We start from the raw sequence: 57,671 nt of genomic DNA on the forward strand, positions 1-57,671 counted from the left end.
CGAAGGTCTTCCTGTCAGCCATCGCACTCGCGGCTACCGTTCTATTCTGGTTGTAAATCAATGAGTCTGGAGCCTAGAGCGACCCGAAGAAAGATGAAAGCGGACGCCATTCATTGAATAGTCAGTTCATTTTGAAAGCGTATTCTTGATTAGTGTCGCGTATCTCAGCATGATCCAAAGATGTCGGTTAAAATAGATAAGTGGTTAAACGATCTCGGCCTGAGTCAATACGCTGGTGTTTTTGCGGAAAATGATATTGATACGCGTGTTTTACCGCTTCTGTCTGGCGACGACTTAAAAGAGCTTGGAGTAAGTCTTGGTCACCGCAAAATTATCCTCGCGGCTATTCAAGAGCTAGCCGGCCAACGGCGCACAAATTCAACGGCACAAGCAGCAGAAGAACAAGTGCGCGAAAACATTCAAGTGCCGACGTCAGCCAATGCGCAAAGTGACGACGCGCCAAGACGACAGCATGTCGAACCGCCTACTGCAGAGAGGCGTCACGTAACTGTTTTGTTTGCCGATCTTGTCGGTTCGACTGAACTCACCAATCGCTTTGATCCCGAAGACATGCGGGACTTGCTACAGAACTATCAAGATGCCGTTGCAGGAGCCGTGAGCCGATATGGTGGCTACGTTGCAAAGTATTTGGGCGATGGTCTGCTCGTGTTTTTCGGATGGCCGCGGGCTTTCGAAGATCACGCAATTCGGGCGGTAAAAGCTAGTCTTGAGTCTGTTCACCGAGTCAAAGAACTCAAAACGCCTGACGGAGAGCCTTTGTCAGTCAGACTGGGAGTTGCGAGTGGTGATGTTGTGGTCGGCGATACCATTGGCGAAAATACATACGAGGAGGGGGCCATGACTGGTCCGGTCGTCAATCTTGCGGCACGGATTCAAGAACATGCAGAGCCAAACTCAGTCGTTTTGTCAGTTGAGGAAACCGAGACAGCTTTACATCGGATATTTGAGTTTAAATCTCTTGGGCAGGCAGAGCTTAAGGGGTTTGCTGAACCACGTAGTCTTCAGAAAGTGATGTCAGAACGCAGCGCGGAAAGCCGGTTTCAGGCCTCACATCGAGACGATGTCGACAGCGTCATGGTTGGCCGGGACTACGAAAAGGGAATTTTACTGCAATCATGGCAACGTGCTCAGAATGGCCACGGAGACGTTGTTCTGCTCTCCGGTGAAGCCGGAATAGGAAAGTCGCGGCTTACAGAGGAATTCCTTGCTGAAATCACCGAAAACGACGAAGTCGATGTCATAAGGCTGAACTGTTCCCCCTATCTCAGCAGCAGCCCCTTTCATCCGGTAGCCCAACGAATATCCCAGGATGCGGGTGTTGAACCGGACTTTGATGACAATCTGATCCTTGAGCATGTCAGAAAAATGCTTGAAGGACGACCAGGGTTGGACTGGGAACAAGTTCTGCCTGTCTTTGCAGCGTTGGTCGCACCTCGTAGTGCCCTCGCCCAAAAGGTGCTCGAGATGTCACCGCAGGAGCAGCGCGACATAACAATCCAAACATTGATCCACACGGTGCAGGTGCGGTCAAGCGTACGTCCGGTTATGCTGTGCGTAGAAGATGCTCATTGGATCGATCCTTCCACACAAGCATTGTTGGAGCGGTTTAAGTCGATATGCACCGATCTTCCTCTGATGATCTTGATAACCCACAGACCCGGGTGGGAATTGGCCCGTGATGATGGGGACACACACGTTCAGTCTCTGGTTTTGCGCCGTTTCGATTCTGCGCATGTCTCAAACCTTGTCGAAAATATTACAGGCAAGAGACCGGACGAAGCTCTGATCTCTACAATAGTTGAAAAAACCGATGGGGTTCCTTTGTTCGTGGAAGAAGTGACCCGAGCCATTGTCGAATCCGGCGAGCAGGGGCAAGGCCACATACCATCGTCATTGAAAGGCGCGTTGATGGCGCGGCTCGACGCAGTTTCGCCAGAGGCAAAACAGGTCGCCCTTACTGGTTCGGTTATTGGCCGGGAGTTTGAGCCGGGCATACTATGTGCCGCGAAAGGCTTTGAAGAATCTGATATCAACAAAAGCCTCGAAGAGCTTTCGCGAACAGGCCTGATCTTTGAAAGCGGGCACAATCGCGGGCACTTCGTTTTCCGCCATGCACTTATTCGCGATACCGCCTATCAATCCATGTTGAGTTCAACTCGGAGACAACAGCACGCAGACGTGGCGCGTGCTTTGATGCGGATAAGGTCATCTGAGATTGAGCGCCGCCCTGAACTTATCGCGCGCCACCTATCTGAGGCTGAGGACTGGAGTGCCGCGTTTGAAAAATGGCAGGTTGCGACAGAAATGGCGTTGGTGCGATCCGCGAGCCAAGAAGCGATGACGAACGCCAAGGAAACTTTAAGAGCTGCCGAAAAACTTGGCTCAGACACCAATACAGAATTGATCAAAGGCAAGATTCTAGTCGGCCGCAGCCATGACAGTCTGGGCCAATTGCCAGAAGGGATAGCAGTTCTGAAGGACGCTTCCAACGCGGCCCGGGCGGTGAGCAACGTGGAGCTAGCGGCTGACGCGGCCAATCACTTCGCTGACTCTTGCATGATGTCCAGCGAAAGGCACAGCGAGGCGATCGAACTCTGTGATAATGCGCTGAAAGGTTTGCCCGATGATGATGAAGTCCGTCGGTGCAGATTGATGAGCCAACTTGCGCGCGCCCATATGTTTGTAGGTCAGTTTTCCGAAGGTGCCCGCTTCGGCCAGCAATCCATGGAACTGGCCGCAAAATTGGGCGACTATAAATCCCAGTTCTCAGTAATGATGATGCATTTTGGAGCACCCTTTGTTGCGCGCAAGGGAAGAGAAACCCGCCATTGGCGCGAAAATCTGGAGGCTATGCATGGTGTGGCCGAGCATCTTGGCAGTATCGATCAGGGTCGAGACCGGACTCTCAGCTTGTTTGTAGGTGCCGAGATGGCAGACCGTGAGTTGATGGACCATTCTCTGGGCTTGCTCACCGAGATTTCGGAAAAGGACAATCATTTGCAACTCTACTGGGTTCAGAAACACGCACAGGCCATGGTTGCAATTATGGACGGCGATTTTGGCCAAGCGGAAAAACACGCCACCGAGGCCGTGAAGATCGGTCGAAAGACCCATGGGGAGCATGTTGAGGGCGTCTACGGGGTTCAAATGTTCACTATCCGCCGCGAGCAAAACCGGCTGCACGAGGTCGCGCCTGTGATCAAGAAATTGATGACGGACAGTCCCGAAGACATTTCGTGGAGACCAGGATTTGGCCTTATCGCGGCCGAGCTCGGATACAAGGAACCCGCTGAACGTATACTGAATGAAATGGCCGACAATGGCTTCGATCTTCCACTCGACGCTATGTATTCAACGACCTTATCTTATCTGACTGACATATGTGTCGCCATTGAACATCAGGAACATGCCAAGACGCTCTATGATTTACTGGCTCCGTACGAAGAACTGACGATTACTGCAGGGGCAACGACGGTGTGCGCAGGTGCGGCGGCGCGACGCCTCGGCAGTTTGGGCACGGTTTTGAAAGACTGGGATGCTGCTGAGATGATGTTCCAGAAGGCTATAGAAATTGACACTCGCATGAAATGCCCACCCTGGATCGCTCACAGCAAGACAGCTTATGCATCAGCATTGAGGCGAAGGGGACGCCCGAAGGATGTGGAACAGGCGTTTCAACTGGAAGGCGAAGCGTTGGCAATTTCGCAAGAATTGGGTATGGTTTCCCTAAAGTCAAAGCTCGAAGGAGTAGCGAGTTAAGGCACTTGAATTATTTGGGGGACTTTATGCCTAGGTACATAATTGAACGAAACTTTGCCGAGCAACTAAACGTCAGCGATGATGACAAAATTCACATCAAAGAAATCAATGACGAAGTCGGCGTTGAATGGATATTTTCATTTCTAAGTGCAGATAAGCGCAAAACATACTGCTTGTACGAAGCCCCTGATGAGGAGAGCCTCAGGAAGGCGGCTGAGCGCCTGAATATTCCTGCCGATGTCATAACACCCGTGGATCGGATTGATCCGGCAATATTCGCCTGACCAGCAGCCATTTTTTCCCAACTCAATGAAACGACTTCGCGAGACAACGCGACGGAAATAGCAATTAGCTGAGGCAGCCCTGCAAGAAGCCTGACCTGACTATTGGGAGGCTTACGCATGTTTGACCTGAAAACACTCGACGGAAGTACAGCTATTGTGCATCAAGACACCTTGGACGCTCTTGATGCATCACTTCGCGGCGGGGTCTACCAGAAAGGCACCCCGGAATACGAAGACGCAAGAACAACGTGGAACAGCATGTTCGAACGTTACCCAGGTTTCGTGATCCGCGCTCTGGGGGCAAGCGATGTGCAGAAGGCAGTGAATTTCGTGCGAGAGACCGACCTCGTTATGTCAGTTCGGTCAGGTGGGCATCAGATTGCTGGGCACGCTGTCGCAGATGAAACTGTGATGCTCGATCTGTCCCAGATGCGATCTGTTCACGTCGACCCTGTCAAAAAGACCGCTCGGGTTGCGCCGGGAGCACTGCTTGGAGATGTGGATCGCGAAACTCAGGCCCATGGGCTTGCCGTTCCCGTTGGCATCAACTCAACCACGGGCATCGCGGGCCTCACTCTTGGCGGCGGCTTTGGATGGACCACTCGGAAATTTGGCATGACGATCGACAACCTGCTCTCAGCGGAAGTCGTGACTGCGGACGGAGCTATTGTAACTGCATCCCCTACAAGTCACCCTGAACTTTTCTGGGCTATCCGCGGTGGGGGTGGAAACTTCGGTGTCGTAACCTCATTTGAATTCCAACTGCATGAGCTAGGACCCGATGTCCTGTCCGGCCTCATAGTTCATCCGATAGAAAATGCGCCAGAGCTCCTCGCTGAATTTGCTACGATTGCAGACAATTCCCCGGATGAGCTGACCGTCTGGAGCGTGATGCGGAAAGCGCCTCCTCTACCGTTTCTGCCAGCTGAGTGGCATGGGCGAGAGGTGCTGGTCTTTGCAGCCTGCTATAGCGGGCCGATGGAGGAAGGTGAAAAAGCTATGGCAGCATTACGCGCGCTAGGTGACCCAATCGCCGATGTGATATCTCCTCACAAATTCGTAGACTGGCAGGCCGCTTTTGATCCTTTGTTGACGCCAGGCGCCAGAAATTACTGGAAGAGCCATGATTTCGATGCGCTTTCTTCGGATGCAATCTCAGGACTTTTGGAAGCGATTTCCAGCCTTCCTGACCCCGCGTGTGAAGTTTTTATTGCCCATGTGGGCGGAGCAATGGCGCGCATCGAGGCCGGTTCAACCGCTTATCCCCAAAGATCTGCTCACTTCATCATGAATGTTCACACGCGTTGGGAGGACCCCAGCAAGGATGCCGAGTGTATTGCTTGGGCGCGAGATCTTTATGACCAGATGCAACCACACGCGAGCGGAAGTGCGTATGTCAACTTTATGCCCGAAGATGAAGCGGACCACATGGCAGGAGCATATGGTGATAACGGTGAGAAGCTTTCCAAGATCAAGGGCACATACGACCCCGCCAACTTGTTCAGGGTAAACCACAATATCTTGCCAGCGTGATGGGATGCAGAGCTGCATAGTTGGTCCAGATTGATGTTGAGTGTTTTGCCTTAGCATCATGCCGCATTTCTCGTTGGCTAATTTTCAGGCCAAGTGGAGCATCCAAGCGACGATCGCACTGGTGATCATGCACCCACCGGATTGTGGTTTCCGTAGATACGGCCCAAACCGGCCACTCGGCTACGTACAAAACTCCCGCGCCCGCAGCCCACAAAGCTGCCATTCGTTGCAAAACCGAAATTTGCTCGGTGGGCAAATTCACAGATCGCGGGAACTAAGTAGTCATTCGCAACTCAGTTCAACGGGGCTTTATTAGACGAGCTGACCAACTGAAACTCTGCGAATTCAGACAAAGCCGACAACGGGCGCTGTCTGGCTGAAGATCGGTCGCCGTGCTGAAATCGTTCGTTGGGCTTCTTGGATATGTCCCAATTTCAACAGCAGGTTCAGATAAGTCAGTTCCAATAGGTCGCGTTGCGCACGGCTGCCGCCCAGGCGCGCGTGATCCGCCATGACCGGTGTGAGCCGTTGCAGGGCAACCGTCCAATCCTGCCGTGCGATCGCGCCCCAAGCACTTGCCACTGGGCGTACGAGATCTGCTGCAAAACCCGATTGCGTTTCGGTCAGGACCGCGATGCGTAATCACTGAGGTCGCTCCAAAGTACCGGCGCCACCTTGTGACCCGCAATCTCGGAGCGGTACAGAAGAGCGGCGGCGTCCGTTAGAACATTGATCGGCAAAGAATGCGATACGGCGGGTGCGATAGCGCCGTTGTAAATCGCCCACAACTCTGTCTCATCCTCCTACTCCAGGGCCCACAGTGCGCGATGCCAGCTCAGGTGGCCGTGCAACACAGAGCGCACATCATAGTTTGCGATCCAGTTGGCAAGGTAGGCGCGACCAGCCTCCCCAGATCCCTGTTCGTAAAGCGTGTGTGCTTTGAAGTGCGACGCGTTTGCGTTGGCATTGTTCAAGGCGAGCGATCTGTCCATCATGGACATGGCCTCATCAAGTCGTCCAACCTCGCACAGCGCCTGACCATGCACGCTCATGATCCACCAATCCTCGCCCAAGGCATCATAGAGTTTGGTCGTGTAGGCAAGTTGCGCGCTTTCCCGACCGGGTTCGCCAGATGTCCCGATCAAACCGAAAATGTTGGTACAGATTTGTGCGACAAGAACATCACCCGGGTGACGTGCAGCGTGTTCCTGAACTGCGCTTCGCGCCTCGGAAACACGTCCCTGAAGCAGGAGACCCAGGGCCGCGAGGTGCCCTTCCTCGCGTTCGGTGAGGCCGGACGCGCAGGCGAGGGCCGACGCCATCGCCTCTTGAGCGCTCGGCATATCGTTTTCATACATTCGAGCCCGACCAAGCCCAACGTAACCAAGAGCGAAACCGGGGTCGGCCTCAATGGCAGCGGCAAAGGCATCTGTCGCGCCAAAAGTTGCTGCAAGAATGTGATCAAGCCCCGTGACATAGGCGTCCCGCGCTTTAGGCTCACTGGTTGTCAGAGTAAGTCCGTATCGATCAGCCAACATTTTCCCGCGTCCGTTTTGCAAGCAAGTCCAACGGTGTGCACACGCAATTGATCAATTCTACCATAAAAAAGGAGACCTAAGCATTTGGATCAATAGTCGACTGACAAGCGGACAAAGTCGCCGTTACTTACTGTTTCAGGTATGGTCAGACCGCTTTCTTTTTTTTGCCTGTTGACAGCGCGCGTCTCAGAGGGCGACGGTGTTGGCCCAGAACTTGGTTGGCCTACAGAAACCCAACGAGAGGACATCCTGGGATCTTCTTCTGTTCTAATTCTGGGTAAGTCGTCATGTATGTCGACCCACGGGATTTGACTTTCCACCCCATAGTGCAGTTCGGGTGGAAAATCGGCTGGGTTGTCCAGTGTTCCAACCCGGATTGAATAATACCCGATGTCGCTAATGTCGGTATAAATGCTCGTCCCGCAATTCTTGCAAAACGCTCGCTCAGAGAGCTTCGAAGAAACATACAAACCGGGTTCCTCACCCTCGAAGGTCACATTTGGCTTCTCAAAAATCGCCCATGCATTCAGAGGAGATCCAAGAGCCAGTTGGCAATGCCTGCAATGGCAAAAACCGACTGCAACTGGCTGAGACCAGACCTGATACCGAATTGCACCGCACAGACATCCCCCTGCAGTGACCGGTTCACTTTTCGCCGCTGTGAGGAAAGGCCACCCAATCGGCTTGGCCTCTTCACCGGAAGCTGTCAAAGTCGAACGGTAGGCGCGAACAGGCTGAACGATGTTTTTCAGCTTTCGATGGCCAATATCTACAAACGAATGCTCAATCTTATCTTTGACTTGGTCCAAGACACTCCCGGAGATGCAGAGCTCACCGGGTTTGGCAATTTCTTGAAGTCGGGACGCCTGATTGACACCGTCTCCAAAGATATCGTCGCCTATGACAACAATATCACCAAGATTAACGCCAATGCGAAAGGTGATTTTTTGTTTATCCGCGTTGTCGGCTTCTCGTTCAGCCACAACCGTCTGGGCTTCCAGCGCGCAAGCGACCGCATCAACAGCAGTAGGAAACTCAATCAGTAGGCCGTCGCCCATCGATTTGACTACACGCCCGTTATGAGTCGAGACCAGACGAAAAACGATGCCGTCAAAGTACATGCCGAGCCGCGCCAGAGTGTCTGCTTCGTCTCTTTGCATAAGGCCCGAGTATCCTACGACATCGATCGAAACGATAGCAGCAAGTTTTCTGATCTCTGGCATTGGCATGTGGTCAAGTTACGGCAGTTTAGCCAGCACGCATAGTCTGCGTCGTTGGTTGCGATGATTATGATTCCGCCTGAATTTCAGACACGCCACATAGCATTTGAACGACTGCCTGGGCTCAGGAACGGTCATCCAGTGAAATCTGTAACATCTGATATGCGGGCGGAAGCTGCCGTCCGATAAGTGGAAGTGGATATCAGATTCTAACTCTCTTCAGAGCGAAGTCCCCAATTTAGCAGCCTTCACACGATAAAAAGCTTCTACCGCGATCGCAGTGTCCTGTGCGCCAGTTCCCGTCAAGTCGCAGATCGTCACGGCACCAGTTGGGCGCGAGAAATGGTCCGCTCCTGAAATGATTGAACCGAGTTCTAATACTTTTCTGCTGCCTTCGCCTACATTTTGAAGCTCGCCGCCGATGACGCACTGATCAATCACATCACAAACCACGACGTTTGCGCGCTCGAGTACGTTCGAATGTAGTTCTTGTTTACCTGGTAAATCTGACCCCATGGCAGTGATGTGCAAGTCAGTGTGAAGCCATTCGGCCATAATGATTGGCTCCGTCGCAGGGGTCGTAGTGACGACAACTTGCGCAGACGTCACCAACTCCGCGAGGGACTGGCAGGGTTCCACCGGAATTCCAAGTAGACTTGTCATTTCAGTACAGTAGCTCGAAACAGATGCCGCGCTGCGCCCATAAACCAGAAGGCGTTCGAATCTACGCACAAGGGCGAGGCTTTCAATCTGATATCGGGCCTGAACGCCTGTGCCGACCACGCCGACAGTTTTGGTTTCTTGGGGTGCCAGGTACTTTGCAGCCACCGCACCGGCAAGTCCGGTGCGCAGGTTCATCAAATATCCATTGTCTAGGAATATACAATCAAAGGCACCTGTCTTTGCGCTCATCAAAGCGATGATACTACTGCAACTGGGCAGTCCGATCTGCGGGTTCCGAAAGAAGCCGGTGGCGATTTTGACAGCAAGATGCTCAGTGCCATTCACAAAAGCGCCCTTTGTGTCGACAGCACTATCCTCATCAATGTCGATATGCATAACTGGCGGCATTGAAATGCGCCCTTCCGAAATCCAGGAAAAGGACTGTTCGGTTGCGCCGAGCGACCCTTTGTCGATCGGAAGACAATTTCTCAACTCTGCTTCGGTGACAACCAAGGTGCCCATCGCAACTACTCCTTAGCGCGTATGCGAAGGGTAATGCATAGCCGACAGTAGTGTCATCCGCGAAGTCGCGAACCAGACTTTCGCCGCGAAATGGAAATCTGGCAAAGAGGGTTCCTTGCAGACCTCGGTGCGGACGCGGCATGTGTACCCTTGAGCCACCGTGCCACGTCGAGGACGGCCCAATCCCGACCTTCGCCGAGCATTCAAGATGCCGCAATCGCAGCCCGCTTGGCGACCTTGACCGGTATGCGGTAAGCGCCTCGCCCGTACTTCAGGTCGAGATTGGTGGTCATTGCCCGGATACGCGAAGGTGGACTAGATGCCGAAGAGAACATGGTCGCCCTTTGCCCGAACTGCCATCGCCAAGAGCATCACGGTAAAGATCGCAAATATTGGTAAAGTGACGCACTACCAATACTCAATATCATCCATTGCTTCCCGCACGCGCGCCATGCTGTGCGGGATAAACTCAGGTAGTTTTGTCAGACGTGTCAGGTCGCAGTTTGGCGACCGACCTACTGATGTCAGTCAACACGCCGACCAAGATACCGAAGACAATTGCGTAAAGGCCTTGGTCAATTGCCTGCCCCCTTGGTCTTGGAACCTAAAATTGCTCTGGCTGCACTCGCGGGGTCATCTGATGCCAACACAATGATTGCCGTAGCAATCCGCATTGCGCCGAGCACGATAGCGAGTACGGCTAGAATTCGGCCTAGTTTGGTGAATGCCATTTATGAACCTCTTAATAAAAGCACGAAGTAAAGGAGAATCGCTTAGCTTAGACCGCCCTTATCCACATCGAGCAAACACAGGTACTCTGCATTTCTGGTTTCTTCGTCGTCGATCTGCGGCAAAAATACGAAGCGGTCACCCCCTTCAACAATTGGCTCTGCGCTTAACGCGAAGAAGCGTCTGAAACCTACGAATGCGCCATAAGAGTTCTTCGCATTGACTTGTCCGCATACGTTGCCTGTTGGGAGTAAAACAACGTCTTTGAATTGCGCCGAGAAGGGATCGAGCAAAGTTTCTTCAAATGCTTTCCGAACCCCCTCTAAGTCGCGCTCATCGCTCACCTCTTGCCCGGTGCGAAAATAAGCTTGAGCGAAAAAGGAGAGCATTCCATTTGCGGTAGGCTCAAACCCGGATTTCTGCGCGAGATCGCCTAGAGCAGCTTTTGTTTGCCTGCCTGAAATTCCATCTGGCTCGCCAACATCATACAGGAGACTTGAGTTTCAATTGGATATAGTAAACCTCCTCACCCCCCTGAGCCAAGGATGCACTCGGAACACAAAGGCCTGCCAAGGCAAAGAGCACGCTTCCGACTGCTGATCTCTTGTGGTTTTTCTTCATTTCTGCACTGCTCTCTCAAATTGACATATGCCCTCAACTGTTAGTTGATTTGGGCGATTTTTTGTTACCTATCAGGCAACACTTGGAACCCGCAATGAGAGACAGGCAAGACGCATTTATGGGAGCGCGCGAAGGAGAAGAATCACTCCGCAATCGGACGAGTCAAAGACCGTTTAATGTGTCAGAGAATGTGTTAGCGCCTGCGATACAGGCAACTAACACGCCACACTTAAAATCATTTACTATCAACGCTTTGGATACTTTTTCGCCACAAAGACGGATTTTTCAATTCTCTCCAGCAGCACCATTCAATCTCCACTGCTAAACGCAAGCGCTGCTTTGTTATGAATGTGGAATCTGGTTGTCGCGCCAGTTGCGCCACAAATGCCCGGAACCAGGGCTGTGCGGTTCACGCCCGAAAGCCCGTTTTAGAAATCACCCAGTTTGCGACGGTACCGTTGAATGCGTCAAATGCGCCGTTCCGACGCCGACAATGCACCAGCTAGTGAGCTTTTGATCTCAGACGGGATGTTCCGGCCTTGCTGTTTCATCTTTGCGGCGATCCAGCCCGCGGAGTGTCCGCGGCATCCGATTTTGTTCGTGCGCGCAGCGGCCAGGGTTGTCGCCTTATCGCAAGCCAAGGCCATGGAAACCTCAACCTCGGACTCCGGCAGGGCCATTCGAACTGCGCTGAATACATCCATCGAGACCTGCAAAGTCTGACGCTCTAGGCGATGGGCGGCGTTGGTCAGCAGTCGCGTGCAATAAGCCGACAAGAAAAACCAACGGAACACCTGAAAAACCTGACCGTTGGACGCCGCCATATCCGGCGCGCGGTCCGCAACAGCGGTCAGTTCGGAAAAGGCAGCTTCGGCCAATTTGGCCGCATCGCAAATCTGACGCTCGCGACTGGCACGAGAAACCGCGCCGTTGGCGAAGCGGGAGTCAGATTTACCGATTTCCAAGTGCATTGATATCCTCCACCGTCAATTTGTGATGAAGATATAAAATCTGACGGCATCGCCGGCATGGGAATTGCGGTCAGAATTTCCCGAATTGTCGTCTTTTTTGGCCAACTTCAGAGTCTGTCTATACATTTCACCCTATAAGTTGGCCTGTTTTGAGCCATTTGGTCAACTGGTGAACACCGCAAACGTTAATGTTTTAAACAAAAAGCACACATATCTGACACGATCTTGTAATAGTTATGCCCACTTCGATATGTATGAATACTCAATCCTGCTGACCAGTTTACCAGTAAAGTTTTAACGAGGGGGTACGAAGCAGGATCAGGGGGTGAGCGCCTGTTCAGCCAGGCTCGCCTTAGGACAGAGACGCTCCCCCCGTCCTTATCAGTTAGTCTATCTTGTTCTTTTGCGCATGCGGCGTCACACCAAAACTCGACCGGTACACGCGCGAAAAATGTCCCGGATTTTCGAATCCGCAGGCCATTGCCACTTCGGTCACGGATGCTTCGGTCTGCAATAGCAGCTTCTGCGCGCGCTCCAGCCGAAGCTCCATAAAGTACTTCTTGGGCGACGTGTTGAGGTATTTGCCGAACAACCGTTCCAACTGGCGCGTTGAAATCCCCAGATCCCCGGCAATATCAGATGGGGAAACCGGTGCCTCAATGCAGTCCTGCATGATATGAATTGCCTTAGCGAGATGCGCGTTACGCATCCCGTTGCGCGATTGAAGGGACACGCGCTGTTTGGCCGTAGCATTGCGCACGGCGTTGTAGACCATCTGGTCAGCAACCGCGATGGACAACTCTTGGCCGTGGTCCCGTTCAATCAGGTGCAACATAAGGTCGGCGGTCGCCGTACCACCCGAGGCAGTGATGTGCTTTTCATCGGCGACAAAGACGCTGCGCACCAAGTTCACCTCGGGAAAGGCTTCCATAAAGGCATCGTGGTACTCCCAGTGAATGGCGGCCTGCATCCCATCCAGAAACCCTGCCTCGGCAAGCAACCACGCGCCCGAACACAAGGCGCCGATGGCGGTTCCCCGTGCCCGTTCGCGCCGCAGGGTTGCAAGCAAAGGGCGCGAGACATGGTTGCGCATATGAATACCCGACAGCACGAACAGCTGGTTTGTTTTTGGCAGTGCATCCAGTCCACCATGAACCAATGTCACCGACCCGTTGGAACAGACGGCCTGCTTGCTGTGTTCGGATACAAAAGACCACTCATACAGATCTTGACCGCTGACGAGGTTGGCAATGCGCAGCGGCTCGACCGCGCAGGAAAAGGCGAGATGCGAGAATTCCTCGATCAGGATGAAAGTGATGTGGCGGGGTTGGCGCATAGACGTCCGATTCAGTTTGACGTGGTCGACGGCCTATGCTGCACGATTCTTTTCTGTATACAACTTGTATTTTATTGGAATACAGAGAATGAACGAAATGGCCGGCACGATTCGCGCAGCGACTGTTGGAGGAACGGATGAAAGACGACGCCAAATCCCGAAAGGCCGAGTTGATGGAGCACCTGAAAGTGTCGATCCTGACGCTGCGCCTGCAACCAGGCACAGATTTGGACGAAGCGCATCTGTCCGACGCTTTCGGCCTGTCCCGCACGCCATTGCGTGAAGTGTTCCGGCAACTGGCGGGAGAAGGCTATCTGGACTTGCGCACCAATCGCAGTGCCCGGGTGTCTGAGATGTCTTATACCACCCTGCGTGACTTCTTTCTGGCTGCACCCATGGTCTATGGCGCGGTTTTGCGACTTGCCGCGCAGAACGCCACACGAACTCAGATCAACGACCTGAAAGACGCGCAACAGGCGTTCAAGGCTGCGTTGCAATCCGGATCCGCCGAAGATCGGGCGCTGGCCAATAACCGCTTTCATGATGTGACCGGAGAGATGTCAGGCAATGTCTACTTGCGGCCATCATTCAACCGGTTGCTGATCGACCATGCCCGGATCGGGATGACCTTCTATAGACCCCAATCCGCGCACAAGACCGAGAACCTGTCCGAGGCAAGTCGCCAGCATGACGCCATCATCGCCGCCATCGAGGCGGGCGATGAGGCGGCTGCTGCGCAGCTGGCCGAGGATCACTGGAACCTGTCACGCGACCAAATCGAACTGTTCGTGATGCCTGCTGCGCTGGATATCCCGATGGGTATCCCGCCCCTTTCGAAACCTGCATGAGGACGGAATGAACCCGATTTTTAGATTTGAGGGGATCTATACCCCGGTGGTCACGCCCTATCACCAAGATGGCGGCGTGAACTGGGATGCCCTGTCCCACGTGATCGAATACCTGATAGAGAATAGTGTGCACGGGCTGATATCGGGCGGGTCAACGGGTGAGAACTATGCCCAGACTGTCGAAGAACGACTGGAACTGGCGTCGTTCACGCATAAGCAGTTGAAAGGCCGGTTGCCTCTGGTTGTCGGAACCGGCGCGATGCTGACGCCGGATTCCATCGCGCTGGCCTCGGGCGCGCGTGAGATTGGCGCGGACGCGATCCTGCTGGCCAGCCCACCCTATTCGGTGCCGACCGATCGGGAAAACGCCCTGAACGCGCTGGCCATCGACAAGGCCGCTGACTTGCCGGTGATGTTGTACAACTACCCGCACCGCACCGGTACGATGATGGGGGAAGAATTCCTTGACCGCGTGGGGCGCAGCCGAAACTTCTGCGGCATCAAGGAAAGCTCGGGGGATATCAACCGAGTGCATTTGTTGGCGAGGGATTACCCGCATATCCAGCTTGGCTGCGGCATGGATGATCAGGCGCTGGAATTCTTCGCCTGGGGCGCACCGTTCTGGGTCTGCGGTGGGTCGAACTTCCTGCCAGCCGAACATGTAGCACTATATCAAGCCTGCGTTGTCGAAAGGAACTTCGCCAAGGGCCGCCGCATCATGTCCGCCATGATGCCGTTGATGCGGGTGCTGGAACAGGGCGGCAAGTTCATCCAGACCATCAAGCATGGCGTCACCATGAACGGGATCGACGCAGGCGCGATGCGGCCCCCGCTAAAGGGGCTGAACAAGGATGACAAACGCGCATTGGAACAGGTGACGCGCGTGCTGAAGAAAACAATCGCAGATATCGTGGCGGAGGGCTAAGGCATGGAATTGCTGACACAGGACGAATACAAATCCATCGCTGCGGGCCTGACCTTGCCCACCGGGGCCTTCATCGACGGTGCTTACCGCCCGGCTATCTCGGGCAAGACTTTTGAGACGGTGAACCCCGCAACAGGTGAGAAACTGGCCGATGTTGCCGCTTGCGACGCGGCGGATGTGGATTTTGCCGTCGAAAAAGCGCGAGAGGCATTTGACGATGGGCGCTGGTCCAGAATGCACCCCTCGGATCGCAAGGACATACTGATCCGACTGGCCAAGTTGATGACCCGCAATGCCCGTGAATTGGCAGTGATGGAGAGTATCGACAGCGGCAAGACCATCTATGACTGCGAAACCGTGGATATCCCCGAAACGATCCATTGCCTGAAATGGCATGCCGAGGCGATCGACAAAATCTATGATCAGGTCTCGCCCGCCAGCGACGACCACATCGCCATGGTAGTTCGCGAACCCATCGGTGTTGTGGGGTTGGTGCTACCGTGGAACTTCCCGCTGCTGATGCTGGCGTGGAAGATCGGGCCTGCCTTGGCGGCGGGCTGCTCGGTTGTGGTGAAACCAGCAACCGAGACCACGCTGACCGCCCTGCGCCTCGCGGAACTGGCGATGGAGGCGGGCCTGCCGCGCGGCGTTCTGAACATCGTTCCGGGCGGCGGTGCTGATGTCGGTGAGCCGATTGGTCGACACATGGATATCGACATGGTCTCTTTCACCGGCTCGACCGTCACTGGCAAACGGTTCCTGACCTATTCGGCGGAAAGCAACGCCAAGGAGGTTGTGTTGGAGATGGGCGGCAAGAACCCGGCCATCGTGATGGATGACGCCGAGAACCTTGACCGCGTGGCGGCCCATGCCGTGAATGGCGCGTTCTGGAATATGGGTGAGAATTGTTCCGCCTCGTCCCGTCTGATCGTGCACAAGGACGTAAAGGCCGAGTTGCTGGAGCGGATAGCCCATCACGCGAAGCAGTGGAACATCGGTGATCCGCTGGACCCGGAAACCCGAATGGGTGCGTTGGTCAGCGAAGGCCACTACAACAAGGTCTGCGGCTACTTAGAGCAAGCCGAAAACGTGGTGATTGGTGGCAATGCCAACAAGGGTTTTGTCGAAGCGACCGTGGTCGAAGTGCCCGGCAATCACAGCACTCTGGCGCGCGAAGAGATCTTTGGTCCCGTTCTGTCGGTGATCGAAGTGTCTGGCTTTGACGAGGCCATCAAGATTGCCAATGACACCGACTATGGCCTGTGTGCTTCGATCTTTACGGCTAACGCCAAGCGAGCCATCCGCGGCGCTCGGGCGATCCGCGCCGGAACCGTGACGGTGAACAGCTTTGGCGAGGGTGACATCACCACCCCCTTCGGCGGCTACAAACAATCCGGTTTTGGTGGCCGCGACAACTCGGTCCACGCCCACGACCAGTACACCCAGTTGAAAACCATCTGGATTGATCTGGCCGATGATGCGGACGAGGCGATCGATTGACGGCCTATACTGCAAAACGGCTGCCAGGACAGACTGGGCCGGCGGGGTGGAACGCCATTCTGCCGCCCCAAACATCGCTCCCCCGACTTGAACAGAACATCTCTGCCGACGTCACAATTGTCGGTGGCGGGTTTGCCGGGCTGAGCGCTGCGCGCCGGCTGCATCAGGTTGACCCAGCGCTCAAGGTTGTTCTGCTAGAGGCCGGTCGTTTTGCCGAAGGTTCCGCTGGCCGCAATTCGGGCTTCATGATCGATCTGCCCCATGATCTGGCCTCGGACAATTACGCCGGAGACGGGCTGGAAGCTGACCGCGCAACCATAGCCCTAAACCGCCGCGCAATAAGATTTGCAACGAACGTGGCAGATGAATGCAACCTGCCGCAGGAAATGTTCGATCCATGTGGCAAGTTCAACGCCGCTGCCACACGAGTCGGGGACAGGCACAACCGCGAATTCGCCGCGCATCTGGACCGGTTGGGCGAACCTTACACGCTTTATGACCGCCAACAGATGCAAGAGATCACGGGTAGTCCGCACTATTCCTCGGGCCTTTATGCGCCCGGCACGGTGATGATCCAGCCCGCCGGTTACATTCGGGCTCTGTCCTCTCACCTGTCGTCACAGGTTGATCTGTTCGAAAACTCTCCCGTTACCGGCTTTGAAAAACAAGGCGCGGGATGGCGGGTGAAAACACCTGAAGCGCAGGTTTCGACGGGCCGTATCATTCTGGCCAATAACGGCCATCTGGAGAGTTTTGGCTTCTACGAACGCCGACTGATGCACATCTGCCTTTACGCGTCGATCACCGAGCGATTGACGCCTGAACAGATCAAGACATTGGGAGGCCAGCCCCGCTGGGCCGTCACCCCAGCCGATCCGATGGGCACGTCGGTCCGGCGCGTCTCGGGCAGTTATGGGGATCGACTGCTGGTCCGCACCTGCTCGACCTTCCACCCGACGATCGAGACCAGCCCCATGCGCCTGCGCAATGCAGGGTGGGTGCATGACCGCAAGTTTCGTGAACGGTTTCCGCATCTGCCCGATGTACGAATGGAGCATCGTTGGGCTGGAATGCTTTGCCTTAGCCGAAACGGATCAGCGGCGTTCGGAGAGTTGGACAAGGGCGTCTTCTCGGCCTGTTGTCAGAACGGTTTGGGAATTGCCCGAGGGACATTGCAGGGCATGGCAGCGGCGGAATTGGTCACGCAGGGCGGATCGGACATTGCAAATCATTTCCTGGCCCAACCGATGCCGCCGCGCCTACCACCCGAGCCGTTCGCATCTTTGGGTGCAAATAGCTATCTGATTTGGAAAGAGTGGCGTTCCGGCAAGGAATGACCTGTCAGGGCAGGCTGAGCTTGGACATACGACCCCCATCCACCGTGTAAATCTGACCGGTGACAAAGCTGGCCTCTTCAGACGCAAGAAACGCCACCACTGCCGCGACCTCCTCTGGTCGGCCAGTCCGGGCGACGGGATGGATGCGGCCAATGTCGCGGCGAAATGCATCCGGGTCCGGCTGAGCGTCGATGAAACCCATGTTCAGTTCAGTGTCGATCCAGCCGGGCGCCACCGCGTTGCAGCGGACCCCCTCCGTCCCGTGATCCACGGCGACGGCACGGGTCAAGCCGTGCAACCCGGCCTTGGTCGCACAATAGGCCGCATGGCCCGGATTACTGCCTAACCCTTCGATCGAGCCGATATTGACGATGTTTCCTTGCGTCTGCCGCAAATGAGGCAGCGCCGCCTTGATCAGCAAAAAAGGAGCCGTCAGGTTGACTGTCAGGTTGCGCTGCCAGTCCTCCAGGCTCGTGTCTTCGACAAGGGCTTCCTGCATCATGCCCGCGTTGTTGACGAGGATATCCAGACGCCCTGCCCGTTCAACGACTTGATTTACCACAGATTGCGGGCTGCTCGGATCACCAAAATCTGCCTCGATCCCTTCGAACCTGGGATCTTGCCCGCGTTGTGCGGTAAACACCTGCGCCCCGTCCTGACGCAGTCGATCAGCAATGGCCCGACCGATCCCGCTGCGTCCGCCGGTGACAAGGGCGGTTTTGCCATTAAATCGGGTCATGATACCGGCTTGCCTCCATTCACTTCCAGCAACGCACCGCACACATACCGCGACGCATCCGAGGCCAAAAACAGGATCACATCAGCTATGTCTTCGGGTTCCGCAATTCGCCCCAAGGGAACAGTCTGCCCCAGCTTGGCGACAGCTGTGTCCGGGTCGAAGCCACGCTTGGCAAAACCGGATCGCAACATAGGCGTGTTCACCTCGTTCGGGCAAACCGCGTTGATGCGAATGCCCTGATGGGCGTGGTCCATCCCCATGCATTGGGTCAGAGAGGCAATCGCGGCCTTGGTCATGCAGTAAACTGCATGGTTTGGGCCAGGACGCAGACCCCAACAGGATGCGGTGTTCACAATCGCCCCGCCTCCGTTCGCAGCCATTATCGGTATCGCAGCGCGGCAAATGCGAAAGGGGGCTTCGACGTTCACGCCCAGAGACAGAGACCAATCCTGATCCGAAGTTTCAGTGACGGCACCCCGCGTAATGACACCTGCGTTGTTAACAACAATGTCCAACCCGCCCAGCGCATCTGCTGCCCTTTGCGGAAGTGCATCGGCATAGGTCGCGTCCAGCAGATCACCAGGCAGATGGGCATCAGCCTCGATCCCGTCAGTCAGGCGGTCAGCAACGGCAACCTGCGCGCCGGCAGCACGTAGGCGGCGCACCAGAGAGGTTCCGATCCCCCCTGCAGCGCCTGTGACCAAAGCCGATTTTCCTTCAAACTCCATGATATGCTCCATCAGAAAGATGCGACCGGTGCGCCAAAGCGGGTTTCGTCGGGCACAACGCCCAACCCAGGCCCGGTTGGAACTTGGATATACCCACCCTCTATGCTGATTCCATTCTGGGCATCGTAGTTGCCTTCGATGTATGGCGCGGCCAGCCAAACACCTTCCAGCAGATCGGGTCGGACCGTCGCGCCAATATGCACGCAGGCCGCGGCGATAATGTCCCCGCCCCAACTGTCGTCGCAGGTATGAGGCAGATTGCGCGCCTCGCAGAGGTCTCGAAACGCGCGCATTGGCTGCAGGCCTCCAATCCGTGTGACTTTCATACCAAACCCATCCACCAGGCCAGTGCCGACCGCTGAGATAACCGTGTTCAGATCGGTGGAGTTCTCGTCCATGTAGATCGGATGACCAAGTTGTGGCCGTATCTTTTGCAGGTCCTCAATCGTGTTGCAGGGTTGTTCCATGACAAACGGGATATCCGGGCATTCGCGACTGACGCGCAATGCATCGCGGGTTGTCCAACCTCGGTTTCCGTCCACGGCCAAGCGCATTCCGGACCCGTCAATGACCTCCCACACTTTGCGGATGGTTTCGATGTCAACCTCAACCGGACGACCGCCAACCTTGATTTGCAGTCGCGGATAACCTTCAGCCAACTTTCCTGCTGCCAGTGTGGCGATGTCAACCGGCGCCCCAACACCAGTCGCGTAATACGACGGAACCTTGTCCACTTCGGCACCGCCGAGCAGTTCCGATACGCTGACCCCAAAATGCTTGCCCAGCAGGTCATGCGCTGCAATGTCGATGGCCGCTTTGGCATAGTTGTGGCCGTTTAGAAGACCATCCATCCGACGGTGCAGCCCCAGCAGCGAAACCTCGGCGCCTAGCAACCCATTTGCCATTTGGGCCAGAGCGGCACGCGCACCAGCGGCGTGTGCCTCGGCATACGTGGGGCCAACCGGGCAAGTCTCTCCCCATCCGACCAATCCGTTGTCGGTCACCAACTTGACCAGTGTGGCGTCCAACGCCCAGACCTCGGCGTTGGCCATTGTATAGGGGCCGTTCTTGACCGGCAGATCGTGGCTATAGATGTGAATTTCGGTAATTTTCACTGCAGATATTCCATCGTGTCTTGAAAGGAAAAAACCCGCCCTGGTGTCGGGCGGGCAAGTCTCGGGGGAGATAATCCTAGTAACTCTGGTTCAGCTCGTCAGCCGCCGGGATCTCGCGCTCGCGCCGGGCGATGTAATCCAGCAGGGCTTCGTTTTTCGCCTCGTCCAGTTTGGGTTCCTCATATTCGGCCAGCAACGCGCGTGCGCGGTTCAGGGCGCGTTCCGTGATTTCGACACTACCTTCGGCCTGCCATTGTTCGATCGAGTTGTTGTCGAACAGTTCAGGCATGAAGAAGGCGCTCTGGAAATTGTCCTGCGTGTGCGGATGTCCCAGATAGTGCCCGCCGGGCCCGACATCGGGCACTGCTGCAAGAGCTTGATCAAAATCATCCCATCTCGGCCCCTCAGCCATGCGATAGGCCATCGCGCATTGTTCGGCGTCGACGATAAACTTGGCCACGGAACAGTGCATCCCGGCCTCATTCCATCCGGCTGAATGCCAGATGTAGTTAGCGCCCGCATGCATGACTGCCTGCAAGGTGGTGGCAGATTCATATCCGGCCTGGGCGTCAAAGGTTTTGGCACCACCCAGCGTGTTCGAAGTACGCCAAGGGACGTCATAATGCCGTGCCATCTGACCGATCATGAAGTTCATCAGGCTGATCTCGGGCGTACCGGCCATCGGTGCGCCAGACTTCATCGACACGGTCGACAGATAGTGGCCGTAGATCGCCGGTGCGCCCTTGCGGATCACCTGCGTATAAGCCAGTGCGCTCAGCGCCTCGGCATTCAGCTGCGCCACAGTGGCCGGAACAGATGCGGGCGTGTTGGCGCCCCCCAGAACGAAGGGTGAGCAGAGCACCGGCTGATTGCGACGGCAAAAGGCCCGCAACGCACCAAGCATGGTTTCATCCCACACCAATGGCGAGTTGCCGTTGCAGTTACCGGTGGTCACCGGGTGATCCTCAAGGAATTCCTCGCCGAACAGGATGGCACACATGTCCATGACGTCTTCGGCATTCTTGGGTGAAGTGGTCATGCCCATGAACGTCTTGTCAGAGTGTTTCATCGACGAATAGGTGATGCGCAGGTGCCGTTGACTGATCGGATGGTCGTAGGGTTCCACGATGTGATGGGCCGAGGAATGCAGCGCGGGCATCATGTGACTGAGTTTGTGGAACATCGCCAGATCTTCCAACAACGGATTTCGGCGCACGTCGTCCAGATCGCGCAGAAATGGGGCGCCGGTCATAGGCACAAAGATCGAGTGCTTACCGCCCAGCCGCACATTCTTTTTCGGATCCCGCGCGTGATATGTGAAGTCGCTGGGTATGGTGGCGATCAACTCGCGCACCAACCCGCGGTCGAGGTAAACCAGCTCGCCATCGACTTTAGCGCCGACCTTCTTCCAATCTTCCAGCGCGATGGGGTCTCGGAACTGAACGCCAACGTTCTCAAGGATGTCCATCGAGGCACTGTCTATGCGTTCGACTTGAGCGCCATCCATCACTTCACACAAGGGGATGCCTCTGGTCAGGCCAGGCAGCATTTCAAAGTTCGGGGCAGTGCGCAGGGCGCGGCGGGCAGAGCGTCCGCCCGAGCGTGTCGCAGTACGAATGTTCACGGGGCAATCCTCCAATCTTGCTGGTCAGACTGACGGATTCGGCGCCGGCGCACCTCACTGATTGCGATATCTGTTTGCAGGAAACGACATGGACACCCGGAACGAAAAACGCCGCCCCCAATGGGGCGGCGTCTGTTTTGGCATTAAGACCTGCGCTTATTCTGCGGCCTGCGTGCTAGCATCAGTGTGCTTGTCGCGCCGACCATCACGATAGAGCGCCTTGGTCAGCGAAACCATCATCAGGCCCATCACGATGGTAAAGGGCAGAGCACCGATGATCATCGCATTGCGCAACGCGTCCATCGGGTTGTTTTCACCAGCGGCCAAGATCAGCGCACCGATCACAGCTGTCAGGATAACACCCCAGATGATACGGTGCTTGACGCCGGTTTCCTGGCTGCCACCGGACATGATGGTGTTCATAACCAGAATGCCCGAGTCCGCAGACGTCACCAGGAAAGTCATGATCAGGATCACACACATGACGTTCAGCATGGACAGAAGCCCTCCGTCGATCATGTAAGAGAGCGTCACGAACAGCTTGTTGGTGTTCGATGCGCCAATGATCGCGCCTTCAGCTGCACCAGCCAACTCCAGATCAATCGCAGTACCACCCAGAACAGTCATCCAGGCAAAGCAAACCAGCGCCGGCGCCAGTACGCAGCCCAGAATGAACTCACGCACAGACCGACCCTTGGAGATGCGCGCCAGGAACAGGCCCACAAACGGCGAGAACGCAATCCACCAAGCCCAGTAGAAGGTGGTCCAGCCCGACTGCCAGCCAAACTGACGGCCTTGCTCGCCTGCGGCGTAAACAGCCGCCAGCGTCTCGTCACTCAACTCAGCCGCAGCACCTTCAAGACCGCTCTTAAAGCCGTCAAAGCTGCCCCATGCGTTGGTTGCGCCACCCACCAGATCAGCCGCATGCGCCTGCGCTTCTGCAGGCAGAGCCGCTGCAAACGCTTCGGTCGACAACGGACCGTATGCACCAAAGCTCAGCGAGAGGAAGTGCAGAAGGTAGTCAAACAGTGCTGTGCCATAGGTTGTCATGGCGAATACGAACGAGCCGAATATCACAAAGGTGCCCAGCAGGATGATCGACAGAACAAGGTTCAGGTTCGACAGGTATTTAACACCGCGACCAACACCCGAGACCGCCGAAATAATCGACAGACCCATGATGACAACCAGACCCGCGATCAGACCAACTTTGCTTGGCGTGGGTACTTCACCACCAAAATCCATGATCCATTCCATGCCGGTGATTGCATACAGACCGTCGATGAACTGGCTGACACCAAACCCGATCGTAACGGACACACCCAGGATCGTTGCAACAACGCCCAGAACGTCAACGACGTGGCCGAGAAAACCGTTCATCAGACGACCGAAAAGCGGGGTAAGAGCCGCGCGAATGGTCAGAGGCATGTCACGAGTATAGGCGTAGTAGGCCAGCGACAGGCCGGTCACCACGTAAATTGCCCAGGCATGAAAGCCATAATGCAGGAAAGTATACCGATACGCGGATTGAACGGACTCTGGATCATTGCCTGCAACTGCACCGGCCACGACTTCGGGGTTCGATCCCCACAGGCCCAACGGTTCAGCGGTGGCAAAAACCATCAGGCCGACACCCAGACCCGCTCCGAACATCATCGAGAACCAGGAGAAGTTCGAAAACTCGGGTTTTTCGCCCGCTGTTCCCATAACCCGCTTTCCGGTCGTTGGAAGGATGGCAACAATGACGAGGAAGATGACAAACAGGCCGACAATGACCACGTAGAAGCTGTTGAAGACTTCCAGCAACTTTCCGTTCCAGCTGCCAAGTGTGCTATTGGCATTGGCCGGAAAGACAAGTGCCCATAGCACAAGGGCAACCATGATGCCCTTACTGATTAGGGCGATTGGGACGCTGTAATTTTCATAGAATCCGGCATCGGCCGTTTCTATCTCTAGATCCGTAAAGGGTTCGGGTATCGACATGTTGCTCCTCCGTGGTGCTGTATCAATTGCGATACTGTCTCTGCACTTCACGCTATTCGCCCAGTCGCCTCGAACGATGGGGAAGGTGCTGCAGCAGACGTATCGGCTCTTTCTTGTCTCGTTTCTGTGTTTCAGAAATGCGGCACCGCCGCATGGTCTTACGCCTTCTGAGTTGCATTGAATTCAACACACCGTGCAATCAGGCGATACTCGGTCTTACCAACTGGGAATGGGTTCGCGCCTCCTTCACGTCCCCTTTCGACCTTTCCCGTTTGTCAGTTCGGGACATCATTGTGTCGCAGTACCGTCTTGCGACGCCCGGAAAATTCTCTCGAAAAGCCCGAAAAACACAAAGTTTGTTGGTAGAACTGACTATAGTGGCGCTCCGTTCAAAATTCGGCCAGAACCGACGCATTGACGAAAAATGCGACATCCGCCTTTAACTTGAGCCAGAAAAACATCAAATCATCAAAAGCGCTATAGCTTTCACCTTCAAAAAAACTAAAACTGAGTTGATAAAAATTAAACTAACCCGAAAAACGATTCACCAGCTTCCATGTCCAGACGCCACTACAACCTGCCGCCGCTGACAACCTTGTCAGCTTTTGAGGCCGCCGCCCGCCACCTGAGCTTTAAGAACGCCGCCGTTGAACTGTCCGTTACACCCGGTGCGGTCAGTCACCAGATCAAGGCGCTAGAAGGTGATCTGGACACACCCCTCTTTCAACGCAAGCACCGCGGCGTTGATCTGACCGAGGATGGCAAGGCTCTTTATGACGCACTGTCCACGTCCTTCGGGCGCATCTCGAAAACGCTGAGCATGATCCGGGACAGATCCACCGCCGGAAAGGTGACTGTAGGATCGACAACCGCGGTTGCCGCGTTGTGGTTATCTCCGGCTGTCATTCGGTTCTGGCGGGATATGCCCGATGTCAATGTTGATCAGCTGTCACAGGATCGGCCTTTTCGCGATCGTCCAGACGTCGACTTTTTCATTCGCTACGGTCGGGACACCGATCCGAACCTGTCACATACGCCGCTGTTTCGCGACCAGCTTGTCCCGGTTGGAAGCCCCGAGATGGCAGAGAGGCTGGCGGATACCGGTCTTGAAGATTTGACGTCTGAACGGCTGATTCATCTGGATTCAGAAGACCGTACCTGGACCACCTGGCCGGAATGGTTTCAGCAGCTAGGGTACAATGGCACAGTGCCCATTGAATCCCGTGTCAACAGCTATTCAGTCGCGCTGCAGCTTGCACGCAAGGGAGCGGGGCTGGCGCTGGGTTGGCAGCGGCTGATCCAACCCATGCTGCAATCAGGCAAACTGGTGCCGATTGGCACGCATCAAGTGCCCGCTCCGAACCAGTTTTATTTGGTCGGGCGACCTGATGAAGAACTCTCAGACAGTGCCCGCGCCCTGAAGAACTGGATCGTTCAGGAGGTTCAGGAAGGTTCGGTTTAGGTGAAATCACTCTCTGATGAGCTTTTCTGATATTGAGGCAAGCAGGTTCGATCCGCCAATAGGGATTAATAGCATCCAGCAAAACCTCAGGAGAGCCCGATGAACAAGCATAGCGCGCTGTCTTCCGTTCTGGCCGATGTAAATGTCGCAAATGGCCTGCCGAACGAACACTATGTCGACCCGGCCGTTTTCAACGAAGAAAAACGATCTGTGCTGTATGCCAACTGGTCCGGCATCGGGTTCGGCAAGGACGTACCAGAAGAAGGTGATGCAAAGCCGGTCGATTTTCTGGGCATGCCGCTGCTGATCGTCCGGGACAAGGACGGCGAGGTTGGCGTTTTCCAAAACACCTGTCGCCACCGCGGGATGATCCTGGTGGACACGCCGCGCAAAATCGGCGGCGCGATCCGCTGCCCCTATCATAGTTGGTGCTACAGCCTGAAAGGCGAGCTGCGCGCAACCCCGCATGTGGGTGGTCCCGGCCAGAACAAGCACGAAGACGTCAATCGCGAAGACCTGGGTCTCGTTCGCGTACGCTCCTATGTCTGGCGGGATGTGATCTTTGTGAATGTCGATGGCAATGCGCCAGAGTTCGAAGAGGTCCACGGCCCCCTGCTGGAACGTTGGAAGGAATTTGAGAAACCCGTCTTCCACGGCGGTGAAACGTCCTCATTCAAGCTTGAGGTCAAGACCAACTGGAAGCTTGCGGTCGAGAACTATTGCGAAAGCTATCACCTGCCATGGGTGCATCCCGGTCTGAACAGTTATTCGCGGCTGGAGGATCACTACAACATCGAAGAGCGCGGTCAGTATTCGGGCCAAGGGACCCTGGTTTACCGCCAACTGACAGATCAGGACGGCGCAACCTTCCCGGATTTTGACGGGCTGAGCGACAAGTGGAACGAAGGCGCAGAGTATATTGCGGTTTATCCAAACGTTCTGTTGGGTGTGCAACGCGATCACGTATTTGCCATTGTGCTGGAGCCGGTCGATCAGGAAAACACCGTCGAACATATCGAGCTGTACTACGCCAAAAGCATTGATGACACTCCGCAGCATGATGGACTGCGTGCCTCGAACGCGCAGCTGTGGAAGACGGTATTCGAAGAGGATGTCTTTGTGGTCGAAGGCATGCAAAAGGGCCGGCATGGAATGCTATTCGATGGCGGTCGGTTCTCGCCCGCGATGGACGGCCCGACGCACAACTTCCACCATTGGGTCGCGACGCAAGTTGAAAACGGCCGCGCGGAGTAACCCTTTTGGATTGTTCAGCCGCCGGGTGGCTGACCGGTTGCCCGTAGAAGGGGACGCCCATGGACAAACAGGAGCTGGATCGCCTCTTGCTGGACGCACATGATCGAAATGATCATGCCGATCTGATCCGATGCTATACGATAGCCGCGGATGAGCATGAAGCGATGCAAGACATCGACGCCGCCTGTTTCTACCTGACACATGCCTTCATTTTCGCGCTGGAATCCGGCGCGCCCGAAGCTGATGCGCTGAACCAACGGCTGGTCGCATATGGCCGGGCGCATAAGCTAGATTTCTGAGTTTAGCCTCAGATTAAAATCACTCAACCCAACTTGAAATTTATGTCCGTTGCCGATGCCATTACGATGATGACACATGGCCGCGGGACCAACTTTGATACGGCAGGCTCATGAAAACGAATGCACAGGCGGTGGTGATTGGCGGCGGGGTGATCGGGTGCTCGATCCTCTATCATTTGACCAAACTGGGATGGTCGGATGTGGTGCTACTGGAACGGGATGAGCTGACGTCAGGCTCGACCTGGCATGCGGCGGCGAACATCCACGGGCTGCATGACAGCACCAATATCAGCCGCATTCAGCACTATACGATGAACCTGTACAAAGAGCTTGAGGCCGAAACCGGCCAAAGCTGCGGCGTGTTCCAGCCTGGTTCGCTGTATCTGGCGCAGACCAAAGAACGCGAACATCAGCTGAAGTTGCAGGCCGCTAAGGCCAAGCTTTACGGCATGAACTTTTATGAGATCAGCATCGAAGAGGCCCAACGACTGAACCCGTTGGTCAACTACGATGGCATCCGCTGCGTGATGTACGAACCTGACGGCGGCAACGTGGACCCTTCGGGCGTCACAAATGCCTATGCGGTGGGCGCCCGGCAACGCGGAGCCGAGATCCATCGATTTACCCCCGTCACGGCGACTGACCAGCAAGAAGATGGCACTTGGATCATACGAACACCCAAGGGCGACATCCACACCCCTTGGGTCGTCAATGCCGCCGGTCTGTGGGGGCGCGAAGTCGCCAAACTTGCCGGAATTGAGCTGCCCCTACAACCGACTGAGCACCAGTATTTCGTGACCGAAACAATGGCGGACGTGGCAGCGCGTGGCACCCGGCTGCCCTCGGTCAGTGATCGTGACGGCGAGTATTACTTGCGGCAGGAAGGTCAGGGCCTGCTGGTTGGCGCCTATGAAAGGGACATGAAATTCTGGGCCGAGGACGGCACGCCACTCGACTTCGCGCATGATCTCTTCCCCGACGATCTGGAACGGATCGAAGAGAATATGATGAACGCCATCGAACGTCTGCCCGCCGTGGGTGAAGCCGGTATCAAGCGGGTTATCAACGGGCCGATGATCTGGTCGCCCGACAGCAACGTGCTGATGGGACCAGTGCCCGAGGTCGACGGCTATTTCTGTTGCAACGGTATCATCCCCGGCTTCTCACAATCTGGCGGCATGGGCCTGATGGCGGCGCAATGGATCATCGAGGGTGAAACGCAGTACGATATGTTCGCCTGGGATATGGCTCGGTTCGATGACTGGGCGACGAAAGAGTTCACAATGGCCCGCGTTCAGGACCAGTACGCCCACCGGTTCGCGATCCACTTCCCGAACGAGGAACGCAGCGCAGGCCGCCCAGCGCGCACGCGCCCCATCTATGACACGCAAGCTCAAATAGGCGCAGTGTTTGGCCTGAACGCAGGGTGGGAGCACCCCTTGTGGTTCGCGGATACGCCAGGAACCAAAGACACTAATGGCTTTACCCGTCAGAACTGGTGGGAACCCGTGGGTGAGGAATGCCGGATGCTGCGTGAGCGCGCGGGGATCATCGATATCTCGAACTTTGCCAAATATGTCTGCAAGGGACCGGGAGGCGAGGACTGGCTGAATGCTGTTTTCACCAACACCATGCCCAAATCGGTCGGCAGGTCCTGTCTTACGCCTCTGATCTCGAAACGCGGGGGCATCGCCGGGGACTTCACTGTAACCCGTGTGGCCGATGACGAGTTTTGGATCATCGGATCCGGATTGGCCGAGCGGCATCACAAACGGTTCTTCAAACAGGTCCCCCTGCCCGATGGCACCACATTCAAAAGCCGGACCGAGGCCGTGTGCGGGTTCAACGTCGCTGGCCCAAAATCGCGCGAGTTATTGCAGCGCCTGACCAATACCTCGCTGGCCACCGAGGATTTCCCCTTCATGCGATCCGCCCAAATCGAACTGGCTGGAATCGAAGTACTGGCCCTACGGGTTTCGTTCACGGGTGATCTGGGGTGGGAGGTGCACTGCGCCACCGAAGATCAGGCCAGCCTGTACGACGCGCTGCTTCAAGCCGGTCAGGAGTTCGGCGCGGGTCCGGTTGGCAGCCGGGCGTTGATGTCTTTACGTGTCGAAAAGGGGTATGGGTCGTGGAGCCGCGAATACAGCCCCGAATACTGGCCGCATGAGGTAGGTCTGGATCGGTTGTGCAAGTTCGGCAAAGACTTTCTGAACAAGAACGCAACCGAGGCCGTTTTAGCCAACCCAGCCCGCGAACAGCTTGTCCTTTTGCAACTGGATGAGACCGACACCAGCGCGTCGAACGCCGACGCGACTGGCGGTGAGCCAATCTTCAAAAATGGTCAGGGTATCGGCCGCGTGACCTCTGGCGCTTATGGTTATTCCGTCGGCATGTCTCTGGCGCTTGGCTTTGTAACCGATGCCAAAGCAGGGGATGAGGTCGAGGTGATGGTATTGGGACGTCCGCACAAGGCGACCATTCTGTCCGAGCCGCCTTTTGATCCAAATGGCGAAATCCTACGCGGCTGAATAAACCGTGAACCGTGCCTGACCCTACGGGAAGCTGTTCTCACGCAATCCAGCACCTATAGTCTGACCCAACCATATCGGTCCTTTTGGGAGGGACGAGCGCATGGACTATCAAACCGATATGCTGATCGTCGGCGCCGGGTTTTCCGGCCTGACGATGGCGATTGAGGCCCGCAAACGCGGCATCAAGGACATTGCGATCCTTGAAAAAGCGAATGAGATTGGCGGGACTTGGCGTGAGAACACCTATCCCGGTGTCGCGTGTGATATCCCATCGCACCTCTATTCCATGGCAACGCATCTGAACCCGGACTGGAGTCGGGCCTACGCGGGCGGCGCTGAAATTCAGGCCTATCTGAAAAAGGTCTGCCTTGATGAGGGGATTTACCAGCTTTGCCATTTCGGTCAGCAGCTGAAATCTGCCCGCTGGGACGGCATGCGCTGGCAGGTGGAAACCGAAAGTGGGCAGCGCTGGTCGGCGCGGTTTCTGGTCTCGGCCATAGGGGCGCTGCATCTGCCCAGCATCCCCGATTTACCCGGTGCGGACAGCTTTCCCGGGCCTTGCTTTCACTCTGCCGAGTGGGATCACGACACGTCGCTTGAGGAAAAACGCGTCGCAGTTGTCGGAACCGGCGCATCCGCTGTCCAGTTTGTTCCAGAGATTGCGAAAACTGCTGCACACGTCACAATCTTTCAACGCAGCGCGCCCTATGTCCTGCCCCGCCCGGATGGACCAATCGCGCCGTGGTTACGCCGCCTTTACCGCAGCATCCCGGTGTTACCTTGGGCACGCCGGAAACTGATTTACATTGTCTTCGAGTATCGCCATCGCGTGTTCCGCGGCGAAAAACGGATGGTAAATTTTGCCATGAAGATGTGGCGCAAATCGTTGGAAAGCGCGATCGCCGACCCAGGCTTGTGCAAACAGCTGACGCCGGACTATAGGATCGGTTGCAAACGCATCCTCAGCTCAAACGATTGGTACCCGGCACTGGCGCGTGAAAACGTGACGGTTCTCCCGCACGGTGTGGCATCAATTGAGGGCGATCAAATCATTTCATCTGACGGAAGCCGTACACAGGCCGACGTTCTGATCTGGGGCACCGGGTTTCATGTGACAGATGTTGTTGAGCGCCTCGACATAACGGGATCCGATGGCTTGACACTGCGCCAGGCATGGTCGGACGGGATGAAAGCACATCTGGGCACCGCCATCGTAGGTTTCCCCAATTTTTTCATCTTGCTCGGGCCACATACTGGCCTCGGTCACAACTCGGTTGTGCTGATGATCGAAGCACAGGTTCGCCACATCGGCCGAGTGCTGGACCAGATGAACCGCGACGGACTACTAATCATAACACCCCGCCCGGACTACCAGGAAGCCTTCGAACAGGAGATGCGCGAACGGCACGAAGGCAGCGTATGGCAGGTGGGTGGCTGCGCCTCATGGTATCAGGATGCACAGGGCCGGAACACGACGCTTTGGCCTGGGACCGTTTCAGAGTATGAAAAGCGCATGGCGCAATCCGGGCTGGAACAATACCAACCTGCCCCTTTCTCAGGCGGAAAGTGATGAGATGACCACAATTCTAGTTATCGCCCTTCTGGTCGGCGGCTTCTTTGTCGGCATGAACCTGTGGACCCGGCGACTGACCCGGCAGGGGTTGCAGCGCGTCCCGCAACTTGGACAGATTGTCCCGGTGCGCGGCGGCAGCATTCATTACGTGGAAATGGGCGACCCCACTAAGCAGACAGTCATCATGATCCACGGGCTTGCGGGGCAGTTGCAGCATTTCACCTATTCTCTGATGGACCTGTTGGCGGACGACTATCACGTCATCGCAGTCGACCGCCCTGGCTGCGGATACTCAACCCGCGATAGCGCCGATCTTGGGCGCCTGCCCGAACAGGCCCGCATGATTCAAGAGTTTCTGGACACCAAAGGCATTTCCAACGCCGTTCTGGTCGGGCACTCATTGGGCGGGGCCGTATCGCTGGCCATGGCGTTGGAACACCCGGAGAAAACCAAAGCGCTCGCTTTGCTCGCCCCGTTGACGCAAAAGCTGTCGAACACGCCGCAAGTTTTCAAACCATTGGAAATACGTACCGAGTGGTTGCGCAACTTTATCGGCAACACGATCGCTGTCCCCATATCGGCTAAGACCGCCCCGCATACATTGGGAGCCGTTTTCTATCCGGAACCCGCGCCAGATGACTTTCTGGACCGCGCCGGCGGTGCGCTGGGGTTGCGCCCTTCGGCCTTCATTACCGCGTCGCAGGATGTTGTAGGGGTGGATGAAAGTATCGGAGCCCAGGTAGACCGCTATACCGACTTGTCCGTACCCGGCGGCATTCTGTACGGGTCACGGGACGCCATTCTTTCACCTGCCGCCAACGGTGCCCCCATGACCCGGTTCGGATTGAGCGACGAACAGATCGAAGGGTTGGGCCATATGATCCCGATCACCGCACCCGACGCCTGCGCGGCCTTCATTCGTAGAATTGCTGATACTCCTGGGGTCGCCGCACAACAGGCAACCAAAGCAGATTGATCGGGGCAAAAATAATCTCCGTAAGTCGGTGTTTCCCCCTTGACCCTTTCCGGCCCCTCGCTTAAATCGCCTCTCACTCATGGCGGAGTAGCTCAGTTGGTTAGAGCAGCGGAATCATAATCCGCGTGTCGGGGGTTCAAGTCCCTCCTCCGCTACCAAATCCCCCAAATAACCATTTCAATAAAAAAATATTTTTTTGATATCCGATGCTATCCACCATCATTGTTCCATACTTTGTGCGGAAATTCCCTTCCAAACTCCGGAAAAAATTTGACACTATGTGTAGCGCGGCGGCAGCTTTCAGACAATTTGGTGGGATTTTCCAGGCAAACTATGACTGACGTGTCCATAACGAAATAGCCGAGCGGTCGGTAGGCTTCCGACGCGTCTCGCCAGCGCAACCCATTGCGTCTGACGAAGATAATCCCGCTCAACACCCGCTTGTCATATAACCGAGGCTTGCCGTGCGGCTTCGGGAAAAAGGCGGGAGCTTGGCCATCTGCTCGTCGGTCAGTCAATAAAGGTAGCTCATGTCACCGCTCAGTTTTCCGAACCGTGAATCATCCAGCGCAGCAAAAATCAATGCATCCTGACCCTAGGTGTAAATCATCGGATCCACCCCATCGGCATTCATACTCTCAGTCTCATACAATCAGACCCTGGCTTTTTCGAAAGCCGCCCAAGCGGTCTCAAAAGCATCAAAATCAAACTCCGGTTGGCGGGCTGCATCCAAGACGATGCGTTCTGTCACCAATAGTTTTTGGATTGCGGCTTCTAGCTGATCAACGACATCACCGGGTACAACCAACGCGCCATGACGGTCGGCGTGCACCAATTCGCCAGGATTAACCGTCAGGCCAAAAACAGAAACCGGTGTATCGATCTCGCGGACGTGGACGAAACCGTGGCTTGGCCCGACGGAACCTGCCACGACCGGGAACCCCTTGGGTAAGTCGCCCAGATCCCTCATGACGCCATTGGTTACGACTCCGGACATACCAAAACCCTTGTGGACGGATGTATTGATTTCACCCCAATAGGCTCCGACGCTATCCGGAAAATCCATATCCTCGATCACAGCGACGCACGGATTGGGAGCTTCGGCCATGTATTTGTAATAGGCCATGCGCCGGGCCTTGATGACGTCAGGCGGCTCAGTCGGCGGATTGACCGCCGCGATCTTGGCCGTACGGGCATAGCCGACGATCGCGGGCTCTTCGGGCGCAGAACACAGCATGGTACCGCGCGTAAAATCGTCGAACCCGCGCTTGCCCTGTGCCACTTCGATGGCATTGCAGACCGTGGGGGTGTCGACCTTGCGAAGCAGGGACAAAAGGGATGGCGTCATGTGTCCTCCAACCAGCGGATCAAGGCCGCTGTGGTTTTTTGGGGTTGTTCCAATGTCGGCAGATGCCCGGCGCCTTCGATGATCTCCAGCGCGCTGTCTGGCAATAGATCGTGCATCAATTGGTGGCGTTCCACGGGGCACAGCCGGTCTTCTTGCCCACACAGGACCAAAGCCTTTCCCGTGTAAGCTGTCAGTGTCGCGCTTTGGTCCGGGCGATCCATCAGCGCCTGCGATTGGCGCAAGAACACGTCAGGGCCCAAGTCGGTGGCCATTGCCATGCACAGGTCCAGGATAGCCCCCCGGTTGGGCCCGTCGGACAGGTAACTGGGCTTCATCTCGTCCCGCATTACCGACCTCAGATTGCCGTCGCGAACCGCTGCAATCTGGGGCGCGCGGCGGGCTTTGACCTCTGGCTTTTCAGCCAGTGGATTTGTGTCGAGCAATGCCAGGCGCGAGACACGTGCAGGGGCCTGACGCAATACTTCCATGGCCACGATCCCCCCCATCGACAAGCCAGCCAGCGCGAATTCAGCCGGCGCATTTTGCAGAATGTCATCTGCCATGGCTTGCACGCTGTCGTGTCGCGACAACGGGAAAGTCATCACCGGCATCCTGCCTGACAGAGCGTTGATCTGCGGGCCAAAAAGGCGGGCGTCACACATCATGCCCGGCAAGAAGATCACGGGTATCATGCCGAGGCCAGCTTGGCCCCCTCAGATAGCGCGGCCAACTTGGCGTAGGCGATCTGAGGGTCAACCGCGCCGAAGCCCGCAAAGGTGCCAAAGCCGCAATCGCTGCCTGCTATCACCCGGTCCGCGCCGACGATTCCCGTGAAACGTTCGATCCGTTGGGCCACAAGCTCGGGATGCTCGACGAAATTGGTGGTGGTGTCGACCACCCCGGGGACCAGAACCTTGTCATCTGGTATCTCAGATTTTCGGTCACGGAACACGGTCCACTCGTGGGCGTGACGCGGGTTCGAGGTCTCAAAGAGGACATAGCGCGATTTGGTCGCCATCAGGGTGTTGAACACCTTGTCCATCGCAATGTCGCAGCAATGCGGACCCTCATAGTTGCCCCAGCAGATATGCACCCGCACGCGATCCTGCGGGACGTTCTGAAGCGCGTGGTTCAGCGCCTCGACATGCATATCGGCGATTTTGACGAACGCGTCGTCTGAAAGGTCTGTGAACAGCATATGGCGCGACAAGGCCAGATCGGGACAATCCAGTTGCAGATCCAGACCAGCGGCCACGATGGTTTCGTATTCCGCCTTCATGGCATCGGCCAGCGCCGCCAGATATGCCTCACGCGTGGTGTAGAAATCGTTCTGCAAAAACAGAGAGATCACGCCCGGGGACGCGGCATTCATGAAACCGCGCTCGACCCCATGCTGCGCCATAGCCGCTTTGAGGTTGGCGATGTCCTTCTCTAACTCGCCCTGCCCTTTTGATCGCACTTCTCCGGTGCACATTGGTCGGGCGTATTGCGGCGTGCCGCCGTCATTGGCCAGCCGCTGCAGAAAGCCGGGAAACATCTTCAAATCTGCAGGCGCGTTTCGAGGGCTGTCACCGGAAAACCCGGTGTAGCGGTCCTTGACATAAGTCGCATAAGATATCTTCGAAGTCTCTCCGTCACTGACTATATCAACGCCAGCTTCGACCTGTTTGCGCACCGTTTCAGAGACTGCGGCAGCCATGCACGCGTCAAACGCGGCTGCTTCATATGGTTCATCGTTTTCCCTGACAAAGATAAGATCCACGACGTCCTGTGTTCGGGGCAAAGACCCAACATGTGTGGTTTTTACGGCCATAAAGACCTCCTTACAGTTTTCGTGCCATCAGCACAGTATGGCTTTGGGTTTCAGGGTCTTCGGCCAAAAAGCCGGTCAATTGCAGCCCGCTCTCTTCTAGGCACGTTGCATAACCGGCCGGGGACAACGAGGCGTGATAGACAAGCTCTGACCCCACTGTGCCGCTGACTTCTCCTTCGCGTGGACCCACGGTCAACATCAGCATTCCACCGTTATGTAAATGACGCGCCATGCGGGTGATGCAGCCCTTCTGCTCATCTGATGTCAGGTGAAAGAAACTGTTCCAGGCGATGATCCCATCGAATTGCTGATCCAGCTCAAAATCCCGCATGTCAGCTTTCCGCCAATCCCCGTCCGGCCAGCGTTCTTTGGCGATGTTCAGCATGGCTGCGGAAAAATCGACACCCGTGACATCAAACCCTTCGGCCATAAACCAGCGCGCAATGGGATCGCCTGTGCCACAGCCCAGATCCAGTACGTGGTCACCCGGTTTGAGGCTGGCCGTGAAGCGCGCCAGCCAGCGCGCCTCGAACAGGGCTTTTGAGCGGCGCTTGTCATACTCTGTGGCTTGCCGCTCATATATGGCTTGGGTGTCGTTCGGGTCTGCGCTCATCCTGTCCAGGTCGCTCCTGCCGGTTCATCGGTTGCAGTGATCCGGTACAGGCCCGCCTGCCCGGTCATTGATGGCTGAACGCTATAGGATTCACCGGGTAAAACCAGAGCCGTGTCACCTGTCGAAATTGTGGTTTCGTGCCCGTCGATCGAGATATGCCAGTGACCGCTGGCTGGCATGAGAACCACAGGTTTATCCGCCGCAATCGGTTCGGTCACAGAGGACCCCCGGCCAAGGAAGTCTACCGCAAACCCCGGCTTATCCTTGATCAGCCCGCTCTCACCAATTACCTGCGCAGGCTTATTGGCCGACAACGCCATCAGATCCCAATACCGTGCAACATATTTGCCGACGACATCCTCAACCGGAACCTCAGGATAGCCCTTCAACTGCTCTTCGGTCAGCAAGGGCATTGGGCGCACATTATGAGGCAGCTCCTGCCCTTTTTTGGAGTCGTACAGGACGCCATTGTCGCCCAGCATCAGACCATGCGCCTGCGCATCTTCGATGACCTGCGGGGCCCACGTGACGCCTCCGCCCGCGTCGTCTCCGCCCAGGATTGCCATGATCATACCGTAGTCCTGGCCAACATTTTCGAAACCACGGAAGATGCCGGTCGGGATGTTGAAAATATCACCCTCCTCGGCGATGAACTCACCGGCGGTGCCATAACGGCCCCAGAAAAAGCGCCAGCGTCCTTTGGCAACAAAGAAAACCTCGGCCGTTGTGTGGCTGTGCAATGAGTTCCGGCATTTCGGCGGCTGACCCGCGGCACCGATGTTAAAGCCGATCTTGTCGGTGATGTGCACGTGCTGATCCGGAGATTCCGAGACGCCACCGCCGATGATCGTGAAATTCTCTTTCTGATCGCTGCCCGGCGTATGGGCATCGATAAATGCGGTTTTACAGGGTTGGAGCTCGCCGTAGCGGACAATGCGGGAAGTGATGGCTGACTTGGTCATGACGTATGATCCGATTTTTTGTTTTCAGGAATGCAAGCTCGTGTGCTCTGGCGGCACAGGCGCTCACTCCCCTGGCGGGCGCAGATTCAGTCGCCGCGCCCGCAGGCTCTGACGGAACATATGGAAACGTCGACATGCTCCGGTTTCACGCAGACCACCTGCAAGGATGCGATATGCGACCGGGCGGGCCACTCAGACCTCTCCGCTCTGCAACAGGATCTGCTTCCAGACCGAGGTTTCATCGAACAGAGTATATTCACGGCGCAACTGCGGCTGCCCCGCAATCAGTGCGCCAAACTCGGCATGGCTGATCCCGAGGACATAAACCTGTGCCCCCGTCGGCGCCCCGAACATGCCCCAACCGTCATGCTTGCCCCAAAGGCTCCAGCGAATTGCTGATCGCGGCGGCATATCCGGGTCGTCGCGCCCAATCTGGTGTTCAACCTTGAATTCAGCATTCGGGAAACTTGCCCGCAGCCCCATCCAGAAACGATCGACGGCATCCCAGCCGTGCCCCGTGACGCCGCCCACATACTCAGACTGCACCGCACGGTCATATTCAGCCGCGATTGTGCCCATATCGGCACTCATGATCCGGGTAAGGATATCAGCATATCGCTGCCCCCACTCATTATCGTTGCCACGGCCCTTGTAGGGGCCAGGCTGATCGATCTCGGGCGTCAGAGGTTTGGCGCAGCTGTCTTTACCGCCCTCGCGCGCAATCAGATCAGCGGCGTATTCTTTCGGGTCCCAGCCCATCTGCCGCACAATCGCGCCCTGATCGCGGATCAACCATTCGTCGTTGATCTGGTTGTCGATGGCGTGGCAGTCGGCCAGAATTCGATAGCATAGTTTTGTACCGGTAGGCTTGCCGTAAACCCCCTCGGCCAGATGCGTGGCAGTAGACAGGATGCGGTGAGAGCTGAGCATGCCCTCTTCCGGCGTGCCCGACCAGATCACATCTTCACCCATCAACTGCCGATCCGGAAACTCGGCCAGGGTCGCCATCGTGGCGCCGATCACATTCTGATTTCCCACAACCACCGAACCGGGTGAACGAACGACGATATCTTCGCTGTAATATTCGTGCAGGGTTGCGATGCCCCGGTCTTCCCAGATCTCTTTGGTAATTCCGATGATATAGTCGGGAAAATCCCGGAACTTGGGATCAAAGCCTTTCATGTTTTCATCCTTTGCGGGGTCCAGCCTTTGGGCAGCCGTGCCGAAGTACGCACGATCAACGGCCCATCAATCGCGACCTTGCGGGCTGCGGCAACTGCCGGGTTTTCAATATGGTCCAACAAGGCATCAACGGTTTCCGCCACCATCAGGTTGGCGCGCTGACGAATGGTGGTGAGATTATAGGCAAGCCATCCGGCCTGCGGAACATCATCGTATCCAACGACAGAAACATCTTCTGGTATACGCATTCCAAGTTCAAACCGAATGACGTCCATCACGGCAAGCGCCATATGGTCATTGGCGACGAACACCGCATCGGGTCGTTTTTGCGGTTCAACATCAAACATGCGGCGCGCGGCCAATCGCGCATTCTCGGTCAGAAACTCTCCTATTTCATAGGCGTACAGATCCTGACCTGCATCACCGAGAGCGGCGCGAAACCCGGCCTCGCGGTCTCGCTGGGTTGAGGCACCCTGCCAACCGGCAATGTAAGCGATGCGACCGTGGCCTGCGGCAATAAAGAATTCAGCGACCTTGCGGCCGCCGGAATAATTGTCAGAGGTCACCGAGGTGATCCCGTCGATATCCTGACTACGGTTGAACAGCACGACCGGCACACCAGCTTGTTGGCACCGTGTTGCGATATCGGACGACATCGCGACCGAGGCCAGAATCACGCCATCAACCTGATAATCAAGAATTTCCTCCATAACGTCGTCAATGTTTCCGGCGGTTCTGGAGGCCATGAAAATCAGGACGTGATAGCCCTGCTCCTGCAACTCGTTCGACAGCTTCTCGAGCGCTTCGGGGTAGAAATAGTTGTCCAAATAGGCGACGACCAAACCGATGATGCGGCTTTTGCCCGACACCATCGCGCGCGCCAATACATTGGGGCGATACCCAAGCTCAGTCGCGGCTTTGCGCACCTTTTCTTCCGTCTTCTTGCTGACCGAAGCGCCCGGCGTGAAGACGCGACTGACGGCGGATTGGCTGACACCGGCCAGTTGCGCGACCTGGAGTGATGTTACTTTCTCAGCCATCAATCTGCTGTCCAACCTCCGTCAATCAACATCGAGGTGCCTGTAACCAGCGCTGAGGCATCCGAGGCGAGGTAGCGTACCGCACCCATGATATCTTCGACCTCGCCCACGCGACCCAGTTTGATCTTTTCCATGATCCACGCGGCGCGTTCTGGGTTGTCAAAGGTGGATTGGGTCAGAGGCGTTCGAATGAACGTCGGGCAGACCGTGTTAATTCGGATGCCCTGCTTGCCCCATTCGATGGACATGGATTTGACCATACCTTCGAGCCCATGCTTGGTTGCACAATAAAGCGCCCGTTCGACCCCTCCAACATGCCCCATTTGGCTTGAGATGTGGATGATCGAACCTGGCCTGTCAGCCTCGATCAAAGCACGAGCGGCATAGGCCGATAGGAAGTAGGCCGAACGCAGATTGACGCCGGTGACAACATCGAAATCCACAGGCGTTGTCTCAATAGCAGCACTGTGCCGTGCAACCCCGGCCGAATTCACCACGACATCAAAGCTGCGCGTTTCGAAAACCTGCTTTAACGCATCCAAATCGCCCTGATCCAGAACCAGCGCCTCGGCCGACCACCCCTCTGCCTGCAGAGCAGCGACAGTTGCATTCAACCGATCTTCGCCTCTGGCCGCACAGACGACATGCGCGCCCGCCTCGGCCAGCGCCACGGCACAGCCCTGCCCAATGCCCGAAGAGGCCCCTGTCACCAGGGCGGTCTTTCCTGTGAGGGAAAACGAAGGGGTGCGCGGCAGTTCAGTCATCAGCTCATTCCATCCGGTATATCAATGCGCCCCATGTTTCGCGCTTTGTTGAATTCCCGCAGACGGGCAAAGACGTCAACGCCTAGCTGGCGATACGCATCCAGAAGATCGACCAGCACCCAGTTTTCACGAATGCGCCCGTTTTCCAGCCGCCAGAAATCGAGGCTGCGCATGGTGACCTTCTTGCCCGAGGGCGCGATGCCCAACCATCCATCATGGGTGACAGTCTGGATCATATTGGGCCAGCCGGTTACGGCCGCGTATTCGCCATCGCCGAAGAAATGGTAGGTGATGTCCTCGACGTATTTCCCGCGATCCGGCATCCCGTTCAGGAACGGAATCTGGTGCCAGTTGCGGAATCCTGCATAGCCTCGTCCGGTGCCGATGCCTGAGGGGCCATACCAATTCATTCGGGGATGCCAGAACCGATCCATCTCCATAACCTCGGGGCCACCCTGCTTGGGGTGTTTTTTAAGATGCTCCAACATATCGATGATGTGCTGACAGGTCTCTTTACCTTTGGCCTCATCATGGGGCCCAGGCACCAACCCGTCCTGCGTGGCCGGCCCGGGCACGTGCCATTCGCGGCCAAGACTGGGGGTCATGGGCCAGGCACTTGCCTGCATCATCACCTCGGGGATATCCCAAAGGGCTTGCATTTCAGCAACTTTGCCGTTTTCGAAACGGTAAAACTCATGAAACCGCATGGTGACTTGATGGCCTGTCGGCGGGATGTCCAGCCACGGGCCGGTGAACGTACCGGTGTAGTAGCCGCCGCATCCAATCCAGTCAGAACCATGTTCATCCGGTCCACCCATTACGATGTAATCCCGCCGTTCCATATCGGGCCAGGCCGTCAACAGATCTTTATAGGCGCGGTCATAGAAAGCGTCGCTGCCAATGCTGTCGCCGAAGGGATGGCATAGGTGGAAAACGGCGTCCGAAGCCGTTACCTCGGCCAGTGCTGCGCGAACACCGGCCTCGGAAAAATCATACATCGCGGCCCTGAGCGGAGCGATCAAGGCCTTATGCTGTGTATGCCTGTCACTCATTCAGCAGCATCCCGATAAGGCGCCGGCTCGCCATAGGGGACATTGATACCGCCATAGCGACGCACACGGACGTTGCACTGTTCTGCGTGGCCCACAAAACCTTCCAACATGCACAGACGCGAGCCGTATTCGCCGATTAGTGTCGCCGCTTCGTTGGTCAGAACTTTCTGATAACTGTGCGTTTTCAGATACTTCCCAACCCAAAGCCCACCGGTGTAACGCCCGGCCTTCTTCGTTGGCAGCGTGTGGTTCGTACCAATCACTTTGTCCCCGTTTGACACGTTGGTGCGCGGACCAAGGAACAACGCGCCATAGCAGGTCATATTCTCAAGGAACCAGTCGTCACGATCCGTCATCACCTGCACATGTTCCGAGGCGATATCATCGGCGACCTGCAGCATCTCGTCATACGTGTCGCAGACGATCACCTCGCCGTATTCATCCCAGGACACTTTCGCAGTGTCGGCGGTCGGCAGGATGCCCAACAGGCGGTCCACCTCGGACAGCGTCTCATTGGCAAGCTTTTCAGAGTTTGTCAGCAACACGCAGGGGCTGTTGTATCCGTGTTCGGCCTGCCCCAGCAGGTCGGTTGCGCACAGTTCGGCATCTGCTGCGGTCTCGTCCGCGATCACCATGGTTTCGGTGGGCCCCGCAAACAGATCAATGCCGACGCGCCCGAACAACTGGCGCTTGGCTTCGGCAACAAAGGCGTTGCCGGGGCCAACCAGCATGTGGACCGGATCAATCGTCTCGGTGCCCAAAGCCATCGCACCAATGGCCTGTATGCCACCCATAACGTAGATCTCATGAGCGCCACCCAAATGCATCGCCGCAATCACTGCTGGGTTCGGCTTGCCTTTGAACGGAGGCGTACAGGCGATGATACGAGGGACACCCGCGACCGAAGCCGTGGCCACGGACATGTGGGCCGAAGCCACCATTGGAAACTTGCCACCGGGGACGTAGCATCCGACCGATTGCACAGGAATATTCTTGTGGCCAAGGATCACGCCCGGCAGGGTTTCGACCTCAATGTCCAGCATTGAATCCCGCTGAGCCTGCGCAAAGTTGCGCACCTGTTCCTGTGCGAATTTTATGTCGGCCAGTTCCCTATCGGTCAGTTGACCGATTAAGTCATCGATTTCCTTCTGGCTCAGGCGGAACGAGGCTGGCGAGTAGTTGTCGAACTTCTCACTCAACTCACGCACCGCAGCATCACCGCGGGTTTCAATGTCTTTCAGCGTCGCCTCAACCACGGCGCGGGTCTTGGCATCATCTTCAGCCCGGTCCGCATCGGATTTGCCGCGTTTAAGATACTCGATTGCCATGTTTTCAATCCTCAGTTTTCGGGCCGGGGTGGACATTTCTCACCCCGGTCAAATGCTTCCCAGCCTTCGCCGTTGAACAGGTCGACGCCCAGTTGCGCCGCGACATGTGCGAAATCGACATTCACCCAGTTGTCGACGATCTTGCCGTCAACGACTTTCCAAAAATCCATGTAGCGGATCTCGACCCGCTTGCCGGTAGGGGCGATGCCCAGAAACTCACCCGTATGGGTTGCTTCCTGACGGCCGAAGGCTGCTGCCCATTCGCCCATGTAAAGACGGGCCTCATCGATGCAGGTTTTGTCCGAAAACGCCGCTTGAAACGGGCGCTGCCAGTTTTCCTGAAACTCTTTCAGCCCGGTTTTGATGCCGCAGCCTTGATTGCCCATCCAGCGGAAGCCTTGGGTGAAGAACTCTCCGATATCATCAATGCGGTGATCGTTCAGACCATCCACCATGGTTTCGATCACGCGGCGCGTTTCTTCGGTTTTGCTCATGTCCGTGTCGCGGGTCAGAACCGCTTGTTCGGGACGGGAACCTTTCATGTCTTTATCCTTTCAGGTTGTCAGAGGGAGAGTTTGGAGGCTGTACCCCCAATACTCAGAAAGTCCCTCGGCATCCTGTTCAGCGCTGGGTGGCGCGACATGGCGTTATGGCGGGCATGATTGCTCATCAGCCCTTGACCGCTCCGGCTGTCAGACCGCTGACGATCTGGCGCTGGAAGATCAGAACAAGAAAGATCAGCGGCGCAGTGATCGACACGGCGGCGGCAACCGCGACCACCTGATCGGTTGTTGTCGTCTCGCGGTTGAACATGCCGACGATGGCGGGAACCATGGTCTGGTTCTGCGCATCCAGCAGCAACGCGGTGACAAGAAAGTCGTTATACGCCAGCAAGAAGCTGAACAGACCCGTGGTGATCACCCCCGGCCACATCACCGGCATGATCACACGACGGAAGGCCTGAAAATGGCTGCAACCATCAACGCGCGCGGCCTCGTCCAGCTCTGCCGGGATATTCTGAAAGAACGAACGCAGCATCCAGATCGTGAATGGCTGATTGATCGCAACCAGAACAGCGATCACCGCAAATGGCTTGCCGTATAGTGTTGGTGCATTTTCACCCAGGATCGGGGCCAGCCATTCAGCCGAGTTGATGAACACCGGCAGATAGCCAGCCACCAGCACCGAATGAGGCAGGGCCCGGAACACCAAGGCGACAATCAGGATCCAGAAAGCCAAAGTCGATCCAGACCGTGCCAGACCATATCCCGCCAACGTGCCAACGGTCAGCGACACGGTCACCACCCCTGTTGTCACGATCAGTGAGTTCTTGAAGTTGTTTGAAAAGCCCCGGTCAATCCAGACGGTCTTGTAGTGTTCGGTGGTCAGGCCAAGCACGTCCCGACCCAAGGGTCCGAACCAGGGGTTCAGCACGTTTAGAACGGCGGGCAGGACGACAAAGAACGCAAGCAGAAAGCCAACAAGAACAACAAGGACACCAATCACCCAGCCAAACCATTCTTGCTCGGGTTTCGTGTAAGACTTCACCATCGACGGGAGTGTTTTTGTGGCGATCACAATCGTCGCCCAAATCACCGCGATGCCCAGAATGATGTCCAGCAGCGACAGACCCTTACCAACGCCCAGAGTGGCAGGACCGAAGATCACGTTCAACGCGTTGCTGTCGAAGGCATCCACTGGCGACTTAAAGCTCATCACCACGATCCAGAAGATCGGGAAGGCCGCGATCAGGCACCACAGCGCAAGGAAGATGTTTGAAGTCAGCCGCAGGCCAAAAGGCTGGCGAAGCGCACGCGAGGACATATCAGTGACCTCCTTTATGATCGCGCCATGTACGGCGCAGCGGAAGGATAAGCAGGATGACAACGCCAATCATGGTCAGCATCGAGTTGGCCGAGGCACGGCTGATCGACCGGTTACCCGCCTGATCCGGCGTCAGGTAGTCAAAGGTCAGCCACTGTAGCGAGATCACATAGCCCTGGCTTGAGAAGCCTACGATTTCTTCGAACACACGGTAGCTGTCCATCAGGTGGATCATTGATACAAATATGATAAGCGGCATCAGATGCGGAATGACGATGTATTTCAGTCGCTGCCAGCGGGTCGCCCCGTCAATAACCGCGCTTTCCAAACTGTCTTGATTAACCGTTTGGAGACCGGCGTAAAAGATGATGGCCGCAAAGGGCGCCACGTGCCAGACGCGGTAGATCATCATCAGGACTTCAATCGTCCAAGCCTGGGCAAACAGGGCTATGTCACGGTTCAGCCACCATTCCATCATCGCAGTCAGGATACCGTCGCCGCGAAACAGCCAATTGATTGACAGAACTCCGATCACCGGAGTGATGATAAAAGGCAGCAGAGAGACGAATATCACCGGGCCACGGATAGAACGCGCGGCATTGTTTATCAGAATGGCAATCCCAAGCCCGCAACCGACCACCAACGGCAGAGTGATCAAAGTAAACGTCAGAGTGAACCGCAGGGCCTTCCAGAAATTGATCGTCGACAGCACATGCCAGCTGCCATCACTTATGGCGCGCCATGCACGGTCAGGTTCCAGAACATTGCGATAGCTTTGCAACCCCACGTACTGGGTTTGCGTGATTATCTCACCATGCTCATCCAGCTTTGGCTGCGACACATTTTCAGTCACACAGGTCTGGGTCAGGAAACCGGGGGTACAGGTTTCTTTTTCAACCGTCTCATAGATCGGCTGAGTGACATAGAAACTCTGCTTGAACACGCTGACCAGCGGGAACGCGATGAAGAGAAGCATCATAAAGACAGAGGGACCGACAAAAGCAGCAAATGTCCGGAAGTTCATGGCTCTGCCTTTCTAATGGTTCTCGGGGGAAAGGGATGGGAGGGCCGTAGCCCTCCCAAGGGAGGATCAGTTGCTGATCAGACCCGCTTCTTTCGCGGCAGTGACATAGTCTGCCTCGATATCGGCCAGAGTCGTCTGCGCGTCTTTGGCACCGGTCAGGTAGTCGGCCAGTCCGTTACCCAACGAGGTGTGCATGATGCCCATAGGACCGGAAGCCGGGTAAGCCTTGGCGCCGCCTTCAGCGGACGCTGCAGCACCTGCAGCCAAAGGGCCTGCCGAATAGGCCGTGCTCAGCCATACTGCGACATCGTTGTTCGCACTGACCGTATCGGTGTCCATGCCCTCAAGTGCGACGCGGAAGGCAGCATCCGCTTCTTCGTCGCTCATGTTCGAAGCCAGAACAATACCGTCCCACCAGATTGTGGTCGCCGGAACCGCCGATCCCATTGGAGCCGCGGCCATGGTCACCTTGCCAACGACCTGGCTTTCGGCCTCATCGTTCATCGCAGCGGCGCGGCTGGCCCACAGGTTCGCCATGGCAATCTTGCCCTGCTGGAACTGCTGTTGCACATAGGTCGAGTCGGAAACTAGATATTCTGGGTCCATATACTCGGTCATGGCTTTCAGGGTTTCCAGCGCCGCTACGCCTTGCTCGTTGTTGATTGCAGGCATGTTGCCGTCACCAAAGAACGAACCGCCCTCGCCCAAATACATATTGACGAATTCCTGACCAAGGTTCCAACCGGTCTTGAACGTCCCACCAATGGGATAATCCATCACGCCGGCTTCTTTGATCTTGGCAGCCGCGGAAAGAACATCGCCATAAGTCTTGGGCTCTTCGATGCCCAGTTCAGCCAGAACATCGTCGCGATACATCAGGTGCTGCGCATTCACCATCATCGCGATGGCCATGGTTTGTCCGTCCACCTTGATCAACTGGTTGGGCAGCAAATCCTGGCCATATTTTTCAACCAGATCGTCCAGAGGGCGGATCGTACCGGCGTTCAGCAAGGGGACCAGTGTTGCGTTCGATACACCGCCGATCTGATAAAGTGCGGGATCAGCCGCAAAGGCTTCGGGTTGCTTTTCACGGAACTCCTGGTCCAGCGAAGCGCTGAAGTTGCCGCATTCCGCCATTGCATCGGTGACCGCTTTCCAGGCTTCAAACCCGGCGGACAGCGACTTCAGTGGCACGTCGTTTTCGAAGGCGCATTCCGCCCATGCGCCGGTGGCGGCGATGGACATGGCACCTGCCATAAGGATCGTCTTGAGTTTCATGCGTTTCTCCCTGTCAGGATCGGTCCGTCGTCGACGTCCGGACCGGTGTTAAGCCCGTTTGGGCTGTTTGTGGGGGTGGTCCCCAATCCGCGCACCGCTTTCAGCTTCAAAGAGGTGACAGATTTCTTTTGGCACCGAGAACGAGACTGTCTCGCCAATCTCGGCGCGGTAGGCTTTATCGGCTTTGACCGAAACCAGAGCACCGCCGACCCGGACCGAGATCATGGTCGCGTCGCCCAGCAATTCCAGCGTGTAGATCGGCGCTGTGATCTGGCCCTGCCCTTCGGCAAGGCTGGCATCCTCGGCGCGGAAGCCCAGCGTCATAGGACCGTCTGGGGCATCCACTGGGATTTCGACGTGTTCGGCACGGAACATTCCACCTGAAACCTCGCCATCCATTAAATTCATCGCGGGTGAACCAATGAAGCTGGCCACAAACGTGTTTGCCGGCATGTCATAGATTTCCGTGGGGCTGCCAACCTGCTGCACCACGCCCTGTTTCATCACCACAACGCGGTCGGCCAGCGTCATCGCTTCGATCTGGTCATGGGTCACATAGATCGTCGTCACCGCCAGCTCGTGACTGAGGTTCTTAATCTGCGCCCGGGTCGAGACCCGCAGTTTGGCGTCAAGATTCGACAGCGGCTCGTCCATCAGGAACACGTTTGGTTCGCGCACAATGGCACGGGCGAGCGCCACTCGCTGTCGCTGACCACCTGAGAGCTCGGCGGGTTTGCGATGCAGAAAATCGTCCAACTCTACCATCGCGCTGGCGCGACGTACCTTCTCGTCGTGAGTCGACGGGTCGATGCCGCGCACCTTCAGCGGAAAGCGGATGTTTTCATAGACGTTCATGTTCGGGTAGAGCGCATAGCTCTGGAATACCATCGCAACGTCGCGGTCCTTCGGCTCCAGATCGTTGATCACATTGCCATCGACCAGGATTTCGCCCTCGGTCACGTCCTCAAGCCCGGCGATCATCCGCATCGTGGTGGTCTTGCCGCAGCCCGAGGGGCCGAGCAGGACCAGAAACTCGCGATCAGCAATGGTCAGGTCGAAATTGTGAACCCCAACGAATGAGCCCCATCGCTTGCCGACGTTCCGCAATTGAATTTCCGCCATGGTGCCCCCTGCAAGGAATCATTTTGCATACGTTTGCAAAACTGTAATTCGCATACGTCAATTCAGGCAAGACTTTTTTGCATACGTATGCAAAACTGACACAAATACCCGACTCAACCCGGCTTCGTGCCTCTCGTAAAACTTTGATCACAATGGCAAATACCGTGACCTTTCAGACAGAAAAAAAACTCGTCTCTGCGTTTCACACCGCGCTGGATTCCGCGACAGAACAAGAAATCCCGAAGGTAATGAGCCAATACTGCGCCCCGGAACTGAAGTGGCGCGGCTTTCATCCATTCAACGAAATAAATGGCGCCGAACAGGTTGCCCGGCAGTTCTGGCAACCACTAAAGAGCAGCCTGGCCAGCCAGCAGAACCGAGTAGACATCCTGTTTGCAGGGCAAAACTCGCTGCGGGACGAGGCTGACGTCTGGGTCGTGTCCATGGGGCATTTGATGGGGCTGTTCGACCGACCGTGGTTGGGGATTCGCCCAACTGGCAAGCTGGCATTCCTGCGCTATTGCGCGTTCTACAAGGTCGCCGGTGACAGGATTGTCGAAACAGCGATGTATTTCGACATACCGCACCTGATGGTGCAAGCCGGGCAGAATCCGTTCCCTCCGCAAACCGCGGCGCATTTGGTGCAACCCGGACCAAGACCCCATCACGGCCTGCTGCTGAAAGCACAACCTGCTGAAGAAGGCCAAAAGACCCTGGCGATCATCAATGCGATGATCTCGGATCTCGGGCAATGGGACAGTGGGTTGTCGCTAGAGGATGAATTGGCCCAAACCTGGCATCAAGACATGATCTGGTGGGGACCCGAAGGGATCGGCGCGACCTACACGATAGAACGTTATGCAAAACAACACTCTGGACCGTTCCGGGCCGCCTTCTCGGACCGATCTAAAACCAATCATGTCTGCCGCATGGCCGAGGGGCATTATGGCGGGTTCTTTGGCTGGCCCAATTTCACGGCCACTCCGTCCGGCGGGTTCATGGGTATGCCCGCCACCGGAAAACCCGGCGAATTCAGGGTGATCGATGTTTATCGCCGCGCGGGTGACAAACTGGCGGAAAACTGGGTCTTCATCGACTTGCTGCACTTCTGGAATGGGCAAGGCGTCGACATTCTGGCCCGAACCACAGAGTTCGAAACGCCATGAGGATAGATGCGCATCACCACCTGTGGGACCTGTCTGCCGTGAACTACCCCTGGCTCATGGAAAAGGGCGTCGCTCGTTTCTTTGGCGACCCCTCCCCCATCCAACGAAACTATTTGCTGCCGGAATTTCGCGCAGATGCCAAAGCCGAGGGTTTCGGCGCCTCGGTCCATATTCAGGTAGGCGCGGCTGACCCCTGGGCCGAGGCGCAATGGGTGCAAACAGTGGCCGACCGGTTCCCAGACTGGCCGTTGGTGCAAGTGGCGTTCTGCGATCTGACCGCTGATGATCTGGACAAACAACTCGACCGGCTTCAAACCCTGCCTTCTGTACGTGGCGTTCGTCAGATTATTGGCCGTGCTCCGGGCGAAGATGCCTCGACCGGCACGAACTCACTTCTAAAAAACCCAGAGTTTTTGGCTGGACTGAAGCAACTGAGCCGCCGCGGTCTTTCCTTTGACCTTCAACTACTGCCTGAACTTATGGGTCAAGCTGCAGATGTCCTTGCGCAAGCTCCGGAAACCCAGACGGCGTTGTGCCACGCAGGTTCACCGTATGACCGGACTCCGCCAGGTTTGCGAAAGTGGGCTGACGAATTGACCGCATTGTCAAGCCTTCCGCAGGTCTATTGCAAACTCTCCGGCCTTGGAATGTTCGATCACAACTGGAGCGCAGAAAGTGTCGCGCCTATCGTTTCAAATTGCTTGTCTCAATTTGGCAGCGATCGCTGCATGTTCGGATCGAATTTCCCAGTTGACAGCCTAACATCAACTTTCAAAGATCTTGTTTCCTGTCACCAACAGATCATCTCAAAATCGGACCATGACGACGTGTTTCATATCACCGCAAAACGCTTTTATCGTTTTGAAGAATGAAAAAACGCATAAACCGAAGTTTTTGGCACCACTTTCTGATGACTTCGTTGCAAATGCGGCGAATGTCTATTTTCTGCCGTAAGGTCCAAATGCAACGAACAACTTTCGGCTGATCTTCCAAATGGGTTTTAGCATGCTGCAAAGTACACAGTAAATGACGCGAATTGAGCGTACGTAGAATTCGAGAACGAGTGCCTTTGGCCCGCCGCAATGCAACAGTTCTGCCTATCGCATACAGGTCTCTTGACGGCAGAATACTAGCGCGACTTGCCGCGCTCAGTGCCATTTGGTCGCGACGTGAGATACCTCGTTGTCCGGCGAGTAAGTGTCCCAGATGTTCCAGTGTCCGGTCGTTGCTGTCGGGTTGTTGATCATTGGAACATCGAGCACGGTGGGCTTGCCACCGTGCACAAACCAATATGCCGCAGGTAAATCTGACCGTTCCGTTTACCCCTCGAAGGTCTAGGGGTTTATATTTTATAAGGTCTATTGTGTGAGGTTCTCATCCAAATCGGGCCTCCGAACCAGTCCTCGCAAAATTCTGTTACTCTTCGCGGACAATGATCATTGGTCCCCTTGCCACTAATCTTCCCGCAACAGCTCAACTATTTCATCAAGTTCCGCGCGTCGCCTCGATGAATGCGGAAGGGTTATCATCAGCGACCGGCCTGTTTCGCAGGCCTGCGCCGATACACGCACCAAATGCCCGGCCTTCAGCGCAGGCTCGATCAAGCATCCATGCGCCATCAAGGCACCGGCCCCGGACTTGGCCTCTTCGACTGCAAGACCGTAAAGCGAATATTTCGGCCCCTTGGTAGGATCGCTGATAATTGTCCCCGTCTCCTCGGACCACCGCCGCCAATCGTCCTGCCATGTCTGATCGTGCAGCAGCGGGGTGGTTTCAAAGTCGAAACGCTCGACCAGTTCTGGCGCGCAAACCGGGAAAATGACATCCTTCGCGACTACAATTTGATCAGCCGCCCCATCAGGATCGGCAATGAAGACCGAAAGATCAAACAGATCACGTGATAGGCGAGGCGGTGTTTCCATGGCCGTTACCGAGAACTTCATGTCCGGCCAAGTGTTTCGGATACGCCCCAAACGCGCCGGCAGCCAAAGTTGCGCGACCGAAGGCAGGGCGGCGATGTGGATCTCAACGCTCGGGCTCAGGTTCCGCAGGTTCTGCGTTGCGGCGGCAAGCTGATCGAAGGCCAGAGTGAAATCACTGGCCAAGTGGCGCCCAGGCGCGGTCAGCTCAACCCCTTGCGCGTTTCGCCGGAACAGCGGCACGTCCGCCCACGCTTCAATTGTCTTTATATGTTGCGAAATCGCACCGGGAGTGACGCTCAGCTCTTCGGCAGCAGCAACGAAACTGCCCAGCCTTGCTGCAGCTTCAAAAGCGCGAAGTGCATTGAGCGGTGGCCCTTTCGGGCGTCTTGGTAGAACAGCCATTGTCTTAGACTCAGTTTTTCTACGCCAAGAAATAGCAATTCTGATTTGCGATGTCGCCCCGTTTGTTCAATTTGGTGACAAGCAGGAGGTCACAGACATGACAATCACACACCGAAACTGGGTCCCGGATCAGTGCGAAACCCGTGTTCAGCAAATCGCCGCCAAGGCGTCTCAGGCCGCGTCTGATGAGCTGATCAAACGGATCGGCGATCTTGCGACGCGGAACCGCGAGATCCACGAGCAAGAGTGTTTCAACCTTAACCCGGCAACAAATGTGATGAATCCAAGGGCCGAGGCCCTGTTGTCGTCCGGCATCGGGTCCCGACCATCGCTGGGCTATCCCGGCGACAAGTACGAGATGGGGCTGGAAGCTATTGAAGAGATTGAAGTGATTGCCGCCGAGCTTTGCGCCGAGATCTTTGAAGCCAAATTCGCCGAAATCAGGGTGCCGTCAGGCGCGATTGCCAACCTCTATGGGTTTATGGCGACCTGCAAGCCGGGCGATACAATCATTGCACCGCCAGCCTCGATTGGTGGGCACGTGACTCATCACCTTGGGGGGTGTGCTGGGTTGTTTGGTCTGCGCACGATTGAGGCGCCAACGGATGGTGACGGCTATACGGTCGATCTGGATCAGCTACGCGCGTTGGCGCTGAAAGAACGGCCCAAGCTGATCACTATCGGGGGCAGCCTCAATCTGTTCGAACATCCCGTAAAAGAGGTCCGGCAGATCGCTGACGAGATCGGGGCCAAGGTCATGTTCGACGCCGCCCATCAATGCGGGATCATCGCAGGCAAAGCGTGGTGCAATCCTTTGGCCGAGGGCGCGCATTTCATGACGATGAGCACTTACAAAAGCCTGGGCGGCCCCGCCGGTGGTTTGATCGTCTCCAATGACGCGGAGATTGCGCAAAAGCTCGACGCGATTGCCTTTCCGGGAATGACGGCAAACTTCGACGCGGCCAAGTCTGCAGCATTGGCAGTAACAATGCTGGACTGGCGCGACTTCGGCAAACAATACGCGGCCGAAATGATCTCGATGGCGCAAGCGCTCGCAGAACGATTGGATGCCCACGGCGTTCCCGTCTTTGCGGGTCGGGAAGGATTTACCAACTCGCACCAGTTTGCTGTGTTGGCAGACTCTTATGGTGGCGGGCAAGCGGCGTCCAAAACGCTGCGCCGCGCTGGGTTTCTTGCTTGCGGAATTGGACTGCCTGCACCCGAAGTGAAAGGGGACATGAACGGCCTTCGGTTCGGGACGCCTGAACTGGTCAGATGGGGGATGACGTCTCAGGACGCTGATCGGTTGGCGGCATTGATCACTTCTGGATTGGCGGGCGCGGATATCGCCGCCGAGGTTGCAGAGTGGCGGCAGAGTTTTTCGGAACTGCGTTTCGTACACTGACAGCACGATGGGTGCTGTCCATGGCGCTTTCGTCGCGCCCGTGTGATTGTGCCCTTCGCATCGTATATGGGCGCGGGCCGACCCCATGGCCCGCGTTTTGGCATTTCACATTGCCAGATCCGGTTGGTCCCGAGTTATCTCATACGTTCTGGTTTGACCGGATCGGGTCACCTGCAAGATCAACTTCTGGGTATTTTCGAACCGTTCGAAATACGCAAACCGGATATTAGCCAGCGCTGTAATATCCTGACACTGAATCAGGTAGTCGGCCAGAAAGTCGCTATGTTGATCTTGATCAGCAGACTCGTTGGTATTGTCCTGCCCCAATCCCTCACCCGTAAGGGTGACATTGGCTGATGCGGTAACGCATCCGGCCTCTTCCGGCAGCACAAACAAGCCCAAAGGTTTGGACAGGTCTGAGACCGCAACCGCCACCTGCGCGCGATCGTCATCGGTTTCGGCCGGGCCTTCAAAACCGATAATGTCTGCAGAAGGCACATTGAGGGATAAAGAAAATGCCTGATCAGAAAAGGCGATATTCACATATCCCGTACCATGTTTATGGGCAGGGCCTTGCACCTGCGATAGAACAATCGCCGGTGTCAGCATCAAAGCAATGGCTGCACATTTCATAAACAAAGCACCACCCAACAAGGAATCACACAGTCCATTCTAATGTGATTAAAACCCCGTGCAATCGCGGCTTCGGCTCACCTACCCCGCCAATTATGGGGAAAGGGTGCGACATATATTTCCGACAATAAGACTCAGGTTGACTTACCTTACTAATTCACTCAGTTATTGGTGCATGCGCGTCGCTGAAGCGGCGCTAGTGAGTTTTTTCTGACAGGAAAGTGTCACCTCCATGACCAAATTTTTTGCCGCCACCAGCGTATTGACCCTTGGGATCGCGACAGCAGCATTTGCCGAAACCCCCGCGAAGATCGACGTTCTGACCACCTATGCGAACATCGCCGAAGCCAAATATGACGACAGCCTGATCGCGGCAAAGTCGCTGCAGGCCGCAGTAAACGCGCTGATCGCTGATCCGTCAGACGCCACACTAAACGCAGCACGCGCTGCATGGATTGCTGCACGTGTTCCGTACCAGCAGACCGAGGTTTACCGTTTTGGCAACGCGATCGTCGACGACTGGGAAGGCAAGGTAAACGCATGGCCGCTGGACGAAGGGCTAATCGACTATGTGGACGCAGCCTATGGTGGTCCAACTGACGAGAACGAATTCGCCGCGCTGAACGTCATCGCCAACCCGACGTTCGAGCTGTCTGGCAAAACCATCGACGCCAGCGAAATCACCCCGGAACTGCTGGGCGAGACTCTGCACGAAGCCGACGGAATCGAAGCGAATGTTGCCACAGGCTACCACGCGATCGAGTTCCTGCTGTGGGGCCAGGATCTGAATGGCCATGGCCCGGGCGCAGGCGACCGTCCGTACACCGATTACGTTCAGGGTGACGACTGCACAAACAAAAATTGCGACCGCCGTGCACAATACCTGAGCGCTGCGACTGACCTGCTGGTCAGCGATCTGGAATGGATGGCGGCGCAATGGGCCGAAGGTGGCGAAGCACGCGCAGCCCTGACTGCCGACGAAACCGCAGGTGTCAGCGCCATTCTGACTGGCATGGGTTCACTGTCTTATGGTGAGCAGGCCGGTGAACGCATGCGTCTTGGCCTGATGCTGAATGACCCCGAGGAAGAGCATGATTGTTTTTCGGACAACACACATAACAGCCATTATTACGATGGGCTGGGTGTTCAGAACGTCTATCTCGGCAGCTACACCCGTATCGACGGCAGTCCGGTCAGCGGCGCATCCTTGTCTGATCTGGTGATCGCCAGCGACCCATCTCTGGATGCCGAGATGAAGGTGAAACTGACCAACACCATGCAAGCGCTGGGACGCCTGAAGTCAACCGCGGAAGCCGGATTTGCCTATGACCAGATGCTGGAACGCGGCAACGAAGGCGGCGAAGTGCTGATCATGGGTGGTGTAAACGGACTGGTCGATCAGACAAAGACGATCGAGCGCATTGTGACCACGTTGGAACTTGACCAGATCGCGTTCGAAGGTTCGGACAGCCTGGACAACCCAGACGCGGTCTTCCAGTAAAACACAAGGTTCGCGCCCAGCGGAGGCGGCTGTTCACGCCGCCTCCAAATCTTGTGAGGTACCTATGATCTGTTGCCTCTGGACGTTTCCAAATTAACTTACTAATACAGTAAGAAATACAACTCAGAGCCCTGATTGCTATGATCGTATGCCACTGCACAAACATCTCGGATCACGATATCCGCGCAGCTATCGACTGGATGCGCACGTCTGATCCTTACGCGGTCATTACACCTGGTAAAATCTACCATGCCCTTGGAAAATCAGCAGATTGTGGCGGGTGCATGCCGCTTTTCCTAGACTCGATGCACTCCAGCGATAAGTTGGAGGTCCCGATGCAGCTTCGCGCACTTCGCAGCGAGGTAACACAGGAGAATGCAGATGAAGGGCGACCCCAAGGTCATAGAATATCTCAACAAATCACTGCGGCATGAGCTAACGGCAGTCAGCCAGTATTGGCTACACTACCGCCTGCAAGAGGATTGGGGCCTCGGCCACATGGCCAAGAAAAGCCGCGAAGAATCCATCGAAGAAATGGAGCACGCGGACAAGCTGATCGAGCGAATTATTTTCCTGGGCGGTCACCCGAATTTGCAACAACTTGACCCGTTGCGCATCGGCCAGACCCCAAAAAGAGACGTTGGAATGTGATCTGGCCGCAGAGGTCGACGCCCGGGCCTTGTACAAGGAAGCGCGCGAATACTGTCAGAGCGCTGGCGACTACGTCACTATGTCTCTGTTTGAAGGATTGCTGGCGGATGAGGAAGGGCAAATCGATTTCCTCGAAACGCAGCTGGACCTGTACGAAAGGATTGGCGAAGCCAATTATGCGCAACTCAACGCATCGAAAATGGACGAAGGCGAGTAAGCTTGCCCTTTTGCCGGTGGCCGCGCTTGCAGCCACCCAATCCCTGTCGGCAGAGCTGCGGGATCTTCACCTCAACTACCTTCCCAGAACTGAAGACGAACAAGCAAGGATTGCGCGGGTTACCGCCGCACCTGTCGAATTCAGCGCGCCTCAGCGCTTTGAAGAGCTGCCAGGTGGGGCCGGAACTGTCCGCGCGCGCATCGACGCAGATGCGTTCTCGCAGCCCTCAGGCAACCTGAGTTTCGAGCAGGAGCTGGACTTCAAAGTCGGCAACGGCCTGTTCAAGAAGATCTGGGTGTCTTCCCCGTCTTCCACGTTGGCCTCAGATGGGTTGGGGCCGCTATATAACGCACGATCCTGTCAGCGCTGCCACGTCAAAGACGGGCGCGGGCATACGCCCAACGGGCCAGATGGCAACGCGATTTCGATGTTCCTGCGCGTGTCCATCCCTGGCACACCCGAAGACGGGTACGCCGAAATCGAAGACTACATCGCCACCCTGCCCGAGCCGAATTACGGCGGGCAGATGCAGGATCTGGCCCTGCCCGGCCACCCGGCGGAATACAGGCTGGATATCACTTATGAGGACGTTCCCGTCACGTTGGCTGATGGGGAAACCGTCACCTTGCGCCGCCCGACCTACGAGGCTGCGGATTTGGGCTATGGCCCGCTGCACCCCGACGCCATGATAAGCCCACGCGTAGCCCCGCAGATGATTGGGCTGGGACTGCTCGAAGCGATCCCTGTTGAAGACCTGCTGGCGAATGCGGACCCGGAAGATGAGGATGGCGACGGAATATCCGGCCGGCCTAACATCGTATGGGCAGTTGAATATGGCGCGCCGTTGGTGGGCCGGTTTGGACACAAAGCAGGCATGCCCACGATCATGGAGCAATCCGCGGCGGCCTTTGCCGGGGATATCGGCATTTCCAGCCCGCTCTACCCGGCTCCACATGGTGACTGCACCACTTCGCAGGTCGATTGCGTGAACGCACCGCATGGTGATGGCGACGACCGGACCTTCGAAATTGATCAGGTCGGCATGGAACTGGTCGCCTTCTACAGCCGAAATCTGGGTGTTCCGGCCCGGCGAGATATAGACGACCCTGAAGTGTTGCGCGGCAAGCAAGTGTTCCACGACACCGGCTGTGTGTCGTGCCACACGCCCTCTTTCGTAACGCATCGCATGGAAGATCGCCCCGAGCATAGTTTTCAGCTGATCTGGCCATACACAGACCTGCTGCTGCATGACATGGGCGAAGGGCTGGCCGACAACCGACCCGAGGCGCGTGCAACGGGGCGGGAATGGCGGACGCCACCGCTTTGGGGGATTGGCCTGACCCAGCAGGTATCAGGACATACGCAGTTTCTGCATGACGGGCGCGCGCAGTCGCTTCTGGAAGCGATCCTGTGGCACGGCGGTGAGGCGCAGGTAGCGCGTGACTCTGTCGTCGAGATGCCAAAACCCGACCGCGATGCCCTTGTCCGTTTTCTAGAAAGCCTTTGACCCATGCGTGCCATCGTACTTGCCCTTTCCCTGACATTGCCGCTGGGCGCCTATGCGCAAGAGCGCGACCCGATCCTGTCCGACGCCATCGAGGCGCACATCCTGCCCGGCTATGCCAGACTGACAGAGGCCACGGACGCATTGGCGGATGCGGCGCAGGCGGATTGCAACCCGACCTCAGCCAAGCTGCGCACTGCATACCACGCGGCGTTTGACGACTGGATTTTGGTCAGTCATCTGCGCTTTGGCCCATCTGAGGCAGAAGACCGCGCGTTTGCATTGGCGTTTTGGCCCGACACCAAGGGCTTTACGCCCAAAGCCCTGTCCGGCCTGATCGCTGCTGAGGATACAGCCATTCAATCCCAGGATGCCTTTGCGGAAACCTCCGTAGCCGGACGCGGTTTTTTCGCGCTGGAACTGATGCTCTACGATCCACGGTTCACCGATCTGGGCAGCGCCGAGTATCGCTGCGCGCTGATGCAGGCCATCACTACCGATATCAACCGCAACGCCGGGGCAATTGACGCGGATTGGGCAGGCTACGCGCCGGCATTGGCAAATCCGGGCGAAAACAGCCCATACCGGTCGGAAGACGAAGCCATGCAAGAGCTTTATAAGGCCATGATTACTGGTCTGGAATTCACGGCCGAAACCCGCCTTGGCCGCCCGATGGGTACGTTCGACCGCCCCCGCCCAAAACGCGCCGAGGCGCGGCGTTCGGAGCGTTCACTGCGCCATGTGCAGCTGTCTCTGACCGCCTTGCGCGACCTTGCCGCGCGTCTGTCGGCAGATAATCCGGACATCGCAGCAGATCTGGACGGCG

The 57,671-nt window shown here is 56.3% G+C and carries 50 protein-coding genes, 1 tRNA gene and 2 pseudogenes (1 of these 53 running past the window's edge); 23 read left to right on the top strand and 30 right to left on the bottom strand.

The window, feature by feature from the left end:
• Positions 1-180 precede the first annotated feature (180 nt).
• The 3 genes from AC2FJC_RS18340 (at position 181) to AC2FJC_RS18350 (ending at position 5,597) form a co-directional block, all read left to right on the top strand.
• Positions 181-3,780, top strand: a complete 3,600-nt coding sequence (locus AC2FJC_RS18340; RefSeq protein ID WP_496740630.1) for an adenylate/guanylate cyclase domain-containing protein — start codon at positions 181-183, stop codon at positions 3,778-3,780.
• Positions 3,781-3,806: 26 nt separating this feature from the next.
• A complete protein-coding gene (locus AC2FJC_RS18345) occupies positions 3,807-4,064 on the top strand; it encodes a DUF4242 domain-containing protein (protein WP_058283661.1) in 258 nt (85 codons plus the stop codon).
• A gap of 117 nt (positions 4,065-4,181) precedes the next feature.
• Positions 4,182-5,597, top strand: coding sequence for an FAD-binding oxidoreductase (locus AC2FJC_RS18350; protein ID WP_496740632.1), 1,416 nt, complete (start codon positions 4,182-4,184; stop codon positions 5,595-5,597).
• A gap of 345 nt (positions 5,598-5,942) precedes the next feature.
• Here the strand turns inward: AC2FJC_RS18350 and AC2FJC_RS18355 are convergent, their stop codons facing one another.
• From AC2FJC_RS18355 to AC2FJC_RS18370, 4 genes are all read right to left on the bottom strand, one after another.
• Positions 5,943-6,179, bottom strand: a complete 237-nt coding sequence (locus AC2FJC_RS18355) for a hypothetical protein (RefSeq protein ID WP_496740633.1) — start codon at positions 6,177-6,179, stop codon at positions 5,943-5,945.
• Between the two features lie 221 nt (positions 6,180-6,400).
• A complete protein-coding gene (locus AC2FJC_RS18360) occupies positions 6,401-7,135 on the bottom strand; it encodes a tetratricopeptide repeat protein (RefSeq protein ID WP_496740635.1) in 735 nt (244 codons plus the stop codon).
• An 89-nt stretch (positions 7,136-7,224) separates the two neighbouring features.
• Positions 7,225-8,364, bottom strand: coding sequence for a GFA family protein (locus AC2FJC_RS18365; protein ID WP_496740636.1), 1,140 nt, complete (start codon positions 8,362-8,364; stop codon positions 7,225-7,227).
• 210 nt (positions 8,365-8,574) lie between these two features.
• A complete protein-coding gene (locus AC2FJC_RS18370; RefSeq protein WP_496740638.1) occupies positions 8,575-9,540 on the bottom strand; it encodes an ornithine cyclodeaminase family protein in 966 nt (321 codons plus the stop codon).
• A gap of 285 nt (positions 9,541-9,825) precedes the next feature.
• Between AC2FJC_RS18370 and AC2FJC_RS18375 the strand changes: the two genes are divergently transcribed.
• Complete coding sequence (locus AC2FJC_RS18375; protein ID WP_496740770.1) at positions 9,826-9,939, top strand: HNH endonuclease; 114 nt, start codon at positions 9,826-9,828, stop codon at positions 9,937-9,939.
• A 374-nt stretch (positions 9,940-10,313) separates the two neighbouring features.
• Here the strand turns inward: AC2FJC_RS18375 and AC2FJC_RS18380 are convergent, their stop codons facing one another.
• The 3 genes from AC2FJC_RS18380 to AC2FJC_RS18390 all read right to left on the bottom strand — a co-directional run bounded on the left by AC2FJC_RS18380 (position 10,314) and on the right by AC2FJC_RS18390 (position 13,197).
• The gene (locus tag AC2FJC_RS18380) at positions 10,314-10,658 is read right to left on the bottom strand and encodes a hypothetical protein (protein ID WP_496740640.1); all 345 of its coding nucleotides are present in this window, start codon (positions 10,656-10,658) and stop codon (positions 10,314-10,316) included.
• 699 nt (positions 10,659-11,357) lie between these two features.
• Positions 11,358-11,861 carry a hypothetical protein gene (locus AC2FJC_RS18385; protein ID WP_496740642.1) on the bottom strand — a complete coding sequence of 168 codons (504 nt, stop codon included), beginning with the start codon at positions 11,859-11,861 and terminating at the stop codon, positions 11,358-11,360.
• A 385-nt stretch (positions 11,862-12,246) separates the two neighbouring features.
• Positions 12,247-13,197: a GlxA family transcriptional regulator gene (locus AC2FJC_RS18390; RefSeq protein WP_496740644.1), complete on the bottom strand. Its 951-nt coding sequence runs from the start codon at positions 13,195-13,197 to the stop codon at positions 12,247-12,249.
• Positions 13,198-13,334: 137 nt separating this feature from the next.
• Here AC2FJC_RS18390 and AC2FJC_RS18395 point away from each other — a divergent pair, with 137 nt between their 5' ends.
• From AC2FJC_RS18395 to AC2FJC_RS18410, 4 genes are read left to right on the top strand one after another with little or no spacing between them, the layout of a single operon-like run.
• Entirely contained in the window at positions 13,335-14,045 is a 711-nt protein-coding gene (locus AC2FJC_RS18395; RefSeq protein ID WP_109310760.1) for a GntR family transcriptional regulator, read from the top strand.
• A gap of 7 nt (positions 14,046-14,052) precedes the next feature.
• Positions 14,053-14,970, top strand: a complete 918-nt coding sequence (locus AC2FJC_RS18400; RefSeq protein ID WP_496740646.1) for a dihydrodipicolinate synthase family protein — start codon at positions 14,053-14,055, stop codon at positions 14,968-14,970.
• A 3-nt stretch (positions 14,971-14,973) separates the two neighbouring features.
• Positions 14,974-16,470, top strand: a complete 1,497-nt coding sequence (locus AC2FJC_RS18405; protein WP_496740647.1) for an aldehyde dehydrogenase — start codon at positions 14,974-14,976, stop codon at positions 16,468-16,470.
• Positions 16,467-17,807, top strand: a complete 1,341-nt coding sequence (locus AC2FJC_RS18410) for an NAD(P)/FAD-dependent oxidoreductase (protein WP_496740649.1) — start codon at positions 16,467-16,469, stop codon at positions 17,805-17,807. The genes AC2FJC_RS18405 and AC2FJC_RS18410 overlap by 4 nt, the downstream gene beginning before the upstream one ends.
• 4 nt (positions 17,808-17,811) lie before the next feature.
• Here the strand turns inward: AC2FJC_RS18410 and AC2FJC_RS18415 are convergent, their stop codons facing one another.
• The 5 genes from AC2FJC_RS18415 to AC2FJC_RS18435 form a co-directional block, all read right to left on the bottom strand.
• Positions 17,812-18,546 (bottom strand): SDR family NAD(P)-dependent oxidoreductase, encoded by a 735-nt coding sequence (locus tag AC2FJC_RS18415; RefSeq protein WP_496740651.1) that lies wholly within the window; start codon positions 18,544-18,546, stop codon positions 17,812-17,814.
• A complete protein-coding gene (locus AC2FJC_RS18420) occupies positions 18,543-19,274 on the bottom strand; it encodes an SDR family NAD(P)-dependent oxidoreductase (protein WP_496740653.1) in 732 nt (243 codons plus the stop codon). The genes AC2FJC_RS18415 and AC2FJC_RS18420 overlap by 4 nt, the downstream gene beginning before the upstream one ends.
• 11 nt (positions 19,275-19,285) lie before the next feature.
• Positions 19,286-20,389 carry a mandelate racemase/muconate lactonizing enzyme family protein gene (locus AC2FJC_RS18425; RefSeq protein WP_496740655.1) on the bottom strand — a complete coding sequence of 368 codons (1,104 nt, stop codon included), beginning with the start codon at positions 20,387-20,389 and terminating at the stop codon, positions 19,286-19,288.
• 76 nt (positions 20,390-20,465) lie between these two features.
• Positions 20,466-22,013 carry a trimethylamine methyltransferase family protein gene (locus AC2FJC_RS18430; protein ID WP_496740657.1) on the bottom strand — a complete coding sequence of 516 codons (1,548 nt, stop codon included), beginning with the start codon at positions 22,011-22,013 and terminating at the stop codon, positions 20,466-20,468.
• A 156-nt stretch (positions 22,014-22,169) separates the two neighbouring features.
• Positions 22,170-23,996: a BCCT family transporter gene (locus tag AC2FJC_RS18435; protein ID WP_496740659.1), complete on the bottom strand. Its 1,827-nt coding sequence runs from the start codon at positions 23,994-23,996 to the stop codon at positions 22,170-22,172.
• Between the two features lie 556 nt (positions 23,997-24,552).
• On the opposite strand from AC2FJC_RS18435, the gene AC2FJC_RS18440 reads away from it, so the two are divergent.
• From AC2FJC_RS18440 to AC2FJC_RS18470, 7 genes are all read left to right on the top strand, one after another.
• Positions 24,553-25,458: a LysR substrate-binding domain-containing protein gene (locus AC2FJC_RS18440; protein ID WP_496740661.1), complete on the top strand. Its 906-nt coding sequence runs from the start codon at positions 24,553-24,555 to the stop codon at positions 25,456-25,458.
• A gap of 99 nt (positions 25,459-25,557) precedes the next feature.
• Positions 25,558-26,712 carry an aromatic ring-hydroxylating oxygenase subunit alpha gene (locus AC2FJC_RS18445; protein WP_496740663.1) on the top strand — a complete coding sequence of 385 codons (1,155 nt, stop codon included), beginning with the start codon at positions 25,558-25,560 and terminating at the stop codon, positions 26,710-26,712.
• Positions 26,713-26,771: 59 nt separating this feature from the next.
• Positions 26,772-27,011 carry a hypothetical protein gene (locus tag AC2FJC_RS18450; protein WP_109310771.1) on the top strand — a complete coding sequence of 80 codons (240 nt, stop codon included), beginning with the start codon at positions 26,772-26,774 and terminating at the stop codon, positions 27,009-27,011.
• Positions 27,012-27,121: 110 nt separating this feature from the next.
• Positions 27,122-29,542 carry a GcvT family protein gene (locus AC2FJC_RS18455; RefSeq protein ID WP_496740665.1) on the top strand — a complete coding sequence of 807 codons (2,421 nt, stop codon included), beginning with the start codon at positions 27,122-27,124 and terminating at the stop codon, positions 29,540-29,542.
• 103 nt (positions 29,543-29,645) lie between these two features.
• Positions 29,646-31,115 carry a flavin-containing monooxygenase gene (locus tag AC2FJC_RS18460; protein WP_496740667.1) on the top strand — a complete coding sequence of 490 codons (1,470 nt, stop codon included), beginning with the start codon at positions 29,646-29,648 and terminating at the stop codon, positions 31,113-31,115.
• Positions 31,116-31,119: 4 nt separating this feature from the next.
• Positions 31,120-32,094: an alpha/beta fold hydrolase gene (locus AC2FJC_RS18465; RefSeq protein ID WP_496740669.1), complete on the top strand. Its 975-nt coding sequence runs from the start codon at positions 31,120-31,122 to the stop codon at positions 32,092-32,094.
• A gap of 81 nt (positions 32,095-32,175) precedes the next feature.
• Positions 32,176-32,252, top strand: a tRNA-Met gene (locus AC2FJC_RS18470).
• A 207-nt stretch (positions 32,253-32,459) separates the two neighbouring features.
• Here the strand turns inward: AC2FJC_RS18470 and AC2FJC_RS18475 are convergent.
• The 16 genes and pseudogenes from AC2FJC_RS18475 to AC2FJC_RS18550 form a co-directional block, all read right to left on the bottom strand.
• Positions 32,460-32,593 (bottom strand): annotated as a pseudogene (locus AC2FJC_RS18475) (IS5/IS1182 family transposase); the annotation flags it as partial.
• Between the two features lie 153 nt (positions 32,594-32,746).
• Positions 32,747-33,442: an RraA family protein gene (locus AC2FJC_RS18480; RefSeq protein ID WP_496740671.1), complete on the bottom strand. Its 696-nt coding sequence runs from the start codon at positions 33,440-33,442 to the stop codon at positions 32,747-32,749.
• On the bottom strand, positions 33,439-34,134 hold the full coding sequence (locus tag AC2FJC_RS18485; protein WP_496740673.1) for an alpha/beta fold hydrolase: 696 nt from the start codon (positions 34,132-34,134) through the stop codon (positions 33,439-33,441). Before AC2FJC_RS18485 ends, AC2FJC_RS18480 begins: the two co-directional genes overlap by 4 nt.
• On the bottom strand, positions 34,131-35,255 hold the full coding sequence (locus tag AC2FJC_RS18490; RefSeq protein ID WP_496740675.1) for a cobalamin-independent methionine synthase II family protein: 1,125 nt from the start codon (positions 35,253-35,255) through the stop codon (positions 34,131-34,133). Before AC2FJC_RS18490 ends, AC2FJC_RS18485 begins: the two co-directional genes overlap by 4 nt.
• A 10-nt stretch (positions 35,256-35,265) precedes the next feature.
• Positions 35,266-35,868, bottom strand: a complete 603-nt coding sequence (locus AC2FJC_RS18495; protein WP_496740677.1) for a class I SAM-dependent DNA methyltransferase — start codon at positions 35,866-35,868, stop codon at positions 35,266-35,268.
• Entirely contained in the window at positions 35,865-36,830 is a 966-nt protein-coding gene (locus tag AC2FJC_RS18500; RefSeq protein WP_496740679.1) for a cupin domain-containing protein, read from the bottom strand. The genes AC2FJC_RS18495 and AC2FJC_RS18500 overlap by 4 nt, the downstream gene beginning before the upstream one ends.
• A gap of 192 nt (positions 36,831-37,022) precedes the next feature.
• Complete coding sequence (locus tag AC2FJC_RS18505; protein WP_496740681.1) at positions 37,023-38,012, bottom strand: nuclear transport factor 2 family protein; 990 nt, start codon at positions 38,010-38,012, stop codon at positions 37,023-37,025.
• Positions 38,009-39,052 carry a LacI family DNA-binding transcriptional regulator gene (locus tag AC2FJC_RS18510; RefSeq protein ID WP_496725441.1) on the bottom strand — a complete coding sequence of 348 codons (1,044 nt, stop codon included), beginning with the start codon at positions 39,050-39,052 and terminating at the stop codon, positions 38,009-38,011. Before AC2FJC_RS18510 ends, AC2FJC_RS18505 begins: the two co-directional genes overlap by 4 nt.
• A complete protein-coding gene (locus AC2FJC_RS18515; RefSeq protein WP_496740683.1) occupies positions 39,052-39,816 on the bottom strand; it encodes an SDR family NAD(P)-dependent oxidoreductase in 765 nt (254 codons plus the stop codon). The genes AC2FJC_RS18510 and AC2FJC_RS18515 overlap by 1 nt, the downstream gene beginning before the upstream one ends.
• Complete coding sequence (locus tag AC2FJC_RS18520; RefSeq protein ID WP_496740685.1) at positions 39,816-40,868, bottom strand: ester cyclase; 1,053 nt, start codon at positions 40,866-40,868, stop codon at positions 39,816-39,818. Before AC2FJC_RS18520 ends, AC2FJC_RS18515 begins: the two co-directional genes overlap by 1 nt.
• The gene (gene hisD, locus AC2FJC_RS18525) at positions 40,865-42,196 is read right to left on the bottom strand and encodes a histidinol dehydrogenase (protein WP_472722919.1); all 1,332 of its coding nucleotides are present in this window, start codon (positions 42,194-42,196) and stop codon (positions 40,865-40,867) included. The genes AC2FJC_RS18520 and hisD overlap by 4 nt, the downstream gene beginning before the upstream one ends.
• An 11-nt stretch (positions 42,197-42,207) precedes the next feature.
• Complete coding sequence (locus AC2FJC_RS18530) at positions 42,208-42,738, bottom strand: ester cyclase (RefSeq protein ID WP_496740688.1); 531 nt, start codon at positions 42,736-42,738, stop codon at positions 42,208-42,210.
• A 127-nt stretch (positions 42,739-42,865) separates the two neighbouring features.
• The gene (locus AC2FJC_RS18535) at positions 42,866-44,020 is read right to left on the bottom strand and encodes a carbohydrate ABC transporter permease (protein WP_496740690.1); all 1,155 of its coding nucleotides are present in this window, start codon (positions 44,018-44,020) and stop codon (positions 42,866-42,868) included.
• Between the two features lies 1 nt (position 44,021).
• A complete protein-coding gene (locus tag AC2FJC_RS18540) occupies positions 44,022-45,044 on the bottom strand; it encodes a carbohydrate ABC transporter permease (protein WP_496740692.1) in 1,023 nt (340 codons plus the stop codon).
• A 66-nt stretch (positions 45,045-45,110) separates the two neighbouring features.
• A complete protein-coding gene (locus tag AC2FJC_RS18545) occupies positions 45,111-46,322 on the bottom strand; it encodes an ABC transporter substrate-binding protein (protein WP_108859138.1) in 1,212 nt (403 codons plus the stop codon).
• A 48-nt stretch (positions 46,323-46,370) separates the two neighbouring features.
• A complete protein-coding gene (locus tag AC2FJC_RS18550; protein WP_496740694.1) occupies positions 46,371-47,444 on the bottom strand; it encodes an ABC transporter ATP-binding protein in 1,074 nt (357 codons plus the stop codon).
• Between the two features lie 152 nt (positions 47,445-47,596).
• Between AC2FJC_RS18550 and AC2FJC_RS18555 the strand changes: the two genes are divergently transcribed.
• Together AC2FJC_RS18555 and AC2FJC_RS18560 are read left to right on the top strand one after the other, a co-directional pair.
• Positions 47,597-48,610: a nuclear transport factor 2 family protein gene (locus tag AC2FJC_RS18555; protein ID WP_496740696.1), complete on the top strand. Its 1,014-nt coding sequence runs from the start codon at positions 47,597-47,599 to the stop codon at positions 48,608-48,610.
• Positions 48,607-49,482: an amidohydrolase family protein gene (locus AC2FJC_RS18560; RefSeq protein WP_496740698.1), complete on the top strand. Its 876-nt coding sequence runs from the start codon at positions 48,607-48,609 to the stop codon at positions 49,480-49,482. The genes AC2FJC_RS18555 and AC2FJC_RS18560 overlap by 4 nt, the downstream gene beginning before the upstream one ends.
• 582 nt (positions 49,483-50,064) lie before the next feature.
• On the opposite strand, the gene AC2FJC_RS18565 is transcribed toward AC2FJC_RS18560, so the two are convergent.
• Complete coding sequence (locus AC2FJC_RS18565; protein WP_496740700.1) at positions 50,065-50,934, bottom strand: LysR family transcriptional regulator; 870 nt, start codon at positions 50,932-50,934, stop codon at positions 50,065-50,067.
• 97 nt (positions 50,935-51,031) lie between these two features.
• Here AC2FJC_RS18565 and glyA point away from each other — a divergent pair, with 97 nt between their 5' ends.
• Entirely contained in the window at positions 51,032-52,339 is a 1,308-nt protein-coding gene (glyA, locus tag AC2FJC_RS18570) for a serine hydroxymethyltransferase (RefSeq protein ID WP_496740702.1), read from the top strand.
• 105 nt (positions 52,340-52,444) lie between these two features.
• Here glyA and AC2FJC_RS18575 read toward each other — a convergent pair whose 3' ends face one another.
• Positions 52,445-52,972 carry a ZrgA family zinc uptake protein gene (locus AC2FJC_RS18575; RefSeq protein WP_496740704.1) on the bottom strand — a complete coding sequence of 176 codons (528 nt, stop codon included), beginning with the start codon at positions 52,970-52,972 and terminating at the stop codon, positions 52,445-52,447.
• A gap of 232 nt (positions 52,973-53,204) precedes the next feature.
• Between AC2FJC_RS18575 and AC2FJC_RS18580 the strand changes: the two genes are divergently transcribed.
• From AC2FJC_RS18580 to AC2FJC_RS18600, 5 genes and pseudogenes are all read left to right on the top strand, one after another.
• Positions 53,205-54,473, top strand: coding sequence for an imelysin family protein (locus AC2FJC_RS18580; protein ID WP_496740706.1), 1,269 nt, complete (start codon positions 53,205-53,207; stop codon positions 54,471-54,473).
• Between the two features lie 140 nt (positions 54,474-54,613).
• A complete protein-coding gene (locus AC2FJC_RS18585; RefSeq protein ID WP_496740708.1) occupies positions 54,614-54,907 on the top strand; it encodes a (2Fe-2S)-binding protein in 294 nt (97 codons plus the stop codon).
• A pseudogene (gene bfr, locus AC2FJC_RS18590) lies at positions 54,855-55,341 on the top strand (bacterioferritin). The gene AC2FJC_RS18585 and the pseudogene bfr overlap by 53 nt, the downstream one beginning before the upstream one ends.
• A complete protein-coding gene (locus tag AC2FJC_RS18595) occupies positions 55,301-56,848 on the top strand; it encodes a di-heme oxidoreductase family protein (protein ID WP_496740710.1) in 1,548 nt (515 codons plus the stop codon). The pseudogene bfr and the gene AC2FJC_RS18595 overlap by 41 nt, the downstream one beginning before the upstream one ends.
• Positions 56,849-56,851: 3 nt before the next feature.
• Positions 56,852-57,671 carry the 5' portion of an imelysin family protein gene (locus AC2FJC_RS18600; protein ID WP_496740712.1) on the top strand. The gene runs 191 nt beyond the window's last position, so the window shows 820 of its 1,011 coding nt (coding positions 1-820); it begins with the start codon at positions 56,852-56,854; the stop codon falls past the right edge of the window.

Source organism: Ruegeria sp. CDSB117 (assembly GCF_059611005.1).

Bases quoted from the DNA above. Each gene is read 5' to 3' on its own strand.
- AC2FJC_RS18340 (WP_496740630.1), top strand. From the start codon at position 181: ATGTCGGTTAAAATAGATAAGTGGTTAAACGATCTCGGCCTGAGTCAA.
- AC2FJC_RS18345 (WP_058283661.1), top strand. From the start codon at position 3,807: ATGCCTAGGTACATAATTGAACGAAACTTTGCCGAGCAACTAAACGTC.
- AC2FJC_RS18350 (WP_496740632.1), top strand. From the start codon at position 4,182: ATGTTTGACCTGAAAACACTCGACGGAAGTACAGCTATTGTGCATCAA.
- AC2FJC_RS18360 (WP_496740635.1), bottom strand. From the start codon at position 7,135: ATGTTGGCTGATCGATACGGACTTACTCTGACAACCAGTGAGCCTAAA.
- AC2FJC_RS18365 (WP_496740636.1), bottom strand. From the start codon at position 8,364: ATGCCAATGCCAGAGATCAGAAAACTTGCTGCTATCGTTTCGATCGAT.
- AC2FJC_RS18370 (WP_496740638.1), bottom strand. From the start codon at position 9,540: ATGGGCACCTTGGTTGTCACCGAAGCAGAGTTGAGAAATTGTCTTCCG.
- AC2FJC_RS18380 (WP_496740640.1), bottom strand. From the start codon at position 10,658: ATGCTCTCCTTTTTCGCTCAAGCTTATTTTCGCACCGGGCAAGAGGTG.
- AC2FJC_RS18385 (WP_496740642.1), bottom strand. From the start codon at position 11,861: ATGCACTTGGAAATCGGTAAATCTGACTCCCGCTTCGCCAACGGCGCG.
- AC2FJC_RS18390 (WP_496740644.1), bottom strand. From the start codon at position 13,197: ATGCGCCAACCCCGCCACATCACTTTCATCCTGATCGAGGAATTCTCG.
- AC2FJC_RS18395 (WP_109310760.1), top strand. From the start codon at position 13,335: ATGAAAGACGACGCCAAATCCCGAAAGGCCGAGTTGATGGAGCACCTG.
- AC2FJC_RS18400 (WP_496740646.1), top strand. From the start codon at position 14,053: ATGAACCCGATTTTTAGATTTGAGGGGATCTATACCCCGGTGGTCACG.
- AC2FJC_RS18405 (WP_496740647.1), top strand. From the start codon at position 14,974: ATGGAATTGCTGACACAGGACGAATACAAATCCATCGCTGCGGGCCTG.
- AC2FJC_RS18415 (WP_496740651.1), bottom strand. From the start codon at position 18,546: ATGACCCGATTTAATGGCAAAACCGCCCTTGTCACCGGCGGACGCAGC.
- AC2FJC_RS18420 (WP_496740653.1), bottom strand. From the start codon at position 19,274: ATGGAGTTTGAAGGAAAATCGGCTTTGGTCACAGGCGCTGCAGGGGGG.
- AC2FJC_RS18435 (WP_496740659.1), bottom strand. From the start codon at position 23,996: ATGTCGATACCCGAACCCTTTACGGATCTAGAGATAGAAACGGCCGAT.
- AC2FJC_RS18440 (WP_496740661.1), top strand. From the start codon at position 24,553: ATGTCCAGACGCCACTACAACCTGCCGCCGCTGACAACCTTGTCAGCT.
- AC2FJC_RS18445 (WP_496740663.1), top strand. From the start codon at position 25,558: ATGAACAAGCATAGCGCGCTGTCTTCCGTTCTGGCCGATGTAAATGTC.
- AC2FJC_RS18450 (WP_109310771.1), top strand. From the start codon at position 26,772: ATGGACAAACAGGAGCTGGATCGCCTCTTGCTGGACGCACATGATCGA.
- AC2FJC_RS18455 (WP_496740665.1), top strand. From the start codon at position 27,122: ATGAAAACGAATGCACAGGCGGTGGTGATTGGCGGCGGGGTGATCGGG.
- AC2FJC_RS18460 (WP_496740667.1), top strand. From the start codon at position 29,646: ATGGACTATCAAACCGATATGCTGATCGTCGGCGCCGGGTTTTCCGGC.
- AC2FJC_RS18465 (WP_496740669.1), top strand. From the start codon at position 31,120: ATGACCACAATTCTAGTTATCGCCCTTCTGGTCGGCGGCTTCTTTGTC.
- AC2FJC_RS18480 (WP_496740671.1), bottom strand. From the start codon at position 33,442: ATGACGCCATCCCTTTTGTCCCTGCTTCGCAAGGTCGACACCCCCACG.
- AC2FJC_RS18485 (WP_496740673.1), bottom strand. From the start codon at position 34,134: ATGATACCCGTGATCTTCTTGCCGGGCATGATGTGTGACGCCCGCCTT.
- AC2FJC_RS18490 (WP_496740675.1), bottom strand. From the start codon at position 35,255: ATGGCCGTAAAAACCACACATGTTGGGTCTTTGCCCCGAACACAGGAC.
- AC2FJC_RS18495 (WP_496740677.1), bottom strand. From the start codon at position 35,868: ATGAGCGCAGACCCGAACGACACCCAAGCCATATATGAGCGGCAAGCC.
- AC2FJC_RS18500 (WP_496740679.1), bottom strand. From the start codon at position 36,830: ATGACCAAGTCAGCCATCACTTCCCGCATTGTCCGCTACGGCGAGCTC.
- AC2FJC_RS18505 (WP_496740681.1), bottom strand. From the start codon at position 38,012: ATGAAAGGCTTTGATCCCAAGTTCCGGGATTTTCCCGACTATATCATC.
- AC2FJC_RS18510 (WP_496725441.1), bottom strand. From the start codon at position 39,052: ATGGCTGAGAAAGTAACATCACTCCAGGTCGCGCAACTGGCCGGTGTC.
- AC2FJC_RS18515 (WP_496740683.1), bottom strand. From the start codon at position 39,816: ATGACTGAACTGCCGCGCACCCCTTCGTTTTCCCTCACAGGAAAGACC.
- AC2FJC_RS18520 (WP_496740685.1), bottom strand. From the start codon at position 40,868: ATGAGTGACAGGCATACACAGCATAAGGCCTTGATCGCTCCGCTCAGG.
- hisD (WP_472722919.1), bottom strand. From the start codon at position 42,196: ATGGCAATCGAGTATCTTAAACGCGGCAAATCCGATGCGGACCGGGCT.
- AC2FJC_RS18530 (WP_496740688.1), bottom strand. From the start codon at position 42,738: ATGAAAGGTTCCCGTCCCGAACAAGCGGTTCTGACCCGCGACACGGAC.
- AC2FJC_RS18535 (WP_496740690.1), bottom strand. From the start codon at position 44,020: ATGTCCTCGCGTGCGCTTCGCCAGCCTTTTGGCCTGCGGCTGACTTCA.
- AC2FJC_RS18540 (WP_496740692.1), bottom strand. From the start codon at position 45,044: ATGAACTTCCGGACATTTGCTGCTTTTGTCGGTCCCTCTGTCTTTATG.
- AC2FJC_RS18545 (WP_108859138.1), bottom strand. From the start codon at position 46,322: ATGAAACTCAAGACGATCCTTATGGCAGGTGCCATGTCCATCGCCGCC.
- AC2FJC_RS18550 (WP_496740694.1), bottom strand. From the start codon at position 47,444: ATGGCGGAAATTCAATTGCGGAACGTCGGCAAGCGATGGGGCTCATTC.
- AC2FJC_RS18555 (WP_496740696.1), top strand. From the start codon at position 47,597: ATGGCAAATACCGTGACCTTTCAGACAGAAAAAAAACTCGTCTCTGCG.
- AC2FJC_RS18560 (WP_496740698.1), top strand. From the start codon at position 48,607: ATGAGGATAGATGCGCATCACCACCTGTGGGACCTGTCTGCCGTGAAC.
- AC2FJC_RS18565 (WP_496740700.1), bottom strand. From the start codon at position 50,934: ATGGCTGTTCTACCAAGACGCCCGAAAGGGCCACCGCTCAATGCACTT.
- glyA (WP_496740702.1), top strand. From the start codon at position 51,032: ATGACAATCACACACCGAAACTGGGTCCCGGATCAGTGCGAAACCCGT.
- AC2FJC_RS18575 (WP_496740704.1), bottom strand. From the start codon at position 52,972: ATGAAATGTGCAGCCATTGCTTTGATGCTGACACCGGCGATTGTTCTA.
- AC2FJC_RS18580 (WP_496740706.1), top strand. From the start codon at position 53,205: ATGACCAAATTTTTTGCCGCCACCAGCGTATTGACCCTTGGGATCGCG.
- AC2FJC_RS18585 (WP_496740708.1), top strand. From the start codon at position 54,614: ATGATCGTATGCCACTGCACAAACATCTCGGATCACGATATCCGCGCA.
- AC2FJC_RS18595 (WP_496740710.1), top strand. From the start codon at position 55,301: ATGCGCAACTCAACGCATCGAAAATGGACGAAGGCGAGTAAGCTTGCC.